The organism is Gordonia polyisoprenivorans NBRC 16320 = JCM 10675 (assembly GCF_000241325.1).
GTDB classification, from domain to species: Bacteria; Actinomycetota; Actinomycetes; order Mycobacteriales; family Mycobacteriaceae; genus Gordonia; species Gordonia polyisoprenivorans.
This window is the reverse complement of sequence record NZ_BAEI01000063.1, coordinates 1-55,745: the sequence shown is the minus strand read 5'-3', so window position 1 is coordinate 55,745 and position 55,745 is coordinate 1. Positions and strand designations below refer to the sequence as shown.

At 66.5% G+C, this 55,745-nt stretch carries 58 protein-coding genes and 4 tRNA genes (1 of these 62 running past the window's edge); 21 read left to right on the top strand and 41 right to left on the bottom strand.

All coding sequences use genetic code 11. From position 1 onward, the window contains the following. The 8 genes from GOPIP_RS16225 to GOPIP_RS16190 all read right to left on the bottom strand — a co-directional run. A protein-coding gene (locus GOPIP_RS16225; protein ID WP_006370807.1) for a VOC family protein crosses the window boundary here: on the bottom strand, positions 1 to 243 show its 5' portion. 213 nt of this gene lie to the left of the window's left edge; the window shows 243 of its 456 coding nt (coding positions 1-243); the start codon lies at positions 241 to 243; the stop codon falls past the left edge of the window. After that, complete coding sequence (locus GOPIP_RS16220; RefSeq protein WP_006370806.1) at positions 240 to 698, bottom strand: helix-turn-helix domain-containing protein; 459 nt, start codon at positions 696 to 698, stop codon at positions 240 to 242. The genes GOPIP_RS16225 and GOPIP_RS16220 overlap by 4 nt, the downstream gene beginning before the upstream one ends. A 111-nt stretch (positions 699 to 809) precedes the next feature. Continuing rightward, entirely contained in the window at positions 810 to 1,526 is a 717-nt protein-coding gene (rplA, locus tag GOPIP_RS16215) for a 50S ribosomal protein L1 (RefSeq protein WP_006370805.1), read from the bottom strand. Between the two features lie 143 nt (positions 1,527 to 1,669). Next, positions 1,670 to 2,101: a 50S ribosomal protein L11 gene (gene rplK / locus GOPIP_RS16210; protein ID WP_006370804.1), complete on the bottom strand. Its 432-nt coding sequence runs from the start codon at positions 2,099 to 2,101 to the stop codon at positions 1,670 to 1,672. A gap of 90 nt (positions 2,102 to 2,191) precedes the next feature. Next, on the bottom strand, positions 2,192 to 3,061 hold the full coding sequence (gene nusG, locus GOPIP_RS16205; protein WP_006370803.1) for a transcription termination/antitermination protein NusG: 870 nt from the start codon (positions 3,059 to 3,061) through the stop codon (positions 2,192 to 2,194). A gap of 146 nt (positions 3,062 to 3,207) precedes the next feature. After that, complete coding sequence (gene secE / locus GOPIP_RS16200; protein ID WP_006370802.1) at positions 3,208 to 3,687, bottom strand: preprotein translocase subunit SecE; 480 nt, start codon at positions 3,685 to 3,687, stop codon at positions 3,208 to 3,210. A gap of 38 nt (positions 3,688 to 3,725) precedes the next feature. After that, positions 3,726 to 3,798 (bottom strand) — tRNA-Trp (locus tag GOPIP_RS16195). A gap of 297 nt (positions 3,799 to 4,095) precedes the next feature. Then, the gene (locus GOPIP_RS16190) at positions 4,096 to 5,514 is read right to left on the bottom strand and encodes an aminotransferase-like domain-containing protein (RefSeq protein WP_006370801.1); all 1,419 of its coding nucleotides are present in this window, start codon (positions 5,512 to 5,514) and stop codon (positions 4,096 to 4,098) included. On the opposite strand from GOPIP_RS16190, the gene GOPIP_RS16185 reads away from it, so the two are divergent. Beyond that, on the top strand, positions 5,513 to 6,535 hold the full coding sequence (locus GOPIP_RS16185) for a DMT family transporter (protein ID WP_006370800.1): 1,023 nt from the start codon (positions 5,513 to 5,515) through the stop codon (positions 6,533 to 6,535). The genes GOPIP_RS16190 and GOPIP_RS16185 overlap by 2 nt on opposite strands. On the opposite strand, the gene GOPIP_RS16180 is transcribed toward GOPIP_RS16185, so the two are convergent. Beyond that, positions 6,469 to 7,620, bottom strand: a complete 1,152-nt coding sequence (locus tag GOPIP_RS16180) for an ABC transporter permease (RefSeq protein WP_244421161.1) — start codon at positions 7,618 to 7,620, stop codon at positions 6,469 to 6,471. The two genes, GOPIP_RS16185 and GOPIP_RS16180, sit on opposite strands and share 67 nt — an antisense overlap. Positions 7,621 to 7,741: 121 nt before the next feature. Between GOPIP_RS16180 and GOPIP_RS16175 the strand changes: the two genes are divergently transcribed. Further along, positions 7,742 to 8,371: a TetR/AcrR family transcriptional regulator gene (locus GOPIP_RS16175; RefSeq protein ID WP_006370798.1), complete on the top strand. Its 630-nt coding sequence runs from the start codon at positions 7,742 to 7,744 to the stop codon at positions 8,369 to 8,371. 25 nt (positions 8,372 to 8,396) lie between these two features. Here GOPIP_RS16175 and GOPIP_RS16170 read toward each other — a convergent pair whose 3' ends face one another. The 5 genes from GOPIP_RS16170 to GOPIP_RS16150 form a co-directional block, all read right to left on the bottom strand. Beyond that, entirely contained in the window at positions 8,397 to 9,497 is a 1,101-nt protein-coding gene (locus tag GOPIP_RS16170; protein ID WP_006370797.1) for a fused (3R)-hydroxyacyl-ACP dehydratase subunits HadA/HadB, read from the bottom strand. Positions 9,498 to 9,671: 174 nt separating this feature from the next. Then, on the bottom strand, positions 9,672 to 9,839 hold the full coding sequence (gene rpmG / locus GOPIP_RS16165) for a 50S ribosomal protein L33 (RefSeq protein WP_003929651.1): 168 nt from the start codon (positions 9,837 to 9,839) through the stop codon (positions 9,672 to 9,674). An 84-nt stretch (positions 9,840 to 9,923) separates the two neighbouring features. Beyond that, positions 9,924 to 9,997 (bottom strand) — tRNA-Met (locus GOPIP_RS16160). Between the two features lie 41 nt (positions 9,998 to 10,038). Continuing rightward, a tRNA-Thr gene (locus tag GOPIP_RS16155) sits at positions 10,039 to 10,111 on the bottom strand. A 136-nt stretch (positions 10,112 to 10,247) separates the two neighbouring features. Next, a tRNA-Tyr gene (locus tag GOPIP_RS16150) sits at positions 10,248 to 10,328 on the bottom strand. Between the two features lie 231 nt (positions 10,329 to 10,559). Here GOPIP_RS16150 and GOPIP_RS16145 point away from each other — a divergent pair. Next, a complete protein-coding gene (locus GOPIP_RS16145) occupies positions 10,560 to 11,051 on the top strand; it encodes a YajQ family cyclic di-GMP-binding protein (RefSeq protein WP_006370796.1) in 492 nt (163 codons plus the stop codon). A gap of 21 nt (positions 11,052 to 11,072) precedes the next feature. On the opposite strand, the gene htpX is transcribed toward GOPIP_RS16145, so the two are convergent. Both htpX and GOPIP_RS16135 read right to left on the bottom strand, forming a co-directional pair. Next, positions 11,073 to 11,924 carry a zinc metalloprotease HtpX gene (gene htpX, locus GOPIP_RS16140; RefSeq protein WP_006370795.1) on the bottom strand — a complete coding sequence of 284 codons (852 nt, stop codon included), beginning with the start codon at positions 11,922 to 11,924 and terminating at the stop codon, positions 11,073 to 11,075. A gap of 133 nt (positions 11,925 to 12,057) precedes the next feature. After that, entirely contained in the window at positions 12,058 to 13,074 is a 1,017-nt protein-coding gene (locus tag GOPIP_RS16135; RefSeq protein ID WP_026920308.1) for a polyprenyl synthetase family protein, read from the bottom strand. A 178-nt stretch (positions 13,075 to 13,252) separates the two neighbouring features. Between GOPIP_RS16135 and GOPIP_RS16130 the strand changes: the two genes are divergently transcribed. The 6 genes from GOPIP_RS16130 to GOPIP_RS16115 all read left to right on the top strand — a co-directional run bounded on the left by GOPIP_RS16130 (position 13,253) and on the right by GOPIP_RS16115 (position 17,845). Next, on the top strand, positions 13,253 to 14,494 hold the full coding sequence (locus GOPIP_RS16130) for a geranylgeranyl reductase family protein (RefSeq protein ID WP_006370793.1): 1,242 nt from the start codon (positions 13,253 to 13,255) through the stop codon (positions 14,492 to 14,494). Positions 14,495 to 14,638: 144 nt separating this feature from the next. Further along, a complete protein-coding gene (locus tag GOPIP_RS16125; protein ID WP_006370792.1) occupies positions 14,639 to 15,574 on the top strand; it encodes an oxygenase MpaB family protein in 936 nt (311 codons plus the stop codon). A 100-nt stretch (positions 15,575 to 15,674) separates the two neighbouring features. Next, positions 15,675 to 16,079 carry a hypothetical protein gene (locus GOPIP_RS28320; protein WP_006370791.1) on the top strand — a complete coding sequence of 135 codons (405 nt, stop codon included), beginning with the start codon at positions 15,675 to 15,677 and terminating at the stop codon, positions 16,077 to 16,079. Further along, the gene (locus GOPIP_RS28315; protein WP_306304198.1) at positions 16,069 to 16,707 is read left to right on the top strand and encodes a DUF3558 family protein; all 639 of its coding nucleotides are present in this window, start codon (positions 16,069 to 16,071) and stop codon (positions 16,705 to 16,707) included. The genes GOPIP_RS28320 and GOPIP_RS28315 overlap by 11 nt, the downstream gene beginning before the upstream one ends. Before the next feature lie 97 nt (positions 16,708 to 16,804). Then, positions 16,805 to 17,227: a hypothetical protein gene (locus GOPIP_RS28310; protein WP_006370789.1), complete on the top strand. Its 423-nt coding sequence runs from the start codon at positions 16,805 to 16,807 to the stop codon at positions 17,225 to 17,227. 21 nt (positions 17,228 to 17,248) lie between these two features. Then, complete coding sequence (locus tag GOPIP_RS16115) at positions 17,249 to 17,845, top strand: DUF3558 family protein (protein WP_081482513.1); 597 nt, start codon at positions 17,249 to 17,251, stop codon at positions 17,843 to 17,845. Positions 17,846 to 18,038: 193 nt separating this feature from the next. Here the strand turns inward: GOPIP_RS16115 and GOPIP_RS16110 are convergent, their stop codons facing one another. Then, positions 18,039 to 18,734, bottom strand: coding sequence for a demethylmenaquinone methyltransferase (locus GOPIP_RS16110; RefSeq protein ID WP_006370787.1), 696 nt, complete (start codon positions 18,732 to 18,734; stop codon positions 18,039 to 18,041). Positions 18,735 to 18,936: 202 nt separating this feature from the next. Here GOPIP_RS16110 and GOPIP_RS16105 point away from each other — a divergent pair, with 202 nt between their 5' ends. The 4 genes from GOPIP_RS16105 (at position 18,937) to GOPIP_RS16095 (ending at position 21,486) form a co-directional block, all read left to right on the top strand. Continuing rightward, complete coding sequence (locus tag GOPIP_RS16105; protein WP_006370786.1) at positions 18,937 to 19,950, top strand: hypothetical protein; 1,014 nt, start codon at positions 18,937 to 18,939, stop codon at positions 19,948 to 19,950. 123 nt (positions 19,951 to 20,073) lie between these two features. After that, on the top strand, positions 20,074 to 20,247 hold the full coding sequence (locus tag GOPIP_RS29135; protein ID WP_006370785.1) for a hypothetical protein: 174 nt from the start codon (positions 20,074 to 20,076) through the stop codon (positions 20,245 to 20,247). Next, entirely contained in the window at positions 20,244 to 20,438 is a 195-nt protein-coding gene (locus tag GOPIP_RS16100) for a hypothetical protein (RefSeq protein WP_006370784.1), read from the top strand. Before GOPIP_RS29135 ends, GOPIP_RS16100 begins: the two co-directional genes overlap by 4 nt. A 37-nt stretch (positions 20,439 to 20,475) precedes the next feature. Continuing rightward, positions 20,476 to 21,486 carry an iron-containing redox enzyme family protein gene (locus GOPIP_RS16095; protein WP_006370783.1) on the top strand — a complete coding sequence of 337 codons (1,011 nt, stop codon included), beginning with the start codon at positions 20,476 to 20,478 and terminating at the stop codon, positions 21,484 to 21,486. 47 nt (positions 21,487 to 21,533) lie between these two features. On the opposite strand, the gene GOPIP_RS16090 is transcribed toward GOPIP_RS16095, so the two are convergent. The 6 genes from GOPIP_RS16090 to GOPIP_RS16065 form a co-directional block, all read right to left on the bottom strand. Beyond that, on the bottom strand, positions 21,534 to 21,722 hold the full coding sequence (locus GOPIP_RS16090) for a CDGSH iron-sulfur domain-containing protein (protein ID WP_006370782.1): 189 nt from the start codon (positions 21,720 to 21,722) through the stop codon (positions 21,534 to 21,536). Next, positions 21,719 to 22,417 (bottom strand): HemK2/MTQ2 family protein methyltransferase, encoded by a 699-nt coding sequence (locus GOPIP_RS16085; protein ID WP_006370781.1) that lies wholly within the window; start codon positions 22,415 to 22,417, stop codon positions 21,719 to 21,721. The genes GOPIP_RS16090 and GOPIP_RS16085 overlap by 4 nt, the downstream gene beginning before the upstream one ends. Positions 22,418 to 22,527: 110 nt before the next feature. Further along, positions 22,528 to 23,691, bottom strand: coding sequence for a glycosyltransferase family 4 protein (locus GOPIP_RS16080; RefSeq protein WP_006370780.1), 1,164 nt, complete (start codon positions 23,689 to 23,691; stop codon positions 22,528 to 22,530). 93 nt (positions 23,692 to 23,784) lie between these two features. After that, a complete protein-coding gene (locus GOPIP_RS16075) occupies positions 23,785 to 24,324 on the bottom strand; it encodes a DUF3592 domain-containing protein (protein WP_006370779.1) in 540 nt (179 codons plus the stop codon). A 21-nt stretch (positions 24,325 to 24,345) separates the two neighbouring features. Continuing rightward, on the bottom strand, positions 24,346 to 26,031 hold the full coding sequence (gene menD / locus GOPIP_RS16070) for a 2-succinyl-5-enolpyruvyl-6-hydroxy-3-cyclohexene-1-carboxylic-acid synthase (RefSeq protein ID WP_006370778.1): 1,686 nt from the start codon (positions 26,029 to 26,031) through the stop codon (positions 24,346 to 24,348). A gap of 169 nt (positions 26,032 to 26,200) precedes the next feature. Continuing rightward, positions 26,201 to 27,067: a putative endonuclease domain-containing protein gene (locus GOPIP_RS16065; RefSeq protein ID WP_006370777.1), complete on the bottom strand. Its 867-nt coding sequence runs from the start codon at positions 27,065 to 27,067 to the stop codon at positions 26,201 to 26,203. A gap of 124 nt (positions 27,068 to 27,191) precedes the next feature. Here GOPIP_RS16065 and GOPIP_RS16060 point away from each other — a divergent pair, with 124 nt between their 5' ends. From GOPIP_RS16060 to GOPIP_RS16050, 3 genes are read left to right on the top strand one after another with little or no spacing between them, the layout of a single operon-like run. Beyond that, entirely contained in the window at positions 27,192 to 27,815 is a 624-nt protein-coding gene (locus tag GOPIP_RS16060; RefSeq protein ID WP_006370776.1) for a class I SAM-dependent methyltransferase, read from the top strand. Between the two features lie 25 nt (positions 27,816 to 27,840). Further along, on the top strand, positions 27,841 to 28,917 hold the full coding sequence (locus GOPIP_RS16055; protein WP_006370775.1) for an AbrB family transcriptional regulator: 1,077 nt from the start codon (positions 27,841 to 27,843) through the stop codon (positions 28,915 to 28,917). A gap of 31 nt (positions 28,918 to 28,948) precedes the next feature. Next, entirely contained in the window at positions 28,949 to 30,250 is a 1,302-nt protein-coding gene (locus GOPIP_RS16050; protein ID WP_006370774.1) for a saccharopine dehydrogenase family protein, read from the top strand. 9 nt (positions 30,251 to 30,259) lie between these two features. Here the strand turns inward: GOPIP_RS16050 and GOPIP_RS16045 are convergent, their stop codons facing one another. Further along, positions 30,260 to 30,916, bottom strand: coding sequence for a PaaI family thioesterase (locus GOPIP_RS16045; protein WP_014359121.1), 657 nt, complete (start codon positions 30,914 to 30,916; stop codon positions 30,260 to 30,262). 58 nt (positions 30,917 to 30,974) lie between these two features. Continuing rightward, positions 30,975 to 31,148 carry a hypothetical protein gene (locus GOPIP_RS29130; RefSeq protein ID WP_006370772.1) on the bottom strand — a complete coding sequence of 58 codons (174 nt, stop codon included), beginning with the start codon at positions 31,146 to 31,148 and terminating at the stop codon, positions 30,975 to 30,977. 149 nt (positions 31,149 to 31,297) lie between these two features. Between GOPIP_RS29130 and GOPIP_RS16040 the strand changes: the two genes are divergently transcribed. Both GOPIP_RS16040 and GOPIP_RS16035 read left to right on the top strand, forming a co-directional pair. After that, the gene (locus GOPIP_RS16040) at positions 31,298 to 32,266 is read left to right on the top strand and encodes a 1,4-dihydroxy-2-naphthoyl-CoA synthase (RefSeq protein WP_006370771.1); all 969 of its coding nucleotides are present in this window, start codon (positions 31,298 to 31,300) and stop codon (positions 32,264 to 32,266) included. Positions 32,267 to 32,391: 125 nt separating this feature from the next. Beyond that, the gene (locus GOPIP_RS16035) at positions 32,392 to 33,045 is read left to right on the top strand and encodes a YdcF family protein (protein WP_035728216.1); all 654 of its coding nucleotides are present in this window, start codon (positions 32,392 to 32,394) and stop codon (positions 33,043 to 33,045) included. A gap of 14 nt (positions 33,046 to 33,059) precedes the next feature. Here GOPIP_RS16035 and GOPIP_RS16030 read toward each other — a convergent pair whose 3' ends face one another. Beyond that, positions 33,060 to 34,226, bottom strand: a complete 1,167-nt coding sequence (locus tag GOPIP_RS16030; RefSeq protein ID WP_006370769.1) for an EAL domain-containing protein — start codon at positions 34,224 to 34,226, stop codon at positions 33,060 to 33,062. 522 nt (positions 34,227 to 34,748) lie between these two features. On the opposite strand from GOPIP_RS16030, the gene GOPIP_RS16025 reads away from it, so the two are divergent. Next, complete coding sequence (locus GOPIP_RS16025) at positions 34,749 to 35,948, top strand: GGDEF domain-containing protein (RefSeq protein WP_006370768.1); 1,200 nt, start codon at positions 34,749 to 34,751, stop codon at positions 35,946 to 35,948. 43 nt (positions 35,949 to 35,991) lie between these two features. Beyond that, positions 35,992 to 37,143 (top strand): ThiF family adenylyltransferase, encoded by a 1,152-nt coding sequence (locus GOPIP_RS16020; protein WP_035728198.1) that lies wholly within the window; start codon positions 35,992 to 35,994, stop codon positions 37,141 to 37,143. On the opposite strand, the gene GOPIP_RS16015 is transcribed toward GOPIP_RS16020, so the two are convergent. The 15 genes from GOPIP_RS16015 to GOPIP_RS15945 form a co-directional block, all read right to left on the bottom strand. Beyond that, the gene (locus tag GOPIP_RS16015; RefSeq protein ID WP_006370766.1) at positions 37,102 to 37,893 is read right to left on the bottom strand and encodes a hypothetical protein; all 792 of its coding nucleotides are present in this window, start codon (positions 37,891 to 37,893) and stop codon (positions 37,102 to 37,104) included. The two genes, GOPIP_RS16020 and GOPIP_RS16015, sit on opposite strands and share 42 nt — an antisense overlap. Positions 37,894 to 38,148: 255 nt before the next feature. Further along, on the bottom strand, positions 38,149 to 39,333 hold the full coding sequence (locus GOPIP_RS16010; protein WP_006370765.1) for an EAL domain-containing protein: 1,185 nt from the start codon (positions 39,331 to 39,333) through the stop codon (positions 38,149 to 38,151). 170 nt (positions 39,334 to 39,503) lie between these two features. Continuing rightward, on the bottom strand, positions 39,504 to 40,961 hold the full coding sequence (locus tag GOPIP_RS16005) for a sugar transferase (RefSeq protein ID WP_006370764.1): 1,458 nt from the start codon (positions 40,959 to 40,961) through the stop codon (positions 39,504 to 39,506). 122 nt (positions 40,962 to 41,083) lie between these two features. Beyond that, entirely contained in the window at positions 41,084 to 42,364 is a 1,281-nt protein-coding gene (locus tag GOPIP_RS16000) for a hypothetical protein (protein ID WP_006370763.1), read from the bottom strand. 2 nt (positions 42,365 to 42,366) lie between these two features. Beyond that, positions 42,367 to 43,677: a hypothetical protein gene (locus GOPIP_RS15995; RefSeq protein WP_006370762.1), complete on the bottom strand. Its 1,311-nt coding sequence runs from the start codon at positions 43,675 to 43,677 to the stop codon at positions 42,367 to 42,369. A gap of 4 nt (positions 43,678 to 43,681) precedes the next feature. Next, positions 43,682 to 44,809 carry a glycosyltransferase gene (locus GOPIP_RS15990; RefSeq protein ID WP_006370761.1) on the bottom strand — a complete coding sequence of 376 codons (1,128 nt, stop codon included), beginning with the start codon at positions 44,807 to 44,809 and terminating at the stop codon, positions 43,682 to 43,684. A 3-nt stretch (positions 44,810 to 44,812) separates the two neighbouring features. Then, positions 44,813 to 46,258, bottom strand: a complete 1,446-nt coding sequence (locus tag GOPIP_RS15985) for a YveK family protein (protein WP_006370759.1) — start codon at positions 46,256 to 46,258, stop codon at positions 44,813 to 44,815. Continuing rightward, positions 46,255 to 47,463 (bottom strand): YveK family protein, encoded by a 1,209-nt coding sequence (locus GOPIP_RS15980; RefSeq protein ID WP_006370758.1) that lies wholly within the window; start codon positions 47,461 to 47,463, stop codon positions 46,255 to 46,257. The genes GOPIP_RS15985 and GOPIP_RS15980 overlap by 4 nt, the downstream gene beginning before the upstream one ends. A gap of 4 nt (positions 47,464 to 47,467) precedes the next feature. Next, complete coding sequence (locus GOPIP_RS15975; protein ID WP_006370757.1) at positions 47,468 to 48,193, bottom strand: SGNH/GDSL hydrolase family protein; 726 nt, start codon at positions 48,191 to 48,193, stop codon at positions 47,468 to 47,470. Then, positions 48,190 to 49,674 (bottom strand): hypothetical protein, encoded by a 1,485-nt coding sequence (locus tag GOPIP_RS29125; RefSeq protein WP_006370756.1) that lies wholly within the window; start codon positions 49,672 to 49,674, stop codon positions 48,190 to 48,192. Before GOPIP_RS29125 ends, GOPIP_RS15975 begins: the two co-directional genes overlap by 4 nt. Before the next feature lie 3 nt (positions 49,675 to 49,677). Next, entirely contained in the window at positions 49,678 to 50,418 is a 741-nt protein-coding gene (locus GOPIP_RS15965; RefSeq protein ID WP_006370755.1) for a hypothetical protein, read from the bottom strand. A gap of 34 nt (positions 50,419 to 50,452) precedes the next feature. Further along, complete coding sequence (locus tag GOPIP_RS15960; protein WP_081482511.1) at positions 50,453 to 51,697, bottom strand: glycosyltransferase family 4 protein; 1,245 nt, start codon at positions 51,695 to 51,697, stop codon at positions 50,453 to 50,455. Then, on the bottom strand, positions 51,694 to 52,296 hold the full coding sequence (locus GOPIP_RS15955; RefSeq protein WP_006370753.1) for a DapH/DapD/GlmU-related protein: 603 nt from the start codon (positions 52,294 to 52,296) through the stop codon (positions 51,694 to 51,696). The genes GOPIP_RS15960 and GOPIP_RS15955 overlap by 4 nt, the downstream gene beginning before the upstream one ends. 11 nt (positions 52,297 to 52,307) lie before the next feature. Beyond that, complete coding sequence (locus GOPIP_RS15950; RefSeq protein WP_168436245.1) at positions 52,308 to 53,750, bottom strand: endo-1,3-alpha-glucanase family glycosylhydrolase; 1,443 nt, start codon at positions 53,748 to 53,750, stop codon at positions 52,308 to 52,310. Between the two features lie 80 nt (positions 53,751 to 53,830). Beyond that, complete coding sequence (locus tag GOPIP_RS15945) at positions 53,831 to 54,712, bottom strand: glycosyltransferase family 2 protein (RefSeq protein WP_006370751.1); 882 nt, start codon at positions 54,710 to 54,712, stop codon at positions 53,831 to 53,833. 208 nt (positions 54,713 to 54,920) lie between these two features. Here GOPIP_RS15945 and gmd point away from each other — a divergent pair. Then, a partial coding sequence (gene gmd / locus GOPIP_RS15940; RefSeq protein WP_006370750.1) for a GDP-mannose 4,6-dehydratase occupies positions 54,921 to 55,745 on the top strand: 825 nt, incomplete at its 3' end.

The window sequence follows — 55,745 nt, the reverse complement described above, 5'->3', positions numbered from 1 at the left end:
CAGCGCACCCTGGGTGAGCAGATCGCGAATCGCCTCTGCCGCTTGCGGTGTGGTGGCCGGCGGGCCGGGCACCGTCAGCAGGATCTCGCGGTCGGGTTGGGCGGGCGGGGCGATGGTGAGCCAGCGCATGAACCCCATGTCCACGTCACTGCTCACCTCGAAACCGAGTGCGCCGACATAGAAATCGAGCGCCTCCTGATGATCGAGAACGAAGATGGAATGAATGGCAACCGAGGTGATCATGATGACGACGCTACGGGCTCCACGCCGGTGAGCGCTTCTCCGAAACTGCGCAGTCCGGTTGCCGGTCGCGTCCAGTCCCGGACCACGCAGCCCGGCACGGGGATCGGGGCCACGGCACGGCGATAGGCCGTCGGCGTACATCCGACGATGGCGGTGAACGTCCGGGAGAACGTCCCCACGCTGTCATAGCCGACCGCGAACGCCGTGTCGGTGACCGTCCGACCCGACCTCAGTGCGGCACAAGCCCGTTCGATCCTGCGCCGCTGCAGGTAGCGGTGTGGGGTCTCGCCGAACAGCGCACAGAATCGGCGACTGAAGTGCGCGGACGACATCACCGCGATCCGGGCGAGTTCGTCGACGTCGAGCCGTCGCGCGTGATGCCGGTCGATCGCATCCCGCGCACGCAACAGCCGCCGGTTCTCGTCCTCGCGGGCCGACATCACGCTACGGTTCACCCGCTCATGCTCTCACCGGAGCCGGACCGCCACAACGATCGTCGGACTGTCACGACGACGACACCCCCGACCGCACCAGGGCAATCGGGGGTGTCGAGGAGTCGAATTCGCTCAGGCCTGCGCAGGCTCGGCGAAGTTGCGGGTCACCGCCGGGTCGACCGGGATGCCCGGGCCCGTGGTGGTGGAGACGGTGACCTTCTTGATGTAGCGGCCCTTGGCAGCCGACGGCTTGGCGCGCATGATCTCGTCGTAGGCGGCACCGTAGTTCTCGGCCAGCTTGGTGGCGTCGAACGAGGCCTTGCCGATGACGAAGTGCAGGTTCGCTGCCTTGTCGACGCGGAAGTTGATCTTGCCGCCCTTGATGTCGTTGATGGCCTTGGTCACGTCGGGGGTGACGGTGCCGGTCTTCGGGTTCGGCATCAGACCACGCGGGCCCAGGACGCGCGCGATACGGCCGACCTTGGCCATCTGATCGGGGGTGGCGATCGCGGCGTCGAAGTCCAGCCAGCCGCCCTGGATCTTCTCGATGAGATCCTCGGCGCCGACCTCGTCGGCACCGGCGGCCACGGCCTCGGCGGCCTTGTCGCCGGTGGCGAACACGATCACGCGGGCGGTCTTACCGGTCCCGTGGGGCAGATTGACGGTGCCTCGAACCATCTGGTCCGCCTTGCGGGGGTCGACGCCCAGCCGGATCGCAACCTCGACGGTCGCGTCGGTGTTCTTCGACGACGTGTCCTTGGCCAGCTCGGCAGCCTCCAGCGGGCTGTAGAGCTTGCTCTTGTCGACCTTCTCGGCCGCGGCCGCGTAGGCCTTGCTCTTCTTGCTCATTGCTCTGTTCTTTCTCCGTGAAACGATTCGGGTTGGTGGTGCGGGCCGAGCCGGCCCTCCCACTACATCTGAAGACTCTCAGCCTTCGGTGATCTCGCGAGATCGCGAGCTCACTCGACGGTGATTCTCGCGAGATCGCAAGCTCACTCGACGGTGATACCCATCGACCGAGCAGTACCGGCGATGATCTTCGCGGCCTGGTCGATGTCGTTGGCGTTGAGGTCTTCCTGCTTGGTCTTGGCGATCTCGCGGACCTGGTCCATCGAGACCTTGCCGACCTTCTTGGTGTGCGGCTCGCCGGAGCCCTTCTGCAGACCGGCAGCCTTGAGCAGCAGCTTCGCCGCCGGCGGGGTCTTCAACTTGAAGTCGAACGACCGATCTTCGTACACGAAGATCTCCACCGGAATGACGTTGCCACGCTGCGACTCGGTCGCGGCGTTGTACGCCTTGCAGAATTCCATGATGTTCACGCCGTGCTGACCAAGCGCCGGACCCACGGGCGGGGCCGGGTTGGCCGCGCCTGCCTGGATCTGGAGCTTGATGATCCCGGCAAGCTTCTTCTTCTTGGGAGGCATCTCTAGTTCCTTGGTTGTTCTTCTTGCTGATCCACGTCCGCTGGAGGCGTGGAAGTCTTGTTGTCAGCCGGTCACCGGCTGACGGGCGAATCAGATCTTTTCGACCTGATTGAAGCCGAGTTCGACGGGCGTCTCGCGACCGAAGATCGACACGAGCACCTTGACCTTGCGCTGCTCGGCGTTGACCTCGGAGATCGAGGCGGGCAGCGTCGCGAACGGTCCGTCCATGACGGTGACCGACTCGCCGACCTCGAAATCGACCTCGATGGTCGAGGTGACCGCGGCTGCGGCAGCCTCGACGCTCTCGCCGGCCGAGGCGGCCTTGGCTGCGGACTTCTTGGCCTCGGTGCGCGGCATCAAGAACTGCAGCACCTCGTTGAGGCTCAACGGCGACGGCTTGGAGGTCATTCCGACGAAGCCGGTGACACCCGGGGTGTTGCGCACCGCGCCCCACGACTCGTCGTTGAGATCCATGCGCACCAGGATGTAGCCCGGCAGCACCTTGCGGTTGACCTTTTTGGGCTGGCCGTTCTTGATCTCGGTGACCTCTTCGGTCGGCACCTCGACCTGGAAGATGTAGTCGCCGACGTCGAGGTTCTGCACACGGGTCTCGAGGTTGGCCTTCACCTTGTTCTCGTAACCGGCGTAGCTGTGGATGACGTACCACTCGCCGGGCGCGCGACGCAGTTGCTTGCGCAGCTCCTCGACGGGGTCGGTCTCCTCGGGCTCGGCAGGAGCGTCGGCCTCGCCGGCCACCTCGTCGGTAGCCTCGCTGGCTGCCTCATCGGCCTCGACTGCGGCCTCGCCGCCCTCGACGGCAGCGGCCTCGTCCTCGGCGGCCTCGGCCTGCGCCTCGACACCGGGGTCGTCGGTCTCGTCCACGAGGGTCTCGTCGGTGACGGCCTCGTCGGTCACGACGCCTTCGACGTCAGCCGCTTCGGTGTTCTCCGGGGTGCTCACTGCAGCCCACGCTCCTCTTTCTCACAGTTTCGGTCAGGTCTCACGTCGTTCGCCCGGTCGTCACTCGACCGTGCCGTCCGCCGTGCGCCGACGACCGGTTCGTCGGGCGCCCCGAGATGGTCGGTGCGCTCACTCGAGGTGAACCGCTAACCGAACAGCCAGAGGACGCCCTTGGCGAAGCCGAGGTCGATACCGAAGATGAAGGCGGTCATGATGACCACGAACACCAGCACGACGGCCGTGTAGACGACCAGGTCGCGGCGGCTCGGCCAGATGACCTTCCTCAGCTCGGCGACGACCTGCTGCAGGAACAGCCAGATCCGTACGAACGGATTGTGGCTCTCCGCAGGCGACGCCTTCTTCTTGCGTTCCTTGACGGCGACCGCGGTTCCACCTGCGGAATCCGAGTCGTCGTCGGAGGTGCCGGCGGCAGACGCCGAACGGCGACCCCGACCCGAACGCTTACCGGACGGACGGAGCTCGGTGTCGGCCGACTTCGTCAGTGACGTCGTGCTCTCGCCGTCGGAATCGTCGGTGGCATCGGAGACCTCGAGCTCATCGGCCGCCGACGCGGCGGTGTCCCCCGCGGCATCTTTGGCGCGGGCTGCTCGATCTCGCTTGCTCAACTTCGAGGTCCTCTCGTCAACGTGTGCCCTCACCAGGGCAGGGGCGACAGGACTTGAACCTGCAACCTGCGGTTTTGGAGACCGCTGCTCTGCCAGTTGAGCTACGCCCCTTTGCGGCCGTCACGTCCCGGCAAGAAAACCCGCCGGGCCACTCGGACCACCATCTCGATCCACCCTACGGACTGGTGTGTCGTCGCCGTCCGGCCGCGTGGCCTTCGGCTACCGACATTCCGCCGTCCGACAGAATCAACCGTCCGACAAAACCAACGCGCCACCCCATGGGTAGCGCGCAAGTCTAAGTCAATCGAGACACTTCAGTGTAGAACATGGGCCCTGCCGAACCCAAAACGCCCCTGGAACGTCCCCGCCCGACGGGCCTGTGGCCCCTTGGCGTCAGTCGCTCGGGCGTCAGAGGCTCTCCGAGAGAATCCGGACGGCGTCATCGTATCGATCCGGGGTGACCGCGGAATAGGTGAGCCGGACGAACAGGCCGGTCGGCTCGGCGGGGAACCACTCGGTACCCGGCGAGATGGCGAGACCCTTGGTCAGTGCCCGCCCGACGACGGCGTCGGCGTCGGGCGGTGCGTCGCCGGCCCTGCCGACGCCCAGGTCGACCCATAGGTGCAGTCCACCGGCCGGCCGGCGCGGATCGAAGCCGGCCTCACGCAGCGCGGCCAGCAGGGCGTCGCGCCGGTCCCCCAACGCGCGGGCAAGTGTCTTGCGGTGGGTGCGCCACGCCGGTCTGCTCACCACCTCGAGGGCCGCCCACTGGAGGATCGGCGAGACGAACAGATCCGAATGCGCCAGCGCCTGCTCGATCCGTACCCGTGCCGGTCCACGCGCGAGGATCCCGGCCACCCGCATCGATGGCGACATGCTCTTGGTCAACGACCGGACGTAGACGACGTGCCCGTCGCGGTCGGCGACGGCCAGCGGCCGCACCGGCTCATCGATCCCGAGGTCGTGCGCCCAATCGTCCTCGACGAGGAACGCGCGATGCGCGGTGATCACATCGAGGATCGCCGACCGCTGCCCGGCATCCCAGCGGTCGCCGGTGGGGTTGGCGTGGTTGGGCTGGGCGTAGAAGACGCGCGCCCCCGACGACGTCAGCGCCGCGTCGAGGTCGCCGGCCCGGGGTGCGCCGTCGGATCGGGGCACCGGCACGATCACCAGACCGGCCTGCCGGGCGGCGCCGATCGCACCCCAGTAGGTCGGCGACTCCATGACGATCGGTTCACCGGGGGCGGCGAGCGCGCGGAATGCCGCGGCCAGCGCGGCCTGCCCACCCGAGGCGACCATCACATCGGCGGAGTGCCAGGACTCGGCAGGCGCAGACCCAGGAGAGTCGGTGGCGGAGAGCTCGTCGGCGAACCAGCGCCGCAACTCCGGAATCCCCGCGATCGGCGGTCGGCGATAGCACTCCGGCCGTCGGGCCACGCGACCGAGTGCCGCACCGACCTCGCGGATGGGTAGCAGGGACTCGTCGGGGTAGCCCGAATGCATGGCGATCGTGTCGTGCGGCACCTGCCGCAGGGTCGAACCGACCGGGGACGCACCGTCGCGTCGGGGTCCGAGCGCTGCCGTCTGCCACGCCACATCCGCGCCTCGACGCTGCGTCGGACGTGCGCGGACGAAAGTGCCACGGCCGGGGCGTGTTTCGACGAGGCCGTCGGCCACCACCATCGCAAGCGCCCGCTGCACGGTCACCGGTCCGGCGCCGAACCGCGCCGCGAGGTCGCGGGTGGACGGCAGCTTCGATCCCGGGCCGGCGGTTGCGGTCAGCGAACGGAGGTGACGCGCGATCTGCTCACTGCTATCGTCGGACATGAGAACCAATAGTAGCGCTATCGCACGTCTCTCGCGTCCGCTATCGGCGCACGGCCCGACGACCGCCCACGGACTGGCCTGGGGGCTCGTCGGCGTGATCGCCTTCTCGTTCACCGTCCCGTTCACCAGAATCGCAGTCGGGGGCACCGGCGGTGCGGGACTCGACCCGCTGTTCGTGGGCTGCGGGCGGGCCGTCGTCGCGGCCGCTCTCGCCGCGGTGGCATTGATCGCGTTCGGCGCTCCGCTGCCGACCCGCCGGCAGTGGCTTCGGCTCGCCCCGGTGTCGGCGGGCGTGGTTGCCGGCTTCCCGATACTGACCTCACTGGCCATGCAGCGCACCACCGCCGGGCATGCCGCGGTGGTGATCGGCCTACTGCCCGCGGCGACAGCGGTGGTCGCGGTGCTGCTGACCGGCGAGCGACCGTCGTCGCGTTTCTGGCTCGGCGCGGCCCTCGGGGTGGGAGCCACCGTCGTGTTCAGCCTGCTCGCCCACGGCGGGTCCGTCGGCAGCGGACCGGGGGTCGCCGACGCCCTGCTCGCCGCGGCGGTGGTGCTCGGAGCGATCGGATATGCGCAGGGCGGGCTGATGTCGCGGGAACTCGGTTCGTGGCAGACCATCTGCTGGGCACTGGTTCTCGCGGCGCCGGTGATGGTGACGGTGTCGGCGGTCAGCGTGGTCACCCACCCACCGCACGCCGGCGCCGGCCAGTGGTCGGCGTTCGCCTACCTGGCCGGCGTCAGCATGTTCCTCGGATTCTTCGCCTGGTATCGCGGTCTCGCGATCGGGCCGATGACCACGGTCAGTCAGATCCAGCTGGTGCAGCCGGTCCTCAGTGTCTGCTGGGCCGTCGTCATGCTCGGCGAGCATCTCACCGTGCCGCTCGTCGTCGGCGGGTGCGCGGTGATCGCCTGCGCCGCTTTCACTGTGCGGTCCCGCGTTTCGCCGACCCCGCGTCAGCGTGAGTGCCCCGAAAACGAGTGCCCAGCCGACGACGAGTGCGCCGACATCTCGACGACGTGACCGATTTCGTGCCGCCCGTGCGGGGCCGAGTCCTCCCCCGACGCCGGTTCGTCGTGTGCAGCGCCGGCGTGTGCAGCGCCGGCGTGTGCAGCGCCGTCGATGCCGATGACCTCGTCGATGAGTTCGTCGTCCTCGCTGACGTCGGTCTGACGCCACAGTGCGATCGCGTAGAGACCCAGCCCGGCCACCAGCCACACCGTGAGCACCACGATCGGATGAATGATGTTGTGGCCATTGAAGAATCCGACGTTGCGCAACAGTGTTCCGGTGGCCCCGGGCGGTAGCAGCTGACCGATCGCGCCCCACGGAGAGGGCAACAGGTCCGGCGAGCTGCTCAGCCCGGACAGCGGATTGCCCAGCACCACAAGCAGAATCGCGGCGATCCCGAGGCCCGCTCCGCCAAGCAGTCGACGCAGTCCGATCACCCCGAACGCGGTGGCGGCGATACCCAGGATTCCGCTCAGCACCAGGTACCAGAAGGCGGTGTCGAAAGTACCCAGCACGTAACGCATCAGGAGGTTGATCGCGAGCCCGGCCAGCACGGCGAAGCCCAGTGTCGCCAGCACGAGGTTGCGAGGCCGTCGGATCATCATCATCAGTGCCACACCACCGATCCAGCCGCCCAGGGCGAGCGGCAATGCTCCGGCGGCCAGCCCGACGCCCTTCGGGTCGCCGGTGCCGAACCCGCGGACGTCGACGACGGTGACCGGCGAGTGCATCTGCGTGCCCATCTGTTGCCCGATGGTCTCGATGAGCGTGGCCACTGCCGGACTGCCCGCGGTCGTCACCAGGACTCGCGTCGAATCCCGTTGCACGACAAGTGCTCCCTCAACCCGGCGATCAAGGATCTGGCGTCGCGCCTGCGCCTCGTCGCCGACGGCGGTGACCTCGAAGCCGCCGGGCTGTCGCTCCTCGAGCGCACGGGAGATCTGCTCGGTGGCCGCGGCCGGCGCGACCACCGCCAGTGGGATGTCGTTGGGCTTGGAGTGCACCCCGGGGAGCGCGAACGCCAACAACAGGATCGACACCACCGCGGTCAGCCCGAGCACCAACGCGAGGGCCTTGCCTTCGTCGGACTTCATCATCACATTCCCCTTAAGATACGTGGCGTTTCTTATTGCCTGCGATGCTAGTCTGAACCAACAAGAAACGCAACGTTTCCTATCCGGCCGGCTTGATCGGCCGACTGTCGGAAGGTGGCAGGAGATGGCGGCAGCGACCCGACGCCGCGGGGCCGAACTCGATGCGGCGATCTTCGACGCGGTGCTCACCGAACTGCGCGACGTCGGATTCGCCGACCTCACCGTCGAAGGGGTCGCGCGTCGCGCGGGGACGAGCAAGGCGGTGCTGTATCGACGGTGGTCGACCAAACTGGAGATGGTGATCACCGCCCTGGCCAACACGCGCCTGGCCGACATCACGCCCCCCAACACCGGCACCCTGGCCGGCGATCTGCGGGGAACGATCCACGAGTTGCTCGATCGGCTGGCCGCACAGGGCCGTGAGGTCGCGCTCGGCATCATGGCCGGCGCCGCGTCGGAGCCCAATCCCGCTGCGATGACGGTGCTGCGCACCAAGGCCGAGGATCTGTCGGGGGTGATCATCCGACGGGCACGCGACCGTGGGGAGATCGGTGCGGGGCCGGTGCCGGCGACGGCCGCCACGCTGGCGTTCGACCTCGTGCGCTACCACTTCCTGATGGAGGGCTCACTGTCGGCCGAGGCGATCGACGACGTCGTCGAGACCGCGGCGGTGCCGCTCATCCGCGTACATGCCTCCGGTGCAGAGGACTCCGGCGCAGAGGGATCCGGCGCAGAGGGATCCGACGCAGGGTGATTGGGGACAGTCCGGGAGACGACCCTCAGTTGAACTGGATGACGGCCTGTGCGCGCCCGAAGATCTTGCGGTCACCCTGCTTGGCGACAATCGCGATCGTGCCGCGGCGCGTGTCGGGGTCGACGGATTTGATCTTGCCGGTGAAGTCGACGGCGGCGCTGTCGTCGGCGGGCACGTAGACCGGGCTGGTGAAGCGAACGTTGTACTCGCAGAACGCCGCCGGGTCGCCGATGTGCTCGGAGATGAAGGTCGCGCCGAGGCCCATCGTCTGCATGCCGTGCGCCACGACGTCGTCCATGCCCGAGGCCTTGACGAGGTGGTCGGAGAAGTGGATCGGGTTGGGATCCCCGGCCACACCGGCGTAGTTGGTGAGGTTGCCGCGGGTCAGCAGAAAACGCTTGGCGGGTAGTTCCTGGCCCACGGTCAGCGAATCGAAGTCCACCGCGCCGTAGGCTCCCGGACGCTCGGTGGGGTCGGGGCGGTCGTAGCGTCCGGGCTCGGGCTCGACGGTGCGTCCGACGGTGCCGGTGCGGTCGACCTTCATCATCACGTGGTCGAGCGACTCGGCGAGTTCGGGATCGATCTCCATGCCCGGCCGCGCGGCCAGCGAGGTGTAGGTGGTCATCACCGGCTCGTTGCGCTGATTCCAGATGACGTTCTTGGTGACCATCAGATCGATCGTCTCCGGGCTGGTGACGTGCCGGAACGAGTCGAGCGACACGTCGCACACCAGCTGATCGCCTACCTTCATCGGCTGGTGGTAGATCAGCCGCTGGTCGGTCTGCATGATCTGCCACAGGTCGTATCCGGTGATGACGTCCTCGAACAGTTTGCGCTGGGCGACGATGCCGAGCACCGACACGTAGGTTGGGGCGGCGATCAGGGTGTCATGGCCGAGTCGGCGCGCTGCGGACTCGTCCCAGTGCGTCGGGTGCGGGTCCTGCACGGCCAGGGCGTGTTTGCGGACCTCTTCGCGGCCGATCTCGTAGTAATCGTCGACGGTGTAGTTGAAGCCGACGAGCGACTTGGTGTGCTCGGCGATCTCCTCGGGGGTGAGCTTCTCGCCGGCGGCCTTCAGCTCCGAGGTCCGCTGCTTGATCTCGGCGTCGCTGATCTGTGACGACATGCGGTTCGCTCCTTACCTGTGCCACGTCCCGGTGGCGTCGATCCATGACTTCCGACGGCTGCTGCCGCGACGCGCGAGGAAGGTCTCATCCGTGCCGCGCACATACCACTGCGGACCGCCTCGTCGAGGCGGTCCGCAGGTATGTCTGTATGTCGCCGATCGCCGACGACTGCGTCAGCGAGACTCTTTGTGCGCCTGATGCTTGCCGCAGTTCGGGCAGAACTTCTTGATCTCGAGGCGATCGGGATCGTTGCGACGGTTCTTCTTGGTGATGTAGTTGCGGTGCTTGCACACCTCGCAGGCCAAGGTGATCTTGGGCCGCACATCAGTTGAGGAAGCCACTGTAATCCTTCTTTCACGGGGGTTTGCGTGTTCTCGGCGCTCGCGCCCCCGTGTCCCGGGCCGCCGCGGGCGCTGCGTGTTGTGTAGCGGTGGAGGGGCTCGATCCCTCGACCTCACGATTATGAGTCGTGCGCTCTAACCAGCTGAGCTACACCGCCTTGGCGGCCTGAGCACCCGCGGGGGCGATCAAGTCCTCCCGAGCCCCCTGACGGAATCGAACCGTCGACCTTTTCCTTACCATGGAAACGCTCTGCCGACTGAGCTAAGGGGGCGTTCACCCGTGCTGCCCGGTCACGTGTCCGGGCGGCTCGAGAGCCTTAACGAGATTACACACCGACTCGGCGGCGCACCAAATCGCCTGTTACAGCGGTTTGACGGCGCGTCGCGAACGACGATTTTCCTCGTTTGTGGCAGGTATAGGATTCGAACCTATGTAGCTTGCGCGACGGATTTACAGTCCGCTCCCTTTGGCCGCTCGGGCAACCTGCCGTGCCATTCTCGCGGCCGTTTCCGACCGCGTGAACAACGCCGTGAAGAATACAACGACTACCGGCCGTTCACGCAAACCCGCTGGTCAGAGCTGCCCCGCCGAGCGCGCTCCCCTCCTCTCCGAGCGCGCCCAACCCACCGCCGAGAGCGCCCCGCCTCCTCGCCGACGGCGCTCCCCCACGCGTCGAGAGCGCCCGTCTCGCCCGCGAGCGCGCCCACTAGGCTGTACCCATGGCTGATTCATCGTTCGACGTCGTGAGCAAGGTCGACCGCCAGGAGGTCGACAACGCCCTCAACCAGGCCGCCAAGGAACTGTCCCAGCGCTACGACTTCCGCGGCACCAACACCGGTATCGCATGGTCCGGCGAGGAGGCGATCGTCATCACCTCCGACGCCGAGGAGCGCGCCGTCGCCGGCCTCGAGGTGTTCAAGGAGAAGCTGATCCGTCGCGACATCTCCCTCAAGGCATTCGACGCCGGGGAGCCCGCCGCGTCGGGCAAGCAGTTCAAGATCACCGGAACGCTCGTGCAGGGCATCGACTCCGAGCACGCGAAGAAGATCTCCAAGAAGATCCGCGACGAGGGGCCCAAGGGCGTCAAGGCGCAGATCCAGGGCGACGAGTTACGCGTCTCCAGCAAGAAGCGCGACGACCTGCAGGCTGTCATCTCGCTGCTCAAGGGCGAGGACTTCGGGATCGCGCTGCAATTCGTCAACTACCGGTAGCGGCTGGGGTGACGGCGGCGCTCAGCTGATCCCGCGCCGCGCCATCTCCTGCAGTCGGGCGATGCGCTCCTCGGTCGGCGGGTGTGTCGAGAAGAGCTTGGCCATCCGGTCGGTGGCACGGAACGGATTCTCGATCATCGCGTGACTCTGCGCGGCGATGTCGGGCTGCGGCGGGAGCGGCGCGGCCTGGATGCCGCCGGAGATCTTGGCCAGCGCCGACGCCAACGCCAGCGGGTCCCTGGTCAATTCGGCACCGGAGGCGTCGGCCTGATATTCGCGCGAGCGTGACACGGCCAGCTTGATCAGGGTCGACGCGATCGGCGCCACGAACGCGACAAGGAGCATCAACAGCGGGTTGGCGTTGTTGCGGTTGCCGCCGAAGAACAGCGCGAAGTTCGCCAGGCCGCTGATGATCGCGGCCATGGCGCCGGCGATCGAACTGATCAGGATGTCGCGGTTGTACACGTGCGACAGTTCGTGGCCGAGGACCGCACGCAACTCCCGCTCGTCGAGCAGCCGCAGTATCCCGGCGGTGCAGCACACCGCCGCGTTCTTCGGATTGCGGCCGGTGGCAAACGCATTCGGCGACTCCGTCGGGCTGATGTAGAGCGCGGGCATCGGCTGATGCGCCGAGGTGGCCAGCTCGCGGACGATGCGGTAGAGCACCGGCGCCTCGACCTCGGTCACCGGCTGCGCGTGCATCGCCTTGAGCGACATCTTGGCGCTGTTGAAGTAGACGTAGGCGTTGACCGCCACGGCGAGGATGACCGACCCCCACAGGATGATGGGGCTGCGGAACATCGCGCCGATGCCGACGATGATCGCCGACATCACACCGAGCAGGAGCGCGGTCTTCAATCCGTTGAAATGCATCAGGTCCTCGTTCGAGTCACGACGTCGGTGTGCGCTCCGGCAGGCTGCCGGGCGGGGGACGCCCTGTAGTTTCTCAAACGATCCAGACCCCGTTTCGGTTTCCGGGCGGGGTGTGAGCCATCCGACCGCTCGGCTATCCGGTTCGGTCGATGGTGTAGCTGACCAGCGAGCTCAATGCCCCGTGCGCAGGCCCGGTCGGCAACTGGGCGAGTTCGGCACGAGCCTGCTCGGCGAATTCGGCCAGCTTGCCTTTGGCCTGCACCATGCCGCCCGAGGCGTTGAGCAGATCGAGCGCCTCGGCGACCTCGGCGTCGTCGGTCAGCGGCCGCGCCGATCCGTCGTCGGCGAGCAGCAGTGTGCGGAGTCGATCCGACGACGCGTCGTCCTCGCGCAGCGCGTACAGCACCGGCAAGGTGTGCACACCCTCACGCAGGTCGGTACCCGGCGTCTTGCCGGAATCGCCTGTGACAGAACTGATGTCGATGATGTCGTCGGATATCTGGAAGGCGGTGCCGACGATGTCGCCGATCCTGGAGAGCCGCTCGGTGTCGTCGGCGGTCGCGCCGGAAGCCATCGCGCCGAATCGGCCCGCGGCCGCGATCAACGACCCGGTCTTCTCCCACACCACCTTCAGGTAGTGGTCGATCGGGTCGGCGCCCTGCGTGGCACCGACGGTCTCGCGCATCTGCCCGGTGACGAGTTCGGCGAAGGTCTCGGCGATGATGCGCACGGCGTCGGGGCCCAGCGTCGAGACCAGCCGGGAGGCCCGGGCGAACAGGAAGTCGCCGGAGAGGATCGCGATGCTGTTGGTCCACCGGGCGTTGGCGCTCTGCGCGCCGCGGCGCATCGGCGCCTCGTCCATGACGTCGTCGTGATAGAGCGTCGCGAGGTGGATCATCTCGACGACGGTCGCCGACGTGATCACCTCGTCGGCGTCGGGGTTACGCCCGAACTGCGATGCGAGGATCGCGAACATCGGCCGGAATCGCTTGCCCCCGGCACGCGCGAGATGTGTCGCGGCCTCGGTCATGACGTCGTCGCCCGAAGCCAGCTCCGTGAGCAGCAGGTCCTCGACACGGGCCAGCGAGGACCGCACGGTCTCCGCGAACTCATCGGTCCCGAGGTCTACTCCGGTGAATGTCGACTTCACGTGTTTGCGCCGCTCCGTTTCGAGAAGGTCCGTTTCGAGAAGGCCAAGGCCATCGGCGTGACGCATCGGGCGCCATACCCCAGGGCACTACCTCTGTGCAGCCTAGCGTCTGGCACCGACGCTGCCCGAGCAGCATCGCCCGACGGTGCGCCGACATACTGGTCGGGTGAGCAGCCAAGTGCCCCCCGTCGAGGTCCCCGACGCCGCCGACGTCCTGGTCGTCGGCGCCGGGCCGGCCGGGTCGGCGGCCGCCGCCTACGCCGCATCGGCCGGTCGCCAGGTGGTTCTCGTCGATGCGGCGGTGTTCCCACGCGACAAGACCTGCGGCGACGGGCTCACCCCACGCGCCGTCGCCGAACTCGATCGCCTCGGCCTCGGGCATCTCCTCGACACGCGGCCGCGTCTGGACGGTCTGCAGCTCAACGGCTGGGGCCGCAGCGTGTTCGTGCCGTGGCCGTCGGGCCGGTTCCCCGGCTACGGCAGCGCCGTCGCGCGCCTCGAACTCGACGACGCGATCCGCGAATTCGCCCTCGAGCGTGGTGCACGAATGGTGTCGGGCGCCAAAGCCGTCGACGTCGAGCGCGCCGGGGACCGCATCAGCGCAGTGGTCGTCGACACCGCCGATGGTCGGCGGACGATCCGCGTCGGGCAGGTCATCGTCGCCGACGGGGTGCGCTCGGGCCTCGGCAAGATCCTCGGCCGACAGTGGCACCGCGACACCGCGTACGGCGTGGCCGCGCGCGCCTATGTCCCGTCCCCGCGCGCCGACGCCACCGTGATGGGATCGCACCTCGAACTCCGCGGACCCGACGGTGAACTGCTGCCCGGATACGGTTGGGTGTTCCCACTCGGCGAGGGGTTGCTCAACGTCGGCGTCGGTGCTCTGGCCACATCAAAACGACCGGCGCACATGGCACTTCGGCCGATCCTCGAGCATTACTCGCACATGGTCGCCGACGAGTGGCAGATCACCGGCGAGCCGGTGCGCATCGCCTCGGCGCTGCTGCCGATGGGCGGTGCGGTCAGCAATGTCGCCGGCCGCAACTGGATGCTCATCGGCGACGCCGCGGCGTGTGTGAATCCCCTCAACGGCGAGGGCATCGATTACGCACTGGAGACCGCCCGGCTGGCGGTTGGCCTCCTGTCCGGCGACGACCACACGCACGCCTGGCGCAGCCTGCTCGTCGACCACTACGGGCTGGCCTTCTCCGCTGCCCGTCGACTCGCCGGCTTGCTGACGATGCCGCAGACCGTCCCGGCCCTCGGCCGCCCCGGAATCCGGTCGGCCCGGCTGATGTCGCTCGTGGTCCGGGTGATGGGCAATCTCATCACCCCCGACGACGCCGACCTCGTCGCCCGCGCGTGGCGCGGCGTCGGCCATCTGTCGACCCGCATCGACGAACGGCCGCCGTTCAGCTGACGCTTCGCGCCAGCGCCCTGCTTGTTGCCGACGGCGCTCGCCTGCTCGCCGACGGCGCTCTGCGTGTCGCTCGTCCACATTGGATTGGGACAAAACCGATGGTATGTTTCAAATATCTGATATAACGGCCACCTCAGGAGCGTCATGCCGTCCGTTTCGTCCGTCGCCTCGTCGGTCTCACATCGCATCAGTACCCGCCGCGCGGAGCGCTACCGACTGCGTGACGACCTTGCCCGTGTCGACCCTGCGGCCGATCCCGAACGGTACGCACGCAGCCTCGGCACCCTGGAATACCCGTGGGGCATCACGATGGCGCTGAGCTTCGCCCTCTTCCGCACCTACGCCGTACCGTCGATCGGCGAGTTGCTGTATGAGACCGGAGAATTCACCGAACGCACCCAGAAGCGTTACGACGACACCGTGCTGCTCCTCGACGCTCCCGTCGAACACGGCTTCGCCGATCCACGCGCCCGCAATGCTGTCCGGCGGATCAACCAGATGCACGCTATGTACGACATCTCCAACGACGACATGCTCTACGTACTGGCCACGTTCGTGGTGTGTCCGGTCCGCTGGGTGGCCGACTACGAGTGGCGCCCGCTGGGCCGCAACGAGATCGACGGTCTCACCGAGTACTACCGCAAACTCGGCAAACACATGGCGCTCAAAGACATTCCCGGCACGTACGAGGACTTCGAGCACTTCCTCGAAGACTACGAGCGCGAACATTTCGCCTACTCCCCCGGATCACGCAAGGTCGCCGACGCCACCCTGGATCTGCTCACCACCTTCATGCCGTTCCGCCTTCTCCCGGCGTGGCTCGTCCGGCGCCTGTCGTTCGCCCTCATGGACGACCGCTTGCTCGACGCCTTCGGCTACCCCAAGCCCACCGCCGTCGAGCGTGTCGTCGCCCGCAACGGCCTGAAGGCCCGCGGTCTGGCCATCCGGTTCTTCGCCGGCCGACGTACCGTCCCCCAATACGGCCGGGACATGCCGCAGATCCGCTGCTATCCGCGCGGCTATGAGGTCGATGAGCTGGGCACCTTCGCCCCTGGATGTCCCGTCCGCCACGCCGGCTGACCCTTCATCCACAACCTTGACGCCAATCCTCCCAAACCCGACGATCCTGGCTACAATGCCTTTCACGCCGTAGATCTGGCCGGGGCCAGAAGGGGGAGGGATGACGGAGTATTTCGTACAACCGGGCACACGTGTGCCACTCGGCGGTGACTCCACCACGCCACCGGACACCTCCATTCCCCGCGGGAATCCCGAACTCGGCGACGGCGGAGTCGTACAGGTCATCGACGCCGAGTGGAAGCGACGGGCCGGGGTGGCGAGGAATCTGGCGGCGGAGTTGGCGGAGGCGAGACGGTCTCTGACCGACGTTCGGCGTCAGAATCACTATGGGCGCTGCAAAGAGGGCGGTGAATTTCATGCCCGAGTCGTGGAATTCATCGATACCTTGACAGAAGAAATCAAGCTAAAAGAAACTGGCCTCCTCGGACTCAGTGACCAGTGTTCACTAGCTCAGTTTGAGTTGACGGGAGCTGATTCAACTGCGGCCAACGACATTGCAACGTAGTACCAGCAAAAAGACATTCGCTACACTTGCAGTCTTTGCAACTTTGACACTTTCGTCTTGCTCCAATTCAGAACACATCAATCGTCCGGTCGATTCAATAGCAAGATCAACCACAGCCCCCGCACCAACAACCAGGCAGACGGACGCCAATGGAGTTTCGCTGCCTTTCAAAACTAAGTTCACCCACCGATGGAACTCGAACAACGACGGTACACTATACGAGCCTTGTACCGCCGTGAACGCCGAAGTTCTGAGTAAATTCAACCTATCCGCACAAACCGCCAGGGATGTGGCTCTTGCTGATCAACAAACCGCACGGGGCTGTGACTGGGAGACTGAGGGAGATCCCTTTTCGAGCATTACACAATCGGTAGGGAATGCTCCGAGCCTGACAGAGTATAAAGCGCGACAGTCTGGTCACATGAAATGGCTTCCGGACGTGGAACTTGCCAACCGAAGCGTCGCGGTCGGCATAATTACCTCTGGAGAGTGTACAACCTACGTAGCATCCGGCACTGCGGTAGTCGCCACAAGTGCCACGTTTCATATTGATTTGCCGCCAGAAGATCAAGTCTGCGCCAAGGCCATCGCTTTCACCGCAGCCACGATCAACAAGATGCCGCCCTGACCCAGCACCATGGTGGCCAGCGCGCCTTTAAGGCCGAGGGTATTGCAGGAGCGGGATCTGTCCGGAGCGGGGCCACAGGCGCGACCCCTGCGCAAGCATGGGCCAGAAGGGGCCAGATGACAGATCATTTCGTACATCCAGGCACACCCGTGCGACTCGGGACGACTCCATCACTCCACCAGACGCCTCCGTTCCCCGCGGCAATCCCGAACTCGGCGACGGCGGAGTCGTACAGGTCATCGACGCCGAGTGGAAGCGACGGGCCGGGGTGGCGCGCAATCTGTCGGCAGAGTTGGCGGAGGCCTTGTCAAAGCTCAGAGCCGCGGGGCAGAAGAACCATTATGGCACCGTTCCCGAGGGAACTGAGTTCAGCGCCCGCGCCATCGAATTTATTTCGATGCTGTCATCCACCGTTACAGACTTTCAGGAAGAACTCGGCGTTCTAGCAAATAAATGCGAGATCGCCCATACTGAGCTGGAGACTATCGACGATAGCAATGGCCGTGAGTTCCAAGCATAGAATTTCCCACCTTGCACTCTATTGCCTGGCGTCATTCATCACCTTACACTTATCGGCTGCTCGACTCAAACAACGGGCACAATTGAATCAACCAACATTGCCTCCGTGACCGCGCAATCAACTATCCGACAAACTGACTCGTCAGGGACTCCCCTACCTTTCGTGACGAAATTCAAGGACCGATGGAGTGACTTGAATGATGGGTCACCCTATGAGCCATGCACCGCGCTAACCGAGCAAGAATTACTGTCGATTGGCCTCGCCCCGGATTCCGTCGATGACGTCGCACTCGCGGACCATCAAACGGCGAGGGGCTGCCTGTGGCGATTCTCGAACTCCCCGACCTCGAACCTCAGCCAGGACGTCGGAAACTACTCGTCGCTCGCACGCTACAAAGAAGAGTATGCCAGCACGATTGATTGGCAGCCGGATCTCTTCATCGACGGACGAATGGTGGCAATCGGAATATGGCTCGGACAGAAGAGCTGCGTAACCAACGTACAGTCAGGAACCGCGATCGTAACGACATCGGTGGCCGTTGTCGGCGCTCCGCTATCCGAAAAGTGCGCCAAAGCCATCGCCTTCACCAAAGCAACAATCGACAAAATGCCACCCTGACCCAGCACCAAAGCGGCCGGTCTCGAGGCTCGTCGCTATCGCTCCTCGGCACCTCGACCACCGATCTGGCGGACCACGTCGAAACCGATGCGATGTCGCCGCTCGTCGCTCCTCGGCCACCGAAGTAATCGATCCGAGCCGGCAGTCACCTCGACCACCGGGCAATCGACATCCGTGCCGCCCAGGTGACGAGTCAAACGCGAATACCGGAGTGTATTGCCGCGATTCCACCGGTGAGGTTCTGCCAGCGGACGTCGGTGAACCCGGCGTCGCGAATGAGGTCGCCGAGGCCGAATTGGTCGGGCCAGGCTCGAATCGATTCGGCGAGATACACGTACGCGGCAGGGTTGCTCGACACCTTCGTCGCCACCGCGGGCAGCGCTTTCATCAGGTACTCCATGTAGACGGTGCGGAATGGCCGCAATGTCGGTGTGGAGAATTCGCAAATGACCAGGCGGCCACCGGGTTTGAGCACCCGATACAGCTCGGCCAGGGCGGTCGGCACATCGTGGACGTTGCGCAGACCGAACGAGATGGTCGCCGCGTCGAATGATCCGTCGGCGAAGGGCAGAGCCATGGCGTCTGCCGCGACCTTCGGTACGTTCCGATCGGCGCCGGCCTTGAGCATTCCGAGGGAGAAGTCGGCGGCAACGCACGTGGCCCCCGACGTCGCCAACTCGACGGTGGAGACGGCGGTGCCGGCCGCCAGGTCGAGCACCACGTCGTTGCGAGTGAGCGCGAGTGCCTTGCGGGTCGCCTTACGCCACCGCCGATCCTGCGCGAACGACAGCACGGTGTTGGTGATGTCGTAGCGCTTGGCGACGCCGTCGAACATCGCCGCGACCTCGGCCGGGTCCTTGTCCAGACTCGCACGTTCGGGGGTAGCCATGGCGATAACGCTACCTGCCCGTCACCGCCGCCCGACCGAGCGTCCGACGAGCTCGGTGGCCCAACTCACATCTCGGCAAAGCCGCAGGTGACACCCGGTCATCGCGGCACATTCACCGACCGTTCGCCACGACGGGGTTTCTTCCTCACCAACCGGGGAACACCGTGGACACGAGAGCTCGTCCCCAACATCTGGAGGGAACATGACCGTCTCCACCACCACCATCCATCAGCAACTGCGCGCGATCCTCGCGCTCACCCACACCGAGATCCAGATCGCCGAGACCCGGCAGGCGCAGGCCCGTACCGACGCGGTGCGTGCCGAACTGGCCGGCAATGCGCGCAAGGGGCGCGACCGTGCTGCAGCCATCGAGAAGGCGCTGCGCGAGCGCGACGGCTTCGCCGATGTCCTTCGTCCGGCCCTCGGCCGCGTCGCCGCATCGGTCAAGACCCTCGCCGAGCAAGCCCAACCGCTCGATGAGGCACTCCTCGGTGATCTCGCCCTGGAGCAACAATTGCTTGGCCGCGCAACATATCTCAAGGCTCTGGCCACCGGCGCCGACGACGCCGACCTCCTCGCGCTCGCCGAACGACTCATCGACGCCCACACCGAGACCGTCGACTGGATCAGCACGGTGCTGGCCGAAGAAGCCCTCGGCGGGCCGGCCGCACTGCGCCGCAGTCCCAGCCAATGGGTCAGCGGCCTCGCCGCCCGTGCGGTGACCCTGCCGGCGATCGCCGCATCGCGTAGCGCCGATCGCGTCGCACACGCGATCCGCCAGGTCCCCGACGCCTTCTCCGGTCTACGCAGCCGCATCGGCAACACCGTCGACGACGCCACCGAAGCCGCAGAACAGGCCGGGCAGAGCCTCGTCGAGGCGGGAACGGCGACCCTGCGCACAGCGACCGCCGCCCGTGACGCCGCACTCGAGGCCATCGAGGACAACGCCCGGATCAACGGCGCCACCGGCGTCGCCGACACCGTGGCCTCGGTCCGCGAGGCGACAGGCACAGTCGACCCCGACGACCTGCCCATCCCCGACTACGCCGACCTGAACATCACCGACGCCGTCGCCGCGATCAAGGAGCTCGACGAGCCCGCCGACATCCGCGTGACGCTGCACTTCGAGGAAGCCCACAAGAACCGGCAGCGCGTCGTCAACGCCGCCGAGGCGCGCATCGCCGAGATCGCCAAGGATGTGGTCGGCGTCGAGTAACCCTCGCCGCCGGCACCACAGCGCCGTTCGCCCCACCACCCCGGGGGCGGACGGCGTGCGTCTCTCCGCAGGGTTTCGGCGACGCCCCACGCGGGAACACGACCTCCGACGACAGGAGAACCCATGGCCGACCGAGACAAGAACGCCACCACCAACGACGACAAGTTGCATCCCGGCCCCACCGACAACGACGGGTCCGGCGGCATGGCCACCCGCGAGGTGACGCCCGAGCTCGTCGGTGACGACCACACCGACGACGACCACACCGACAAGACCGACGACGGCGAGGACACATGACCGACGACAACACGCCGCACACCGACGAGTCACGGGCGGCCCGCGAGACCGTCGATGACCTCGAACGCAAGATCACCCACAACCCCGCCGAGGACGACGACACCGTTGTCGATCCGGAGTCGGCGACCGAGCAGCCCGGCACCGATGACCCCGACTCCCCCGCCGCCGGCGACGCCGAGCCCGCCGATTAGCGGTTTACCCAGCTCACCGAACGGGTACACCGGAAGCATGTATCTGCGCACCCCCACCGCGGCGGTCAGCCGCGCGCTGCCCGCACCCCGCGGCTGCCTCTCGGAGCGTCTCATCACCGCGCTGCGTGACGGCACCGACGTCGCCACCGACCCGACCCCCGGCGACGACCCGTTCGGCGACGACGTCCAGCTCGCCCTCTACGTCGCCTACGAGTTGCACTACGCGGGCTTCACCGACGTCGTCGGCGATCGGGAGTGGGATCCCGGCATCATCGCCCTGCGCACCGCACTCGAACGACTCTTCCTCGACGCGGTGCGCGCCGGCCTCGATACCGCGCCGACGACAGCCGAAGTGTTGATGGACGAGTTGAGCGTCGAGCCCGTCCATGGCGACGGCCTCTCGTTCCGGTTGCGCGACAACGGAACCTGGCAGCAGTACCGCGACCTGTTCGCTCTGCGGTCGCTGTATCACCTCAAAGAGGCCGATCCACACGCCTGGGCCATCCCACGACTGCGGCGCACCGCCAAGGCGGCGTTCGTCGCGGTGGAATTCGACGAATTCGGTGCTGGCCGCGGCGAATCCGTCCATCAAGAGCTGTTCGCCGATCTCCTGGCAGCCGCCGACCTCGACCCCGCCTACCTGGCCTACCTCGACCGCGCTCCGGCATGGGCGCTCGCCCCGGTGAATCTGATGTCCTGCTTCGGTTTACATCGATCTCTGCGCGGCGCGACCGTCGGGCACCTGGCCGCCACCGAGATCACATCGTCACCCGGATCGTCTCGGCTGCTGAGCGGGCTCGAACGGCTCGACGCCCCCGAGCCGTGCCGGCTGTTCTATCGCGAACATGTCGAGGCCGACGCCGTCCATGAGCAGGTCCTGCGCCGCGACGTGGTGGGATCACTACTCGCCGAGGAGCCCGAACTCGAAGCCGATGTGATCCTGGGCATCCGCGGATTCCTGTTCGTCGAGGACGCATTCGAGGCGGGGCTGACCGCCGCATGGGAGACCGGGCCGGTGTTGGCCGGGGTCGCATCTGTGCCGGTCTGACGCGCCGGCCTGCCCCGCCCACCCAGGACCCGCCCACCCAGAGCGCGCTACTCCCGCCGACGACGCCGATGGCTGGTGTCGCACAACGGATATGTGCGGCTGCGCCCACAGGCACACACCGCGACCATGAACCGATCCGAGCGCACGTGGGTGCCGTCGGGGAGTTCGATGTCGACGGGCCCGGGCACCAGCATCGGACCACCTCGTGTCACCCGGATGGGGGTCGCGTCACTCATGCCGCACCTTTCCTGATCGCTCGCACCACGGCGAGTTCCTCTGTCCGGCGGCCCTTCTCGAGCAGCCCGAGACCTTCGAGCCACTCGGCGCGCGCGGTCATCACCGGCCCGAACGGCACCCACCGCACCGCCATCACGTGAGCGTCGAGACCGTTGGCGCGCAACGCATTCACCGTGGCGTCGATGTCGGCGAACTCCGACTGCACCAGCAGCAGGGTCCCGCCGGGCTCGAGGAATTCAGATGCGTGTGCGCACAACGGGTCCAGGACGTCGCGGCCGGTCGGGCCGGCGTCCCACGCATGTCGCGGGCCGGGACTGATCGCCACGCCGTCGTCGATGCCAGGAGCCGGGACGTACGGCGGATTACAGGTCACCACGTCGAACCTGTCGCGACCGATGTGGTCCTCAAACCGCCCGTGGTGCACCCGAACCGGACACGGGGCGTCGATGCAGAGTCGCCGCGCGTGATTCACCGCGAGTTCCGAGGCGTCCACGGCCGTGACCGACGCGGCTCCCGAATGCGCAGCCGCCCGCGCCAATACGCCGCTGCCGGTGCACAGATCCAGCACCCGACCGCCGATGATCTGCGGCACCAGACGCAGGCAGTCGGCCAACAGCAGCGAATCCTCTTGTGGCTGGTACACGCCACCGGCGTACGACGGTTCGGGACTGATCTGCTCGAAGCTGAGGGTCATGTGCGCCTTCCGGGGCCGATGAGCGGGCGAAACACGTGCTCACGCGGCATTCCCCGATCACGCGTGGGTCAAACCACCGTTCCGGCCCCAGCCGGCAGCAGCCGATCCACTCACCCGGCGAGCCGTTGCCGCCCCATCGCGATCCGCGCATCGCCTCCGCGTTCGGCGATGACCTCGCCGTAGTGCCCGAGCAGTTCCTCGCACAACGCCGGCCACGTCCGCGCGCGCACCGCGGCCAGCCCGGCCCGGCCCATCGCCGCGCGTCGGGCGGGCTCCCGCAACGCGGCGACCGTTTCGGCGATGCGATCGGCGTAGGTCGCCGGATCGAGGAGGAATCCCGTCGACAACGGGGTCACCAGGTCTCGTGGTCCACCCGCATCCGGGCCGATCACCGGTATCCCGCTGGCCATCGCCTCCTGGATGGCCTGGCAGAAGGTCTCGTGCTCACCGGGATGGGCGAAGACGTCCAGGCTGGCATAGGCGCGCGCCAGTTGTTCGCCGCGCAGTTCGCCGGTGAACACCGCGTTCGGGCAGAGTCGTTGCAGGCGAGCACGTTCGGGGCCGTCACCGACGATCACCAGCCGCACCGACGGGTCGCGGTCCAGCGGGGCGAGCCGCTCGACATGCTTTTCCGGCGCAAGCCGGCCCACGAATCCGACGATCAACCGGTCCGCACCCCACTGTGCGCGCAGGTCGTCATCGCGTCTGGCCGGCGAGAACTGGGCGGTGTCGACGCCGCGCGCCCATCGATGGAGTCGCGGAATCCCGCGGGCGGCAAGCGCTTCCATCGTCGCCGTGGACGGCGCGAGGGTGCGGTCGCAGGCCAGGTGCACCATCCGCGTGTATCGCCACGCCGCGCGCCCGGCCACCTGAAGGCGGTATGCCTCGGCGAATCCGGCGACGTCGGTCTGGAACACAGCCACCGTCGGCACGCCCAACCGCTTGGCCGCCAACGCGCCTGCCCCACCGACCACGAACGGCGAGGCGAGATGCACCACGTCGGGGCGCACGTCGCGCAGGGCTCGGTACATGCTCGGCATCGGCACCCCGACGGGCAGCGACGTCACGCCCGGAAATCGCATCGAGGGCACCGTGTGCACAGGGGTGTGCCGACCCACCAGCCGCGGTGCCCGCTGACCGTCTCGCTCGGAATCCGGTGCGATCACCACCGCACCATGCCCGGCGTCCTCGAGATGCTCGACGACTCGTAGAACCGAGTTGACCACCCCGTTGACCTGCGGAAGAAAACTCTCGGCGACGATAGCCACGCGCATGGCGCCAATGGTCGTTGTCTTCGATGACCTCGGCGACGACCGCATGTGACCTACGCGCGAACTCCGCGCGAACCTCTGGTCGCCGCAGCGTACTCACGCATCGACGGTTGCCCGGTCGTCGGCGGGACGGGGTGACGGGTCGTCGTCGGGGTGATCGCCGCCGTCACCGTCGTCGGGACCGGAGTCGTCCTCGCCGGCGCGGCGCGCGGCCCGGCGCAGCAGGCGGCGATTGGCCTCGGCGATCAACACCATCACCGCGACAACGATCAGCCACGTGAGCGCGGCCACCGACAGCGCCGGGATGATCGCCAGCGACGCCCCTCGCCCGGCGGGCTTGGCCAGGTCGGGGTTGCTCTGGTCGTATTCGACGCTGATGCGTTGCCCGGTACCGAGTTCGGTTGGATACAGCAGCCCCAGCCGCGGGCTGTAGATCTGCCCGTCGGGCGTCTGGAAGTACGCGACGGCGTGCAGGCGGTCGGCCGAGACGATGTCGGCCATCACGGTGCCCTTGTCGCGGTTGATCGCCGCGTCGTTGCGGAAGGCGGCCACGACCATCGCGCCGGCCATCACCGTGACGATCAGCCCGATCACCAGCAGCGTCTTCTGCACACGCCGCAGGATGACCGGATTCATGCACCTCAGAATACGGGCCCGCTACCGCAGGCGGCCCACGATCCCCGCGTGCACCGAACGCAGGCGCTCACGGTCGGTGACCACCTCGATGACCTCCACCCCGCCGGCGCCGGGCTCGGCCAGCACCGCGGCCAGGTCAGATGGCTCGACGCGGCGGTGCGGCAGATGGAATCCCGCACACAACGAGGCCAGGTCGGTGCGATGCGGCGTGCCGAACACCCGCTCATACGCACCGGCGTACGGGCCGGAGTTGAATCGCGGATCGCCCTGCTCGAGCAACCCGAAGATGCCGCCACCGTCGTCATTGGCGACGACGATCCGCAGGTGCCGCGGCCGTGGCTCCGACGGCCCCAGAATCAGTCCGGTGGCGTCGTGGATGAAGGTCAGGTCACCCATCAACGCGACGGTCCGCGACCCCGGATGGTCGACGTCGTGGGCCAATGCCGCGCCGATCGCGGTCGAATTCGTCCCGTCGATACCGGCCACGCCACGGTTGGAGAGCACCCGCACGCCCGGCGAGACGCGCCCGGCCAATGCGACGTCGCGGATCGGGTTGCTCGCGCCGACGACCAGTTGCTCGCCGGGAACCATGGCCGCGCTGACCGTACGCGCGACGTGCAGGCCGGTCGCCGGGCCGCCCGCATCGAGTTCGGCGTCGACGGCCCCGAGGACGCGCTGATGAACCTCGGCGCACTGTTTGAGCCAGTCCTCGGCGGCCTCGCCGGTCGCCTCGACCCGGGTGCCGGTCGCGAACACATTGCCCGACACATCCGGCCACCGCGGTCCGGTGGTCACCGCGTAGACGCGGACCTCGGGGTCGGCGAGCAGTCGCGCCACCCCGCGGTGCAAGGTGGGCCGACCGCAGATGATGGCCTGCTTCGGGGCGAGCGCGTCGAGCGCCAGCGGATGCAGCGGGGTCACCGCATGCGGTGCTGTCGGCTCGGCGACCGTTGGGATCCCGTCCAGCTCCGGATACCGACCAGCTCCATGACCTGCGACGACGACCGTGTCGAGGGACAGGTCGATGGGCAGTGGGATGTCGAGTTTGCCGACCGGAGCCTGTGTCCACGGCAGCCCACCGGGGCGTCCGGCGAAGACGCCGAGGTCGGACTCGGGGCCGGTCTGCGGCCCGGGGACGAGCGGCTCGCGCAACGGGATGTCGAACTGCACCGGTCCGGCGTTGCCGGTCCGCGCACCCCGCGCCGCCGCCAGCACGCGACCGACCGCCGAGCGCCACTGGCTGTTGGTGTCGAGGTCGGCCTCGGCCAGGCCCAGACTGATCGCCGCACGTACCTGCGTGCCGAAGATCCCGAACTGCTCGACGGTCTGATTGGCCCCCGACCCGAGCAACTCGTACGGCCGGTTCGCGCTGACCACCACCAGCGGCACCCGGGCATAGTTGGCCTCGAAGACCGCCGGGCTCATGTTGGCCACGGCGGTGCCGCTGGTCATCACGATCGGCACCGGCCGCCCCGACGACGCCGCCAGCCCCAGGGCCAGAAATCCCGCCGACCGTTCGTCGATCCGGACGTGCAACCGCAGCGCGCCCGCGGCGTCGGCGGCATGGAGCGCGAATGCCAGTGGGGCATTGCGCGATCCCGGGCAGAGCACCGCCTCGCGGACCCCGCCGCGGACCATTTCGTCGACGATGACCCGCGCCTGCAGGGTGGACGGGTTCGGCGGCGCAGATTCCGGGGAAGAACTCATGGATTCCACACTACGATGCCGCTTTTCCGCACCGATCTCCGCCGAAGGATGCCCGGTGGCACCCCGGCTCGCCTGTTTTCAGTCATTCCGGAAGTAGAGATTCGACAAAAGCCCAGGTCGGCGGGTCCGGTGTACTCGACGAATGACTGAAAACAGGCGAACGGCACCGTCATTCGTCGTCGGGAGGTGGCAACCGGTGTCGATCGTCGTCGAGGGTGCGGGTGATGTCGGCCAGTGTGTCGTCCCAGCCGTAGAGAACGTCGTCGTAGGTCAGGCGCATCGTCGAGTAGCCCCTGGCCAGCGATTTGCGGTCGCGGCGACGATCCTTGCGGTAGTTCTCCAGACTGGTGTGATGAAGCTTGCTGTCGCACTCGATCAGAAGTCGGCCCACCCGCAGGTCGAACCAGCCCAACCCGATGAGATTCGGTTGGACCACGACGTCATGTCCTCGTCGTCGTAATCGGGTGCGCACCATGGTCTCCGTGCCCGACTGGGATCGGGGATCGCATTCGGCCAACAGCATCTCGATGGTGGCGTTGGCTCGCGGCAGCATCACCAGCAGCAACTCCACATCGAGACCCTGACTGTTCAGCACCGAATCGGCGACGACGATCCAGTCATCGGGACTCATGCACCCGACCGCACTGCACAGGGCCAGCGGGACCGGGTCGAGGATCGAGTGCACCGGTAGCGGCGGCCCCGGCGGTCGACAGCAGGCCGTGCCCCGCCTCATCGCATCCTTGCCCGCGCGGATGTGCACCTCCTCGTAGCCCGGTGGAACCCAGATCCCGTGTTTGTCCAGCGCGGTCGGACCCGACAGTGCGCCGTATCCCCGTGCCGCCAGCAGTGCGTCGGAGTCGGCGCCCGGGGTCGAGTACCACCCTCGTCGTTCGACGGCGAGTTCTCCTCGGCGCACCATCCGCCGCAGGTCGTTGTCGGTCAGCCCGCCCGCGATCAACTCCGTACGGCTCTTCACACCCAGTTCGACGGTCTTGTCCACGAGGTTTGGACGCAGCGGGGCCCGTTCTGGCTCCATCTCGCCTGTTTTCAGTCATTTCCGAAGTAGAGATTCACCAAAAGCCCAGGTCAGCGCGCCCTGCATACCCGGCAGATGACTGAAAACAGGCGAGCACGCGGGCCGGCGGACCTATTCTCGCCTCATGGGCTCCGGTTTCTACGACCGCCACCTCCTTCCGCGACTGATCAACCTGACCTGCGGGTCGTCGGTGATGGTCCCGCTGCGCGGACACGTCTGCGCACCGCTGACCGGCCACATCGTCGAGGTCGGGTTCGGCTCGGGCCACAACATCGAGGCCTACCCGCCCGCGATGACCCGGGTCAGCGCCATCGAACCCTCCGATGACGGGTGGCTTCTCGGTGCCGACCGCATCGCGGCGTCGCCGGTCCCGATCGACCGCGCAGGGCTCGACGGGCAGTCATTGCCCTTCCCCGACAACACCTTCGACGGCGCCCTCTCGACGTTCACGATGTGCACCATCGCCGACCTGCCCGCCGCCCTCGCCGAACTGCGCCGGGTCCTCAAACCTGCTGCCGCCCTGCGCTTCCTGGAACACGGTGACGCACCCGATCCCCGGGTTCAACGGTGGCAGCGCCGCCTCGAGCCCGTCCAGCGTCGGGTCGCCGGTGGCTGTCACCTCACCCGCGACATCCCCGCCGCCCTCACCGACGCCGGATTCGAGATCACCGACCTCGACCGCTTCTACCAACGCGGCACCCCCAAGACCTTCGGCGCGCTGAGCCTGGGAGGCGCCCGCACCCGCTGAGCCGGGCCCGCCTACGCTGGGGCCAGTGCGTCGTTGGATCGGATTGGCTCTCGTCACCGCACTCGCCGCCTATCTCCTCGAACTCCTCGACGTCGACGCCGCCGCCCTGTTCGCCGGCCTGGTGGTCGCCGCGGTCCTCGCCATCGCCGGACTCGCCCCGCGCGCTCACACCGACACGCCCGACGCCCCCGTCGTCCCCCGACCCCTGTTCCTGGCCGGACAGGGGGTGCTCGGTGTCTACATCGGCACCATGGCCGACCCGAGCACCCTGTCGGGACTGGGCGCGGCGTGGTTGCCGGTACTCGTCGTCGGGCTGGGCACCCTGGCCCTGTCGGTGGCCGGCGGAGCCCTGCTCGGACTGCACCGCCAAGTCGATACCCTCACCGGCGCACTCGCCTTGGTCGCCGGCGGCGCGTCCGGGCTGGTGGCACTGACCCGTGAACTCGGTGGTGACGAGCGGGTCGTCGCCGTCGTCCAGTACGTGCGCGTGGCCCTGGTGACCCTCACCATCCCACTGATCGCGTCGGTGGTGTTCGGTGCGTCGGCCAACGGTGTCGCGCAAGCGTCACCGAGCTGGTCCGATCAGGGTTGGGGGCTGGTGCTGCTCGCGGTGTGCGCGGGGGTCGGCGTGCCCGTCGGCCGGCTCATCCACCTCCCGGCGGCCGGCCTGCTCGGTCCGATGGCATTGTCGACGACCGCCGAACTGACCGGACTGGCCGGCGACGCCGCGATCTCACCGATCCCGCTCGCGATCGCCTACGCGTTGATCGGCTGGCAGGCCGGGCTGGGGTTCACGATGGAGCGACTCAAGGCGATCGGGCGCATCCTGCCAGCGGCGATCGGTCTGATTCTCGCGATCGGCGTCGGCTGCGGGCTGCTCGGCGTCCTGTTGTCGTGGTGGACCGGCGAATCGATGTTCGACTGCTATCTGGCGACCACCCCCGGTGGCATCTATGCGGTGCTCGCCGCGGCCACCGCGGCCGGCGGCAATGTCGCCTTCGTGGTGGCCGCGCAGATCCTGCGTGTGCTGTTGATGCTGTTCGTGGCACCCTTCGCCGCGCGCTGGGCCGCCCGACGGCGCCCCGGACCAGCCGCGCTGTGACCGATCTCGCACGACGATTACCCTCGACGCCATGAGTGGGGAGAATCCGTCCGAGTCCGGCACACCTGAACCGACAACCACCACGCCCGCCCGCGAGTTCGACGTCGTCGTCTTCGGCGCCACCGGCTTCGTCGGCGAGCTGACCGCCCGCTACCTCGCCGAGCATGCACCCGCCGGCACCAAGGTCGCGCTGGCCGGCCGCACCGAAACCAAACTCGCCGAGGTCCGTCGACGCCTGCCCGCCGCGGCGTCGAGCTGGCCGCTGATCGTCGCCGACGCCTCGTCGCCGAGTTCGCTCGACGCGATGGTCGCCCGCACACGGGTGGTCTGCACGACGGTCGGCCCCTACCTGCGCTACGGCGAGTCGCTCGTCGTCGCGGCCGCCACCGCGGGCACCGACTACGTCGACCTCACCGGCGAGGTGCCCTTCGTCCATTTCTCCATCGACAAGGCCCACGAGACCGCACAGGCCACCGGTGCCCGTATCGTCCACTCCTGCGGATTCGATTCGGTCCCTTCCGATCTCGGTACCTATCTGCTGTACCGCAAGGTCGCCGACGACGAGGCGGGCACGCTCACCGACACCACGATGGTGGTCAAGTCGATGCGCGGCGGCGTCTCCGGCGGCACCATCGATTCGATGCGGGTGATCGCCGAGGAGGCCAAGGACCCGCAGAAGCGGCGGCTGCTGCTCAATCCGCAAGCGCTGTCAGGGGATCCGGGTGATACCCCGAAGGTCAGCATGTCCTCGGAGCCCAGTGACATCGCGGTCGTACGCGCCCGCACCGTCGACGCGTCGCTGTCGGGAACGCTCGCCCCGTTCTTCATGTCGTCGTACAACACGCGCGTCGTGCGACGCTCGAACACATTGCTGGACAACGCCTACGGACCGGATTTCCACTATGCGGAAGCCATGAACGTCGGCGGTATCCCGGTCCTGTCGGCGTTGATCGCCGGCAGCGTCAGCGTCGGCACCGGAGCGTTCCTGGGTGCGATGAGTTTCGGCCCGACCCGTCGGCTCCTAGATCGCGTGCTGCCCAAGCCGGGCAGCGGTCCGAGCGAAAAGACCAGGGATAAGGGCTTTTTCGTCACCGAGACCTACACCCGCACCAGCACCGGCCGTCGGTACCTTTCACAGATGAAGCTGTCCGGCGACCCGGGATACAAGGCCACCGCGGTGATGCTCGGCGAGAGTGCGCTCACCCTGGCCCTCGACCGGGGCGAACTCCCCGCCCGCACCGGCGTCCTCACCCCGGCCGCCGCGATGGGTGATGCGCTCGCCGACCGTCTGCGGGCCGCGGGAGCGAATTTCGACGTCCGCGAGTTGACGTAGCCGAGACGCCTACGGCTGCCCCGGCTTCAGCGCGATGAACAACGCGTCGAGTTCGGCGCACAGCCGGTCCCCGTCGTGCAGTGTGCCCTTGACGAAAGCCTTTCGGCCGTCAAGGTTCTCGACCCAGGTGTGCATGCGCAGCGGGGTGCGCAACGGGGTCAACGATCGGTAGCTGACGGTCAGATAGGCGGTGCGGGTGATGCCCTGCACTGCGAGTGCCGACGCCATACCGCCCAGGTCGTCGAAGGCCACCGCGACGTGGCCACCGTGCGCGGCGTCATTGCCGCCGAGGTGGAACGGACGGAAGGTCACCGAGGCGACAACGCCGTCGGGTCCGCCTTCGCTGATCTCGTACGGCGGCAGCGTGATGTTGCCGCGCGCAGGCAGATCGATGCGGGTGCCCGCGGGCGAGCGCCACTCGTCGATCTGTACGTCCTCGAGGCGCTTGTTGAGCGCCCGGACCTGGTCGATGAGTTCGTCGGTGATCTCCGGGGTCGGGCACGCGTAGCGCGCGAGATCCATCAGCCGCCGGATCTCCTCGCTGAGTTCGCCGTAGCGCGGGCCGCCGCGGTCGGTGGTGATGTCGATGCGAGCGCGGAAACCGCCCTCGTGCGGCGAGTCCGCGTCGGCGGGCACGGCCCAGCCCGATTCTGGCGAAGAAGTCATGCCCGACACCGTATCGGCGCCGGTCATCGGCGTCGCAGTCGGCGCAGCCTAACGCGAGCTACCGGTGGTGGTGACGGGTGCTGCCGACCGCATGCAGATCCACGTGGGTGGACTGGGTGGGCGCCTCCCGACGGTCCCGGAGCTTGATGATCGCGCCGATCAGCAGGGCGAGCACGACCGACAGCGCCACCCACACGGCGACGACGATCAGCACGATCTCCCACACACCCACGTCGCCAATATGCCAAAAGGCGCTGGTGGGTGGCCACTCATCGGGAATAATCCCGCCAAATTCTAAGAAACCGGCGCTCGGGGCAGCCCGGCACCGCCCCGGCCGGGTGTTCGCCGGCAGCTCGGGATCGGTGTCCTAACCTGAACGCCATGAGCACCGACGCCGCCTCCGCCACGCCAACCCCCTTCGATCCGAGCCAGTGGCGTCCGGTGACCGACCTCGGCGAACTCACCGACATCACCTACCACCGGCACGTCGGCACCACCCGGGCCGATGGCATCGTGCGCATCGCCTTCGACCGCCCCGAGGTCCGCAACGCGTTTCGGCCGCACACCGTCGACGAGCTCTACCGCGCCCTCGACCACGCGCGACGCACCCCCGACATCGGCACGGTGCTGCTCACCGGCAACGGACCGAGCCCCAAGGACGGGGGGTGGGCGTTCTGCAGTGGCGGCGATCAGCGCATCCGCGGTCGGTCCGGGTATCAGTACGCGACCAGCCATGACGCCGACGTCGCCGCGGCCGGCGCCGAGGGCGTCGACGAGACACGCGTGAAGGCGGAGGGTGGCCGCCTGCACATCCTGGAGGTCCAGCGCCTCATCCGCACCATGCCCAAGGTCGTGATCGCCGTCGTCAACGGCTGGGCCGCCGGCGGCGGTCACTCGCTGCACGTGGTGTGCGACCTCACCCTCGCCTCGCGCGAGCACGCCCGGTTCAAGCAGACCGACGCCGACGTCGGCTCCTTCGACGCCGGCTACGGCAGCGCGTATCTCGCCAAGCAGGTCGGCCAGAAGTTCGCCCGCGAGATCTTCTTCCTCGGCGAGGCGTACGACGCGGAGACGATGCACCGCATGGGCGCGGTGAACCGGGTGGCCGATCACGCCGACCTCGAACGCACCGCCATCGAGTGGGGACGCACCATCAACGGCAAATCGCCCACCGCGCAACGCATGCTGAAGTTCGCCTTCAACCTCACCGACGACGGGCTCATGGGCCAACAGGTCTTCGCCGGCGAGGCCACCCGCCTGGCCTATATGACCGACGAAGCCGTCGAGGGCCGGGATGCCTTCCTGCAGAAGCGCTCTCCGGAATGGGACGCTTTTCCGTATTACTACTGAATCACCACCGGCTGATCACCACCGATCCCACCGACAGCGGCACAGATCACTGCTGCGCCACGGTGCACGATCCCCGATCCGCAGCCACAATGGGTCGAGTGAACCCGAGGACACCCGAGCCCACCGTGTCCTCGTCGGCGACCGATCCCGATCTCACGGCCTCCCGACAGTCCCCTTCACCCGAGCGCCCGGTCCGTCGACGCCGACTGCTGCGCCGTGTGGTGATCGCCGTGGTGATCGTCGCCGTGCTCGCGGGAACGGCGTTCTACGGGTTGGGCTATCAGCTGTTCTATCGCGACCATTCCGACCCGCTGCGCAAGGTCGACGCCATCGTCGTACTCGGTGGGGAGCACGACGGCCGTGAGGATTACGGACTACAGCTCGCCCGTGAGGGGTACACCTCCACGGTCCTCATCTCCGACCCGTACATGAACAACCATTACCACCGCACCGGCGCCCAGCTGATGCAGCGGGTGTGTTCGTCAAGCACCGCCACCATCGAGGTGATCTGTTTCGACCCCGATCCGTCGACGACGCGGGGCGAGGCGATGGAGACCCAGCGACTGGCCCGCCAACGCCACTGGCACAGCGTGATCGTCGTCAGCTGGCGGTTCCACATGGTCCGCGCCCGCTACATCTTCGGGCAGTGCTTCGACGGCGACGTCGTCATGCGCCCGGTGCCGCGGTCGTATCCGTCGTCACTGCGGTACTGGAGCTTCCAGTTCGCCTACCAGTTCGGCGGTCTCGCCAAGGCCGCGATTCTCGGCTGTGACAAGTAGTTCAGAGACGAGGCTCAACCGAACAGCGCCGCCGACGACGCGGGCCGCCCGAAGTGATATCCCTGCGCGTAGTCGAATCCCAGGTCGACGAGCAACGGGACGACAGCGGCGTCCTCGACACCTTCGGCGACCGTTTTCGATCCCGTCGCGCGGGCGACGTCACAGATCGCACGGACCACCGCCACCGTGGTCTCACTCTCCTCCGCGCAGTCACTGTCGAGGGAGTTCACCAGGTCGCCGTCGACCTTGAGAACGTCGACGGGCAGGTCGCGCAGATAGCTCAGCGCCGAATATCCCGACCCGAGGTCGTCGACGACGATCGTGCATCCGGCCTCGCTCAGCGCATCGACGGCGTGGGCGGCCTCGCTGGCGATGCGGATCACCTCGTCCTCGCGCAACTCGATCCAGAAGCGCGCAGGGTCCGCTCCGCTGTTGCCGACCTGCTCGATGGTCGAGTCGACGATGGCCGGATTGAGCAGCTGACGCTGGGAGAAGTTGATCGACACGAACGAATCCGCCCCGGCCGCCGTGGTGATCCCGCGCGGGAGTTCGGCAACCGCCGTCGCGATCGTCGAGGTGCTGATCGGCCCCAGCAACGCGGTGCCCTCCAGGATCGGGAGGAACTCGCTCGGGCCGGCCTCCTTGCCGTCGTCCCAGCGCATCAACGACTCGTACCCGGCAACCTCGTGGGACGGCAGATGCACGATCGGCTGATAATGCGGCGCGAAGTCGGCAACCTTGGCCCGCGCGAGCCGCAGCACGGTGGTGCGCAGCCGGTCGACGGTGGCGAGCATCTCGTCGTCGCACACCTCCAGTGGCGTCCGCCGCTCGATCGCCGCGGTGAACGCACATTCCGCGCACCATTTACCCACGCCGTTCCGCAGATCGCGGGACAGATAACGGGGCGAGGCCACTCCGGTTCGCGTGTCCAGGAAATACCGCTCACCGCCCCATTCGACGATGTGGGCGCCGCCGCGGAGTTCACCGATGAGGATGTCGAGCTCCTCCTCGCTGGATGCGGTCGGAACCAGTTCGTAGTCGAGGTCGGCCACGCGCATCATCGCCACCGCGGGTCCGACGCGAGCCATCAAACCGTCGACGAACCGAGCGGCCACCGCTCCGGCCAGCTCCCGTCCGAATGCCCCGGTCAGTCGCCGGAACGGATCCGCTTGGACAACCATGTGTCCATGTCCCGGCACGACCAGATCACCTCTACTTCGGTCCACTAAACCTCCGGTGTTCCCGGTGATCGGATCATAGACTCTGGTTCGCCGACCGTCGCAGTGGCAGCTGGCATGTCAAGCTTCATCGATCGACATCACATCGAAGCGGAGCCAGTTTCAATATTAAGTGGACACGACGATCAGGAAACGTGCAATGCGATTCACGCCCCATGTTATTTCGACTGGCAATGCGAGGTATTGCTCGGTTTCAGCGAAAGCGCCATCTGGTATCTTGCTTGATCGGGGGGAAGTGGTAGAGCACATCTGGTTCACAAGGCCGACGACTGAGTTCATGAAAGTGGATGCTGATCCAGGCCTCGCCAGTCCGATTGGGAGTGAAGCCTTGCAGTCCTGTGATGAGCCAACTGCTCGTTTCCGCTCCTCGGAGGCTCCCGTATTCCCCGGTCGCCGACTGAGCCCAACTCCATGCGTGTGAAGCAATTCGTCCAGCCCACGGCGATCGCCAGAACACACCCTCCAATGAGACTTCAGCGCTACGACAGTATGACGACGATTCACCGCACAGATCTTGTGCCGGCGACGAAGGGGGTCGACGGACCGTCTTTTGCCCGCTCCTTCGACCAGCGCACCATCGGAGTATTGGTCAGCGAGACCGGCGCTATTCCGCTGATCATCCTCGGACTCGTGTCATCGTCGTTCCTCAAACCCGGATGCCAATGGGTGCTCGTCGTCATTGGTGTGTACACCCTAGTGTCGGTGGCGGTGACCCTGTATGCCAAGCGGCTTTCAGACCGGGGTTTCGCGGTCCTCAGTTTCGGCGGGATGCTCGGCGTGGCCGGGTCGTCGATTGTCATCGCCGACGACGGAGCGGCGTTGGCAGTTCTGGTTCTTCTCGCTGCGATTCCGGCGCTGGCCGCCATGGATTCCTCGCTGCCAGTCGTGTTGGGCTTCGTTGCCACCGCCGCAATCCTGGTATGTGTAGTCGTCTCCATCAGGGCGACCTCCGCGACTGCGCTTGTCGTGGAGGGCGGCGCGGCACTGATGGCCATCGCAGTGCCCACCTACTTGGTTACCAGTTTGCGCCGACGGCTGACGGCTCTACTTCGTCAACAGGCCCAGCTGAGCGTGACCGACCCGCTGACTCTGGCCCTCAACCGCCGCGGGCTGCTTGACGGCGCGATCCATCTGTTCCGGACCGCGGCCGCAGGGGACAAGGACGTCGCTTTCCTGGTGATCGATGTCGATTATTTCAAGAAGTACAACGACACACATGGGCACTCTGCGGGAGATGCGGTCTTAGTGGAGATCACCAACGCCATCCAAACTGCCGTCCCACCGAGTTCCCTCGTCGCCCGATCCGGTGGAGAGGAATTTGCCGTCCTCACGGTCGCCGACGATGCCGCCGGATTGTCGCGGCTTGCCGACAACATCCGACTCACGGTCGCCGCCCACACAGACGCCACGGTCAGCGTGGGCGGGGTGTGCGCGGAGATCATCGAAGCGACCTACGACTCCGACCACCCGACCCTGTCCGAGCTGATGGACCGGCTGTCCGCTCAGGCCGACCAACTGCTCTACGCCGCCAAGGGCATGGGCCGCAACCGCGCCGAGACCGCGAGCGTTTGCCCCGTCCTACTGGCGTCATCTGCATTCGTCGCCGGACGAGCAGGGCGACGGTCACTGACCGAGCAGCCGACAATGCCGTCCAAACCCGCATGACCCTGCCCGGGGGATCCGCCCCTGGCCGATCCCAAAGGTGCCCGTGGTGGAGATTCTCGATCCGACCGATGACCGGCAACGCATCGCAGAGTTACGCGCATCGCCGACCATCTCGTTCGTCGACGGGTGGGCACACGCGCGTCCCGAACTCGCGGTCCTCGACCGACTCGATCACGTCGATCCGGAGACGACGCCTCCCGACCCCATCGACCTCACCGATGAGCATCTGATCGAGCGCCGCAGCCGCTACATTCTGTTCCCGTGGCGTGCGACGTTGGTGCGCCTGCCCGACGCCGACATCTACTATCGGCTCAAGACCGCCCGCAACCGGCATTTGTTGACCGGGCGTGAACAGCAGCTCTGGGGCAGCGCGGTGATCGCGGTCGCCGGCCTCAGCGTCGGCTCGTCGGCCCTGACCGCCACCGCGCTGACCGGGGCACGCCGATTCCGGATCGCCGACTCCGACGAACTCGCACCCACCAATCTCAACCGCATCGTCGGGTCGGTGACCGATCTCGGTGTCAGCAAGGTCGAGCTCGCGCGCAGGCGCATCCTCGAGGGTGACCCGTATACGCAGGTCACGACGTTTCCCGATGGCTATCGTCCCGACCTGGCCGAGGCGTTCCTGGGCTCGGCGGCCTTCGCGGGTTCCACCGAGGAGCTACCGGCCTCGGTGATCATCGAGGAGATCGACGACGTCGCGATGAAGATCGACATGCGGCGACGCGCCCGTGCGGCCGGGGTGCCGGTACTCAGTGCCACGGATATGGGCGAGGACGTCGTCCTCGACATCGAGCGCTATGACCTCGACCCGGACTATCCGATCTTCCACGGCCGCGGTGAGGGCTTCTCGGCCGGCGACGCCGCCGACCCCGCTCAACGACTCCGGATGGCAATGGCCATCGTCGGTGACGAGGTCACGCCTCGGATGGCGTTCTCCGCGAGCCAACTCGGCCGCAGCGTCACCTCGTGGCCGCAACTCGGCTCGACCGCCGCGATGGCCGGGGCACTCGTGGCAACGGCGGCACGCAACATCGTCTGTGGTCGGCCCGTCCGGTCCGGCCGCTATCGGTTCGGTATTGAGGAGATCCTTCTCGGGTCCGACGCGGGGACGCACGAGGGATGGAACGAGCTCGGTCGGGCCGAATTCGCCTCAGCGGCGCAGGCCATGGGCGAGGGCGCCGGAAACAGCTGACGCCGAACGGTCCTGGTGACGCATTGGCGGGCGGGCGCCCCACGCCTGCGAGTTCGGGTAGATCGCGGCCAGCCGGTCGGCCTCGTCGCGCATCCGGCCCCAGACCTCCGGCGTCGTCGCCGACTCCAACGTGGCCCGCTCCCACCACATCAGCTGGGTGCGGTAGCGCTCGTCCGGGAACGGGGTGGCGGGCACGCTCGGGTCGACCCGCCCGCCGCCGGAGGTCCAGCGCTTGAGGACGTGGTCGGCGGCCGTGGCCATCATGTGGTCGACTCCACACATCTCCATGATCGGCAACCCCAGTCGCGAGAGCTGTCCGACGACCTCCTTGGCGATGGGTGACCGCTCATCGGTCCAGGCCGTCTTGACCTCGACTATGCCGCCGTCCATGCGTTCCTCGATGGCGTTGACCAGATGGACCTGACCGGGCTGACCCGCCCACTCCTCGAGCGCATGCGTCTGCGCCGCCGCGGCGAAGCGGGGCTGCACCCGCAATCCACCGACCACCTGCTGCGAGTTGTCGAGGACGACGAAGAACATCACCGTCTCCTCGCCCCCGACCACCCGTTCGTAGTCCAGGGCGGCCGCACAGCCGTACCGGGTGTAGGCGTTCTCCGCACCCCGCAGGTACTCCCGCCACAGGGCCGGATGCATCGCCGGAGTGGCTGCCCGCAGGGTGTAGTTCGGCGTCACCATCCCGCGGATCGCGGAATCATGACGGGGGGCAACGGTGCGCAGAGCTGTGTTCATGAGGCGTGCTTCTTTCCGAGAGGGTCGACCACGGCGCTTCGGCTAAACGACGTGATTGAATATCGTGAATACAATTCCCGTTCGAAACGACGAACGGAAAATGGACCATCACAGATCTTGTTGTGCATCCCGTGAATTCCCCGTGTTTCACAAGAGGCGTCTGTGAGGGCGCCATTCAGTCAGAATACGGGCACGGCCGCAATCAGAGAACTGTTAGCTTCACTGAAGATGGCGGTCGGAGGCGGTCTGGGCGCGTCAGCGCGCCGGACCGAAGAGGTCGGCGGCTGCCGCGGGACGGCCGAGCAGATATCCCTGGCCGAGGTCGAAACAGAGCTTGTTCACCTCGTCGAGCTCGTCCTCGGTTTCGATTCCCTCGGCGACCACGCGTAATCCGGTCGCTTTCGCCATCGTGCAGATCGCATCCACCACAGCACGGTCGGCAGTGCTGTCCGGCAACGGGGTCACCAAGGTCCGGTCCACCTTGAGAACCTCTACCGGAAGGTCCCGGACATATCGCAATGCCGAGAATCCCGAGCCGAGATCGTCCACACAAATCGTGCATCCGAGATCGTGGAGCGCGAACAGCGTGCGCGCAGCGGCTCCCGCAGGCCGGATGACGTCGATCTCACTGACCTCGATCCACACGCGGCTCCGCTCCACCCCGTACTCGGCGCCGAGTTCGGAGAAATACGCGGGAAGCGACTCGTCCCACAACTGCTTGGCGGACAAGTTGATCGAGACGAAGGCCTCATCCCCCTCCGTGCGACCGATCCGCCCGGCGAGATCGGCGAACACCGCGCGGATCGCACGCCGGCCGATCGGGATGATCAGCGAGGTCGCCTCGGCGACCGGCATGAAGGCGTCCGGGCTGCGCACCGAGCCCGCAGTCGTCCAGCGCAGCAACGACTCCCAGCCCACCGTGACGTCATCGGACAGGCGGACGATCGGCTGGTAGTACACCGGGAAGTCATCGTCGTCGGCCGTGATGAGCGCGTTCGCCATGGAGATCTCACGCCGAAGTGATTGCGCCAACGAAGGATTGGCGATCACCGCACTGAGGCCGTCGACGAGCGCCCGAGACAGGGCCGCGTCCGCGGCGGAGACGATCTCCTCGTCGGTGACGGTCGCGGGGAAGTCCGCCGCACGCACGATCCCCATGGCGACCTCGAGGAAATGCACGGAGCCGTCCACATCCACCGCATGCGAACCGTAACTCCACGGCTGATACAGCAACTCCACAGCAGCGTCATCGGTTTCGTCGAAATAGGCAAGCCACTCGAGGTCGGAGCGGCGAATGATCTCGGCGGTCGTACCGGTCGTTGCCAGCACACCCTCGACGAACGCCTCGGCGATATCCACCGACCGCTCCCGCCCGTATGCCACCGCGACCCGGTGATACGGGTCCGCCGAAATCGCCACCACCACGCCGAACCCGGTCACGCGTCATCACCGCGATCCCCTGGGCCGCCCCCCGCACGGTCAGCCGTCATGGGTCCACCCTACGGGCCGGGGTGTCACCCGGTCGCGAACCGGGGCAACTGTCCCTCAGATGTTCGACGTGGCTTGCCTCTGCGCCGCAATCCGCTCCCCCGGAGACGCGATCTGCGGAGCTACCCACCCGTCCCGCGCAACACCGTACCAACAGTGCGCACGATGATCTTGATGTCGAGCCACACACTCCAGTTCTCGATGTAGAAGTTGTCGTAGATCGCCCGATCGGTGATCGAGGTGTCGCCGCGCAGACCATTGATCGCCGCCCAGCCCGTGAGACCCGCGGGCACGCGGTGCCGATCGCGGTAACTCGGCACCGACGACTCGAACTGTTCGACGAAGTGGGGTCGTTCCGGCCGCGGCCCGACGATCGACATGTCCCCACGGAACACGTTCCACAGCTGGGGTAGTTCGTCGAGAGAGGTCTTTCGGATGAATCGACCGACGGGGCCGATGCGGTCACGCTGCGACGGCTGCCATTCGCTGTCCGAGGTCGTCGAGGCAACAGGTCGCATCGACCGGAACTTGAGCACCTCGAAAGGCACACCACGACGCCCGATTCGCTTCTGCCGAAAGATGATCGGCGCGCGCGGATCGGAAAGGAAGACCGCCGCGGCCACCGCAGCGATGACCGGACTGAAGATCAGCAACGCCACCGACACCGTCACCAGATCGAAGATGCGCTTGGCCTTCCAGTACCACGTACGCAGGGCATCGCGTCGCATCCGGATGAGCGGGATGGTGTGTAGCCGATCCATATCCTTGGTCAGCGGGACGAACTCGAAAAGTCTTGGCACGATGAAGATCTCGCAGTCGAGTTCGTCGCAGTCACGCAATGGGCCAACCATCGACGAGTCCGGCGACGAACTGAACGCCACCAACACCGCACCCACCCGATGATGCTCGACGTGTTTTCGGGTGTCCCCGAGGCCGGCCTCGATCTCGATACCCGTGTCGACCAACTCCTGCAACGGATCGTCGGTGATCGCCACCACCACGTCGAGGCCGTATTCGGGCCGGGCCCGGGTGATCTTGATCAGTTCGGCACCGATGCGGCCGCCGCCGACGACGGCGGTCCGCGTGCGTGCCGGCTCGGAACGACGGCGAATGTCGCGCACCACGGCGTAATAGATGGCACGCAATGTGAACAGCATCGCGATGACGATCAGGACTCCGATCGCGGCTCGACCGACATCGCCGTACGGTTCGATGACCGAGCAGGCCAGAGCGAAACTGACGACGGTCCATGCCGCGATCCTCGGTAGGTCGTCGAGGGCGGAGAGTGTCAACCGGTTGCGGTACAGACCGGCCACCTCGAGGAAGAACACCACGATCACCGCGCCGACCAGCGCTGCGACACCTTCCGGAAGGCTGTCGCGGTGGCGGTTTCCGAGGACGATGAGTCCGAAAACCGCAAGCGCGACGACGTCGAGGGCCAGCAACCGGAGGTCGGTGCGGTTACGGGGAACGGGTAACCGGATGCGACGATGCATGCCTGGGGCGATCCCGTTCTCGCGGTCGTCGGATTCTCCCGGGAAACCGCTGACGGGTTGCTCATTCGGAACTTGTTTTGCCATTCGGCGTTCTCACAACCTCAGGTCACGGGCAAATAGATTCGCTGAATTGAAAATGTACCCGCGTGTTCCACCGGGAACATCTCGAACCGCACATCGGTCATTCCCGATGCCGCACAGCGGGGTCATCGCCGACCACCGAGCAATCCCACCGGGTCCTCGACCGCACTCGCGACCGCACTCGCCACGAGTTCGGGATCGAACACGCCCTCGTCGAACGAGGCGGTCAGGGAGACACGCCGACCGAGCAGCCCATAGGTGAGGGTGATCGCATCGCGTCCCGCGGGGGCGCTGAACGCTCCGATGTTGCGGTCCTCAGCGGGCGCGAGCCACGCGAACGAGTCGATCAGACCGGCGGGTCCACCGGACAGGTCGCTGACGGTCACCCACGGATCCGCGTTGATGGTCTGGGGTGCAGGCGATTTACGGGGCTTGCCGAGCGCCACCCGCAGCCGGGACTTGGCCGAGTGCAGGGCGACGGCGAGGGCCGGGAGACCGGAGGCGGCGTGGTCGCGGATCGAGGCGGTGATGTCGGTCGGGCATCGCAGGTCGCCGGAGAGATCGAGTCCGACCGCGAAATTGCCCGTGGTCACCGTGGTCGGGCGCAGATACCGACGCGCGTCGAACACCAGATAGAACGGCTCGGCGGGATGCAGGCCGGCCCGGCCGAGCGCGCACGCCGCGATCGCCACTCGCATCGCCACCGACGACGCGTGCGGGAAGTGCTCGTTCTTGAACCTCTCCAACTCATCGAACGCCTTCTCGGTACCCATCGAGAACGCGCTGCGTGGCTGCGGGTCCCCGACGACCTCTGCAGTCAAGGCGGTGTCGGCGCAGGCCTTGCGTTTGTGCCCGGACGACAACTCGGCTGCGGCGTTGCGCAGCAATGTCCCGGCCACCCGCATCGGGTGCTTGCGGGCGGCCGAGGCAACCGCGGCAGCAGCCGGGAACCGAAGCGGCACAGGATCATCGTTCGCGCGACGATGCTCCGACAACGACGACCTCGCGACCAAAGCCAGCAGTCGGAAGGCGGTCAGGCCGTCCCCGATGCCGTGGTCGAGGTAGCAGAACGCGTGCGGACCGCTCAGCGCGATCCACACGGGTGGCCGTGGTTCGGCACTGCGGGCCAACGCTGTCAGTGTCGACACGAACTGCGCGGGCTCCACCGGGTCGATCTCGACCACACAGTCATCGAATTCCTCCGGCCGGAACTCCCACATCGACGACTCCGGATCCGGGATGAGCCCGATACGCCCGGCCGGCCCGTGACGTCGGGCGTAGTCGACCAACGCGCGGCGCACCCGCTCGGGTCCACCATGATCGACGGGGCCGACGAACGCGATGACCCAACGACCGCTGTAGGCGATATCGAGCCCGCCCACCCGATACTTCTGACTTCCCTGCATCCTCACCTCACACCATCGTCGGCTGCCGTCGGAATCGGATCCGGTGTCGCCTCTGCTCTGATGGAGCGATAGACGAATGTCGCCGGAACGACGAAGCACAGCGGATTCGCGATCGCAGAAGCGAGGAACCCGATCACCAGACTTCCGTCGACTCCGGCAACGAGATATCCGATGGTGAATCCCGCCACCGAGGAGATCGCGAGCACCGTGCGACCGACGGTGGCCACCCGGTTGTGTCCGACGATGCGCAACACCACGGCGTCGACGGCCGAGGTGTTGTAGAGAATGGCGAGGATGCCGACGAGTGCGATGCCGACGAGCAACTCGGTGTTGCCGACGCCGCGCAGCGACAGCCCGGTCACCCAGATCACCACGAGCACGGCCGGCACGAACACCGCCGAGATCACCGCGAGTTGGGTGGCCAGTCGACGGCCGGAACGGATGACCTGGTCATTGGCCATCGCAGACTTGCTCGTGACGCCATCGACGAAGAGATTCGTTGTGAGGGCCGCGAATACGGTGTTGAGCGGACCGAGCAGCGTCTGTGCCAGACGAATGCCGCCCAGATACGTCGAGTTGCCGAGACCTCCGAGCACCATGAGCGGCAAGATCACCATGAATTGACCGACCACGAAATCGACGAGCAAATGCGCCACCAGGTGGCGATACCGCGACATCGGACAGAAGACCTCAGGTCGTGCCACCCGGACCGCCAGCAGGACGATCGAGGGAAACCACGCGAGGCAGTACAACGTGTAATAGACCTCGGGATTGTCAGAGATGAACAGGCTCAACGAGATCAGCATGGTGACCACCAGGCGCAGGCCGTCGGCGCGGACGACCTCCCACCGATGATCGAGGGTCATCGCCCGATGCCGCAGCCACTCGGTGAAGATCGGTATCCCGCTGGCCAGCGAGACGACCAGCAGTGGTCGCCAATCGTGGACGTCGAAGGCGAATGCACCGCCAGCGAAGACCGCACAGCAGATGACGGTCACCGAGACTGTGATACGCAACCGGATATGGGCGGTGCGGTTGGTGCGGTAGTGCAGCATCGCCGCGCGGAAGATGCAGGTGACGACGGCGCCGGAGACGACCTGCACCAACAGGATCAGGAACGAGAACCGCGTGAAGTGGGCGGGTGTCATCGCTGCCGCGGCGAACAGCACCGGCAGGGCGCCTGCGGCGCTGTAGAGCATCTGGGTGATCAACAGCGGCTGCGCAGCGATCCTCGAGACCAGCGATTTCCACCGTCCCCACAGCTCACCGGAACGTCCCGATGACGTCGGCTCGACCCGCTCTGTATCGTTCATCAGCTCAGATCCCGATCGTCGTGTAGTGGTTCTCGAGCAACTCAGCGACGGCATCCATGCTGCGCTCGGATCGCACGGCCGCCATGGCCCGCGACCCCATGTCGCGCGCGGCCGCCGGGTCGTCGAGGAGCCCCCTGACCGCTGCGCGCAGCGCCTCGGCGGTCTCGTCGACGACCACACCGGCACCGTTGGCGGCCACGAAGTCCGCCAGCCCGCACGAGTCGGTCACCACGACCGGCAGTCCCACCGACATCGCCTCCAACACCGACATCGGGTAGGGCTCGTTCACCGACGGCAACACATAGATGTCGGCGTCGCGCATCCGGGAGATCGTCTCCTCCGGCGACAGCGGCCCCTCCCAGGTGATGTGATCGCGGTGCACGCTTGTCCGCAGTGTCTCGGTGATCGCCTCCCCCTCCCCTTCGTCGGGACCCACGAGAGTGAAAGCGGCATCCGGGAATTCGTCACTCAGTTCCTGCGCCACCTCGACGAACAGCATCGGTCGTTTACGGGGGGCGAGCCGGGCCAGGTAGAGCACTTCGGTCCGCTTCGGTTCCGATGACTGCGCGGGGCGCCGGTCGGCGACGGGCACACCGTTGGGGAGTTCGGTCAGCGTCGTCAAGCGTGGCTCGACGCCGAGCAGATCGCGGCGTTCACGCTCGGTGAGGTGAAACACGGTGCGGGCCCGCCGAAGAACACGCCGGGTCATCGCCGCGTCGAGGACCGTGGCCGAACGCCGCTGCGATGCGTCGATCATGCCGTGCGACTGCAGGAAACACCGAACCCCGCGGGCCTCGGCGATCGCGGCGGCGGGCAGGGTGATCAGGTCGCGGGCCACGTGGACGTGGACGGCGTCGAACCCCGCCACGTTGCCGATCAGCCACCCAATCAGTGCCGGCGCAATGAGTCCGGAGAAACCGGCGCCGGGGATGACCCGACGTACCGGGAACAATCGGCACGGCACCCCGTCGATGGCGACCGGCGGCGATGCGTAGCCCGAGTACCCGCCGACGATCTGCACGTCATGGCCACGGTCGGTGAGCGCCTTGGCCTGATTGACGGCGACCCGGACCGGGCCGCCGTAGTCACCGCTCGGCGTCACCAGGGTCACCACCGACAGGATGCGAGTCATGACTCAGCCCTCACCCGATGTACACAGCACCGAGAATGCTGGTGAGCCTCCGGCCAATTCGATCACGCGCGTCGCTTCGGCGATACGACGTTTACGCTCACCCGGTGCCACCACGAGCACCACCGACTGCACTACACCCGCCGCGATGTCGGCGAAATCGGTGTCATGGACACCGCCGTCGATCAGGACGAAGTCGTTCTCCGCTGCCAGCCCCGTCAGCTCCTCTCGGAAGGCCGCCACACTCAACTCTGCCACGGCGGAGCTGACCGGAGTCTCTGCGTCATCGGAATCGGCTGGGGTGTCCGGGATCTCGTCGTGATCGTCCTGCGGCGTGTCGTCCGCAGTGTCGTCGTCCGCAGTGTCGTCGTCCGCAGTGTCGTCGTCCGCAGTGTCGTCGTCCGCGGTGTCCTCGTCCGCAGCCTTGGTTTCGTCCGCGGTGACGGCATCCGTGGGATCCTCCGGAACGGCATCGTCCGGCACGGCATCGTCCACCGGCGTGTTGGTCGCGGACGTGTCTGCCGGCGGATTCACCTCGCCGCTGGTACCAGCGTCGGTGGTACCCGGAGCCCCGGTCACCGACACGCGGAATCCGCGCGCACGCAACGAGTCCGCGAGGCCGCGAGCGATTGTTCCCGACAGGCCGCTCTCGTGGACCTCGACGAGGGCGACCGACCGTCCCTGCCCCGCTGTCAAAGTGTCCGCCGGATCCGACGAGTCGGTGAAGTGCTCGACTTGTGTGGCGAGCCTGCGGAATTCGTCCTGTGCATCTCCGCCTCGTACCCCGACGGCGACGACGGGAACATCGTGCGACAGAGACGATTCCAACTCTGCGACCCGATACACGCGGCCGTCGAGACGGCGGTGGGCGAAGGCGGCGAGAAGTCCGACGATGAGCCCGACGACGGCGCCGGCGAGCAGTAGCAGCGAGGTCGGAAGACCGTCGGATTTGGTCGGTGGGGTCGCGGTCTGGACCACCGTGGCCAGCGGGTTCTGCGCGACCCGGGGATCGCGTCCGACGTTCTCCATCTGGGCCATGTATTGCGGGAACACCGCCGCATAGCTGTTGGCGATCTGCGCGGCGCGGTCGGGATTGCTGTCGGTGGCGGTGATGGTCATGAGGACGGTGCGTTCCTCCGCGGCCGCCGACACCTTGGCCGCCATTTCCGACGGGCTCATCTGGATTCCCAGTCGATTCACCGCGAGCTGTGCCAGGTCCTCGCTGTTGATCATGCCCGCATACGACAGTGCGCGTTGCTGCGAGAAGAGGTCACCCTGGTAGGCGCTCGTCGAGTCGGTGAAGTCGGGGGCGCGCAGGAAGAGGGTTGCCGTCGACGCGTACTGCTTGGGCGACGCCACTGCGGCCGCGGCGCCGGCCAGCAGGCCGAGCACCGTGAACCCGATGATCAGCAACAGCGCGATCGGGCGTCGGGACGTGCGGAATCGACTCATCGAGAACCTCTCAACAGGGCATCACGCTGGGCCACGTGATACTCGAGCAATATGCAACCGGAGATCTGTATGCCGGCGTCATCCAACTGGCGCAGCGCCGACCGGGTCTCATCGGCCCTGGTGGTCTCCAGGGTGACGAGCAACACCACGGGGGCATCGAGGTCGAGGGCCAGTTCCAGAATGTCGGGTTCGGCGGGAATCGCGTTCGCCCACAGCAACACCCGTTGGGTGGCGGCGGCGCTGCGCAGACGCTCGCGAACTTCTGGTGAACGCACACGAGCACGGTCGGAACCGGTCATCATCTCGACCAATGGGGGTGTTGTCGACGGCCCCGCGAGCGAGTCCGCGATGGTATCGACGACCTCGGGCTCGACGGTCGTCTGCGTCTGCTCCGACACCGGGGCGAGCGCCAGCACACCGGGCACGTTGCCACCGAGCCGCAGCGCACTGGTGTCGGCGACGATGGTGGCCTCGATCTCACCACCGTCGCCGACCACCCGCTCGGCGACGATCTTCCCGAGCACCGGCACGCCGAGTGCCTCGTGGGCGTCGTCGACCGAGGTGATCACGCGCCGACGACCGGCTTCGAGGATCACCGCGAGGGTGACCCCCACCATCAGGCCGATCGCCGTTCCGTAGAAGAGCCATTCGTATGCAGTGACCTTGACCGTCGGCGATTCGACGCCGACCGGGGTGATCACCGTCGCCTGCACGGGCGATCGCGCGCTACGCACCGAACCCGACTCGACCTCTTCGATCGCCCGGCCCAGTTCGGCGGCCATCACCTGCGACAGTTTCTCCGAGGCGGCCGCGGTGTCCGATCGTGCGGACACCTCGATGATGGTCGTGTCCGGCACAACCCGGACAGACACCTGTGCCGCCAGAGACCGCGCGTCCCCGTGGTAGCCGGTGTCCGCGGCCACCGTGCGCAGTACGTCGTCGGAGCCGGCCAGACGAACGTAGCTCTCGGCACGTTCGAGGGTGAAAGCGGTTCCCAGCGAACCGGTCACGTTCGCGGCATCGTCGCCCTGTGGCGCGATCACGTCGTTCCATCCCGGTGTCGACAGGACCACATCGGTTCGGGTCTGGTAGTAGCTCGGCGTCATCAGCACGACGATCGCGCCGGCTCCGAGTCCGAGGAGCGTGGCGATCGCCACGAGATACCATCGCCGAAAGATCGACTGCACCAAAGGTTTCAGCTGCATCGTCTCACGCCCCTGTCACTGTGCGAAGCGCGTCGGTCATCCGCGCCGTGATGTAGTCGTTGCCTGCGGCATTCGGATGCACACCGTCGGGCATGAGCATTCCCGACAGGTCGCGGTCCCGATACCATCCGAGGGCCACCGGGTCGATGATGTGCACGTCGTATCGCGGGACCAGTACCGTACGCGCGTAATTCACGATGTCGTCGTAGAAGGACGGCGGTTCGGCGGTCATGAAACTCGGGATCACGAACACCACGCAGGCCAGCCGCCACTTGGCGCGCACCGCCCCCACGTACTCACCGATCGCGTTCTCCATCGTCGTCACCGGGACGATGGCATCGTTGCGCCCGCCGTCGATGACCACCAGATCGGGCGCGTCACCGCTGTCGGCGGCCAATCGTTGCCCGAACGGCAATGCACTCGCCACCGGTCCACGCGCGACGAATCCCGAACCACCCTTGGCATCGACGTCGACCTGCCACCCGAACTCCGCACCGACTCGGCGCGGGTAGGGCTGCCCACCACCGTCGACACCCTCGACGTAGGAATCCCCGATGAATAGTGCAGTCGAGATGGATTGCGCCGCACATTCTCCGGCCGACCGCGTGGTTGTCAACGCCGGTGTCGGTGTGAGCGCCACGGTGTCGACGGACTCACGACACCCGCCGAGCGCGACGATCATGCCGAGCACGAGGAGGATCCGCACCGGCCATCGCATCATCACCGTCATGTCGCCGACCTCCCCGGCGGCGATGCGCCACCGAACCGTCGCGACACGACAAAGGTGAAGACGAGCAGCAGCGCGAAGAACGACGTCGCCTGCAGCAGCGATCCGCGGAGCAGGATCAGGAAGTAGAACGGCAGGATGCAACTGAGGACGCCGATGGAATCGCGCACCTGCAGATCGAATTCGATTCTGCGGTCCAGGCATCGGACGACGAAGCCCACCACCAGCATCCCGGCGATCAAATAGATCCAGCCGCCGTTGACGAAGAACTCGCTCCACAGCGGGGCCGAGAGGTTCTTGAACATGTATCCGCGTTCCTGGGCGAGCAGGATTCCGGTGTCGACCGGTTTGTCCGGCCAGATCCGTCGTGGCATCCAGAAGCCGAGGACGCCGACGAACTGCAGCGGCGCCACGCCCTCACGGTGCACGTAGAGGATCGCGTTCGAGATCTGCGCGAAGGCGTCGAAGTCCGGCGAGCTCAGCGAGTCGATGAGCCCGTTGCTCTTGAATTGCGGTGTGAGACTGTACCGGAAGGCATCCATGAACGGGAACACGAACAGAATACCGGTGATCATGGCGATCGCCATGCCGCGATAACGTCCGCGGGTCTGCACCAGACCCAGAGCGGTGGCGGCGCCGAGAATCGCGGTGGCCGAGACATATCGGGCGTTGGAGACCGGATTGAGCGTGTTCAGCAGCGATAGTCCCACCACGACCATCAGCGTGATCGACACGAAGCGCGCCCGAGAGGTCTCGGGGATGCCCAGGCGCCGCCGGACACGGCGATCCTGCGCCAGCGACACGAACGACACGAGCAACGAGGCGCCGGCGACCGCCTGGAAGATCGTCGACGACGACGCCGACGTCTGGGCCTGGGCCAAGGATTCGGTCTCGCTGTAACGGCTCTGGGTGAATTGCAGCCACGTCGAGGTACTGAGGTAGAAGAGGTTGGCGAGCAGCGCAAAGACGGCGAATCCCACCAATACTCGTCGATCGGCCGGTTTGCGCGGCTTGGTCGGGGTCAATCGTTCCCGGAGCCGCCCGCCCGCGGTGGCCAGGGTGCCGCCGTAGACACCGACGCAGAAGGCCAGACATCCCACCACCACGACCATGAACGCCGAGGGGACCAGCGCCCAGTCACCGTTCGGGGTGGTCGACGGCCAGTCGCCCAACCGCATCTGCACCAGCGGAGCAAGTCCCAGGAACGAGTAGACGAAGACCCAGAACGTCGTCTCGAACAGTCGCCGGTCACCGTTGCCGACGAGCCAGGAGAATCGGGCGGCACTCGCCGCGCTGATCAGGGCCGCGACGACCCATCCCGGCCGCGACACCGGGGTCAGCTGGATCACCGCCACCGGCACCACCCCGCCGAAGATCACCAGCAGCCAGAGGCCGATGAGGGCTGGGACCGATCGCCTACCGCGGGATCCTGGCAATACGACCCGCTTGCGCTCGACCGTGCGCCGACGTGTCATCGTCGTCATCGCTCACGCTCCCCCGGCCGGCGGAAGCTCGCGAACACTACCCGCACCGAATTCGCGCAGACGCGGCACCGAGTCGGGATCGCCGGTCTGCGTGAACAGTTCGGCGGTCACCCGATGCCCGGCCCACGCACTCGTGCGAGTATCGTTCGCGGTTGCGAAGCCGCCACCGGGCAGTTGCACCGTCACCCAGTTGTCGACGATCCACAGCCGCGCGGACAGGTCGACGCCACCGGCGAGTTCGGGAGCGAACTGGCCTGTGCCGACGATGCTGACCTGTTGGTCGTCCAGACCCCACACACCCAGATACCAACTCTGTTGACTGACGACGAACCGCACCGCGAACGGACGACTCGGCGCTCCGGCCTCGTTCACGCCGTCGGTCACGCTCAGCGCCATCGATCCGCCGGGTGCCGAGCCGAAACGCCAACGTGCCGTAATGGTCTTGACCGTGTCGCTCAACCGGGGCGTGCTCGCGTAGGCTGAGACCCCGCCCCTGCGCAAGGGGGTGAAGATCAGGCTGCCGTCGGAGACGAAAGGCGCCGAGGCGAAGTCGTTGGCGGTCGACAGGGTCACAGGTTGCCCGTCGGAGAACCGGACGCCCGGTCCGCCGCCATCGGTCCGGGAGAAATCCACCGACACCGACACCGGGCCCGAACTTCCGGGCGCGGTCGAGCCGGATTGACCGCACGACGCAACGACAGCTGTCGCCGACACCGCGGCGACGAGGGCTGCCAATCGCTTCATTCGTGCATACCTTCCGTGCATATGAGAAATACGGTCAACGATCGCGCATCGACCGATTCAAGATATCAGCGATGACGGTCAATGCCGGCTCGGAACCGAGATGCCTAATTCGGTGTTGCGCGCCGTGTCGCACGAGTTCACGCCCACGTTCTTCATCGGCGACGAGTTCCTCGATCGCATCGACGAGAGCCTTCGGTTCACCTGGTGCAACCACCACACCCCCGTTGGCGCGGTTGACTTCCTGCGCCGTCAGGCCGGTCGAATCCACGCAGCACACCACCGGGGTGGACGTCGACCAGTAGGTGGTGAGCTTGCTGGGAATCGACATTTCCCGGACCCCGAGACGCTCATTGACGATCAGGATGTCGGCCGCATCGAGAAACGGGATCACCTGTTCACGTGGAAGCGGATCGATGAAATGCAGATTCGGAAGTCCCTCGGCGATCTTCTCCAGATCCGGACGTGCATTTCCGTCACCGAGCAGGACGAAGCGGATGCGGCTGCCGTTCTCATGGGCCACGCGCGCGGCCTCTACGACGTTCTCGAGCCCCTGCTTCACACCGATGTTGCCCGCATGGACGGCCACCGCCCACGCCGGCGGTGCACCGACGAGTTCGCGAATCAGCTCCTCACCCAACGGATTCGCCTCGAGCGCGGCCGACGCGTCGAAGTGCGACCAATTGGCCACCACGTCAACCGGGGTGCGGTCGCCGACCACCTCGCCGATCGAGGACGCAAACCCGTTGTGCGGCACGATGATGTGGTTCACGTGTCGATAGAGGAACCGTTCGAGCCTGCTGATCACCGCGGTGATCCGACGCGAGTTGCCCAGCGCCTCCTCCGAGCCGCGGCTGTAGATGTCCTGTACCCACAACACCACCGGAATCCGGCCGGGCAGGGCCCGCAGGACCACCGCCAGCGATCCCAACAGCGACGGGCTGGCCGCGACGTACACGTCGGCGCCTGACACGAACGGCACCTGCACCGCGTATGTGGCCTCCATGATCATCCGCCCCATCGTGCGCGGGGACCGGGGGATGAGATGCCATCGCCGGCGCACCCGCAGGTGGTCGGCCTCCACCGATTCCGTCGTCGGGTACCGCTTCCACTGCGGGTAGTGGGGCAACCCGGCGATCACCTCGACCTCATACCCGTTGGCGGCCAACCACTCGGCCAACCCGGCTGTGTAGGGCGCACTTCCGCTGGGTTCGGGTGCATAGTTCAGTCCGAACACCTTGACCGTCGGCCGGTCTGATGGGCGTGCTCTGCGTCGTCTCACTGGTGTGTGTCCTCGCTGTGTTCCGGACGGTGTTGTCCGAGAAGTCCATTCCCTCCGGGGGCGGCGCCTGCGCCCGTGGCCCGCAGGGTCCCCTCGCCGACGTCGGAGGTGACCAGTGTCGCGGCACCCACGACCGACCGATCGGCCAGCCGTACCCCGCGCAGGATTGTCGCGCGGGCCGCCACCCACACGCCGTCCCCGATGTGTATCGGCGCGTTGTCGTAGGAGAAGCGCGGGGAGCGCCGGTCGTGACTTCCCGTGCACAGCAACACATCCTGGGAGATGCACGTGTTGTCGCCGATGGTCACCGGCTCCAGATTCAGAATCCAGACGCCCTCGCCGATCCAGCAGTCGCTGCCGATCGTCAACTTCCACGGCCAGTGGATCTTGACCTCGTGGCGCACCAGGGTGCGGTCCCCGATCCGCGCGCCGAAAGCCCTCAACACCGCAATACGGAATCGGTTGGGGCACCACCATTTACGCAGCACCGCACCGGACACGGCGAGCCATGCGATCTGCTTGGGGATCGATCCGCCTTTGTCGTAGCCGTCCTTGCGGAAGTCACGGAGGTAGAAGCGACTCTCACTGGGAATATCCATGTTCCGTTCCCTTACTGCCTGCTGCTCGACGAGAAATAGTAGGTGAGGTCTTGCGTCGTCGGCGCCGCGTTCACCTCGTGCGCACTCGCCACCTCGGCGATGGACTTTCCGTCGACGAGGAGTTCCGCCGAGATCGGCCCGGTCCCCAGCGGCACCTGGAAGGACCGGATACCGGCATCGGCTTTGTACTCGTATGTCCGTGCGCCCACGTGAATTCGCACCACGCCCGGACCGGCGAGGAATCCGACCACCTCGACCTGGTCGACCGGGGCATCCCCGGGTTGCGCGACGGCGAGCGCGGTCTGCCGGCTCGGCTTGGCGTTCACGAACTGGCTTCGGTTGGCGAGATAGAGGACGTTGCGCACGATCTTCGGCTGATGTCCGGTCTTGTACCAGGTCAGGTAGTAGGACGAGATGTCCAGGGGGACGTGATCGTTGCCCAGCGACGGTGCGAACTGGGTGCTCTCCGAATAGTCGTTCCAGGTCACCATCTGCACCGCGTCGGCCTGCTCGGCGATGGCTCCTTGCCAGGTCGCCATCAGATTGGCCAAACCGCCTGCCTCCCAGAAGGATTGCGCATACGGACGATAGCTCTGCACGGTCACCGCTTCGGTGTAGGCCTTGCCGCGGGACCGCGCGCCATCGGCGATCTCACGCATGCCCTCGAGACTGTTGGTACTCGGCGACCACCATCCCCACCGCGACAGCCCGTAGCTGAAGGGCGCGAAGTCGTCGACGTTCTGTCCGAAATTCGCGACGAAGGTGGGCACCAGGGCGACATCGATGCCGTGATCGGCCTTCATCACGTCGACGAAGGTCTTCCACCACTGCGCGCCCTCTCGTTCGGGTGCCACCGGTGCCACCACGAGCCTGCCGTCGGCCAGGTGATAGATCGGTGCTCGCCGGCCGACCCCGGCAAGGGCATCGGCCAGCCGCTGCGGGGATCGGCCGATGTCGTCGGAGGCCCCATCGGGGGTCAGAACCAGGTCGAAGGCGGGATCGACGGCCTCGGTCGCCGACAGCAGATTGAGGAATCTGCCCCACTGAGGTCCGTCGAGATCGAGCAGATCGACGGTGAACCCGTCGAGGCCGGCCGACTTCGCCTGACGGACCTCGGTGCGGTAGTCCAGATTCATCCAGTTCGGGTCCGAAATCGGCGGCCGGGGAACCGGCCGGTCCCGCAGCATCCCGCCGTATGCCTGATGAATGCCCGACTCACCCGACGGCGACAGGAATTGGGTGGCGTAGTTGTCCTGCGAGCTCGGTGCGTTGTCGAAGCTGATCGGATAGGGGGAGAAATAGTGGGCAAACACTTTCTTCTCGCTCGCCCGCAATACCGCCGACGCGGGCAGGTCGAACGGAAGCGGCACACTCTCGGTGCCGACGGTGAGAACGGGCGACGACGACGCCGAATCCCCCGAGTCGCCGTCGGATGATCCACCACAACCGGACATCACCACAATCATCACGAATATCGAGACAACTGCACCGGAAATGGGTATAAACGATTTGGTGACACCCGCGTGCATTCTGGTCACTTCCGAAACTCCGCCGCTCGTTCGGGAGTCACCTGACGCCGCGCGATGTCGGCGAGCCCGATCAGGTTCCCGCGCATACGCGCACGGCGCGAGTCGCACCGGATGGCGGCCATCGACAGCATCAGGTTCTTCGCCATCGGCCGGGTCACCAACGCGAGAGCCTCGACGTACGAAATCGACCGTTTTCCTGCCAGATACACGGGATTGACCACCTGGCTGTAGCCGAGGCGCAGCCCGTGCATCCGACCACCGCTGGTCACACCGCGGTGCACCACAGCGGCGTCGGTCACCGACATCAGGTCACCGAGTCGTCCGATGCGACGCGAGAAGTCCAGGTCCTCCAACCAGCCGTACAAGGGCAGTCGCTCGTCGAACCTGTGCTCGTCGAGCACTTCTCGGCGCACGACGAAATTACATCCGTAGAGTTCCGAACACGGGGTCGCCGCGGAATCAGGGGTGCGGAAGCCGTCCAGAATCGTCCTCGCCTCTCTTGCATCACACGGACGACCTGTCACTACGCCGTCATAGAGGACCTGACCCGTGACGCCGACGACGTCGGGGCGCTGATGGAAAGTCGTCATCGCCGCGCTGAGGTAGTCCCGATGAGGTATCGCGTCGTCGTCGAAAAACGCTACATAGCGCACCGATTCGTCAAGGGCGTCGATTCCGGTGTTGCGCTGCGCCGGCAACCCGCGCCGCCCGACCACGAGGTCGACGGTGTCGAGAACACCCGACCCGGTCGGAACGCTGGCCTCGTCGGGCACCGACACCACCAGCTGACAGGTCTCGTCGACGACATCACCGAGGGCCTCGAGCGTCTCTGCGAGAACGGTGGGACGACCAGCCGACGCCACGATCACACCAAACGTGTGCAGCATATGTTGGGCCCCTCGAGACTTGCGCCGACAAGGTGGCCGGGCGCGGCGATTCAGCAATTCCTTCCGTGCGATCATGAAGCACGTTAGTGATTCACACCAATCCGGACGAGAACTCTCAGGTCCAACGGCTTAAGATGTTCGCGCGGGGAGTTGTTGTTGTCGAACGTCACTCTAGACATCATCGTCTACTTATTGAAGGACTGACCCATTGAAAAAAGCGCTCATCACCGGGATCACCGGGCAGGACGGGTCATATTTGGCCGAATTGCTGCTCAACAAAGGCTATGAGGTTCACGGCCTGATCCGCCGAGCTTCGACGTTCAACACCTCCCGCGTGGATCACCTGTACGTCGATCCGCACGAACCCGGCGCCCGTTTGTTCCTGCATTACGGCGACCTGAGCGACGGCGCACGACTGGTCACCCTCGTCTCCTCCATCGACCCCGACGAGGTGTACAACCTCGCCGCCCAGTCGCATGTCAGGGTGAGTTTCGACGAACCCGAGCACACCGGTGACACCACGGGAATCGGGTCGATCCGACTTCTCGAAGCAGTGCGCCTGGCCGGTGTGAAATGTCGCTTCTACCAGGCATCGAGTTCGGAGATGTTCGGTGCGACCCCGCCACCGCAGAATGAGGAGACGCCTTTTTATCCGCGCTCCCCGTACGGCGCGGCCAAGGTGTATTCCTACTGGGTCACCCGCAACTACCGCGAGGCCTACGACATGTACGCGGTGAACGGAATCCTGTTCAATCACGAGTCCCCTCGCCGCGGTGAGACCTTCGTCACTCGCAAGATCACCCGCGCGGCGGCACGTATCAAGGCCGGCCTTGAGCAATACCTCTACATGGGAAATCTCGACGCGATCCGCGACTGGGGATACGCCCCGGAGTACGTCGAGGGCATGTGGCGGATGCTGCAGGTCGATGAGCCGCAGGACTACGTGTTGGCAACCGGCGGCAACTACACGGTGCGGGACTTCCTGCAGACGGCCTTCGAGCACGCCGGCCTCGACTGGGAGCAGCACGTGCGA

Excerpts from the sequence above, each read along its gene's own strand:
- GOPIP_RS16030 (WP_006370769.1), bottom strand. The coding sequence starts at position 34,226 with ATGGTTGTCCAAGCGGATCCGTTCCGGCGACTGACCGGGGCATTCGGA.
- GOPIP_RS15975 (WP_006370757.1), bottom strand. The coding sequence starts at position 48,193 with ATGACGGTGATGATGCGATGGCCGGTGCGGATCCTCCTCGTGCTCGGC.
- GOPIP_RS16000 (WP_006370763.1), bottom strand. The coding sequence starts at position 42,364 with ATGCAGGGAAGTCAGAAGTATCGGGTGGGCGGGCTCGATATCGCCTAC.
- GOPIP_RS16175 (WP_006370798.1), top strand. The coding sequence starts at position 7,742 with ATGGCGGCAGCGACCCGACGCCGCGGGGCCGAACTCGATGCGGCGATC.
- GOPIP_RS16100 (WP_006370784.1), top strand. The coding sequence starts at position 20,244 with ATGACCGACGACAACACGCCGCACACCGACGAGTCACGGGCGGCCCGC.
- GOPIP_RS16085 (WP_006370781.1), bottom strand. The coding sequence starts at position 22,417 with ATGACCCTCAGCTTCGAGCAGATCAGTCCCGAACCGTCGTACGCCGGT.
- GOPIP_RS16075 (WP_006370779.1), bottom strand. The coding sequence starts at position 24,324 with ATGAATCCGGTCATCCTGCGGCGTGTGCAGAAGACGCTGCTGGTGATC.
- GOPIP_RS16005 (WP_006370764.1), bottom strand. The coding sequence starts at position 40,961 with ATGGCAAAACAAGTTCCGAATGAGCAACCCGTCAGCGGTTTCCCGGGA.
- GOPIP_RS16060 (WP_006370776.1), top strand. The coding sequence starts at position 27,192 with ATGGGCTCCGGTTTCTACGACCGCCACCTCCTTCCGCGACTGATCAAC.
- GOPIP_RS15990 (WP_006370761.1), bottom strand. The coding sequence starts at position 44,809 with ATGACTCGCATCCTGTCGGTGGTGACCCTGGTGACGCCGAGCGGTGAC.
- GOPIP_RS16045 (WP_014359121.1), bottom strand. The coding sequence starts at position 30,916 with ATGACTTCTTCGCCAGAATCGGGCTGGGCCGTGCCCGCCGACGCGGAC.
- GOPIP_RS16180 (WP_244421161.1), bottom strand. The coding sequence starts at position 7,620 with ATGATGAAGTCCGACGAAGGCAAGGCCCTCGCGTTGGTGCTCGGGCTG.
- GOPIP_RS16095 (WP_006370783.1), top strand. The coding sequence starts at position 20,476 with ATGTATCTGCGCACCCCCACCGCGGCGGTCAGCCGCGCGCTGCCCGCA.
- GOPIP_RS15950 (WP_168436245.1), bottom strand. The coding sequence starts at position 53,750 with ATGTCCGGTTGTGGTGGATCATCCGACGGCGACTCGGGGGATTCGGCG.
- rplA (WP_006370805.1), bottom strand. The coding sequence starts at position 1,526 with ATGAGCAAGAAGAGCAAGGCCTACGCGGCCGCGGCCGAGAAGGTCGAC.
- GOPIP_RS16145 (WP_006370796.1), top strand. The coding sequence starts at position 10,560 with ATGGCTGATTCATCGTTCGACGTCGTGAGCAAGGTCGACCGCCAGGAG.
- GOPIP_RS16015 (WP_006370766.1), bottom strand. The coding sequence starts at position 37,893 with ATGAACACAGCTCTGCGCACCGTTGCCCCCCGTCATGATTCCGCGATC.
- rplK (WP_006370804.1), bottom strand. The coding sequence starts at position 2,101 with ATGCCTCCCAAGAAGAAGAAGCTTGCCGGGATCATCAAGCTCCAGATC.
- GOPIP_RS15985 (WP_006370759.1), bottom strand. The coding sequence starts at position 46,258 with ATGAGTCGATTCCGCACGTCCCGACGCCCGATCGCGCTGTTGCTGATC.
- GOPIP_RS28320 (WP_006370791.1), top strand. The coding sequence starts at position 15,675 with ATGACGGAGTATTTCGTACAACCGGGCACACGTGTGCCACTCGGCGGT.
- GOPIP_RS15995 (WP_006370762.1), bottom strand. The coding sequence starts at position 43,677 with ATGAACGATACAGAGCGGGTCGAGCCGACGTCATCGGGACGTTCCGGT.
- GOPIP_RS16185 (WP_006370800.1), top strand. The coding sequence starts at position 5,513 with ATGAGAACCAATAGTAGCGCTATCGCACGTCTCTCGCGTCCGCTATCG.
- GOPIP_RS16065 (WP_006370777.1), bottom strand. The coding sequence starts at position 27,067 with ATGGAGCCAGAACGGGCCCCGCTGCGTCCAAACCTCGTGGACAAGACC.
- GOPIP_RS15965 (WP_006370755.1), bottom strand. The coding sequence starts at position 50,418 with ATGAAGCGATTGGCAGCCCTCGTCGCCGCGGTGTCGGCGACAGCTGTC.
- GOPIP_RS16090 (WP_006370782.1), bottom strand. The coding sequence starts at position 21,722 with ATGAGTGACGCGACCCCCATCCGGGTGACACGAGGTGGTCCGATGCTG.
- GOPIP_RS16105 (WP_006370786.1), top strand. The coding sequence starts at position 18,937 with ATGACCGTCTCCACCACCACCATCCATCAGCAACTGCGCGCGATCCTC.
- GOPIP_RS15980 (WP_006370758.1), bottom strand. The coding sequence starts at position 47,463 with ATGCAGCTGAAACCTTTGGTGCAGTCGATCTTTCGGCGATGGTATCTC.
- GOPIP_RS16040 (WP_006370771.1), top strand. The coding sequence starts at position 31,298 with ATGAGCACCGACGCCGCCTCCGCCACGCCAACCCCCTTCGATCCGAGC.
- GOPIP_RS16170 (WP_006370797.1), bottom strand. The coding sequence starts at position 9,497 with ATGTCGTCACAGATCAGCGACGCCGAGATCAAGCAGCGGACCTCGGAG.
- GOPIP_RS16110 (WP_006370787.1), bottom strand. The coding sequence starts at position 18,734 with ATGGCTACCCCCGAACGTGCGAGTCTGGACAAGGACCCGGCCGAGGTC.
- GOPIP_RS16025 (WP_006370768.1), top strand. The coding sequence starts at position 34,749 with ATGAGACTTCAGCGCTACGACAGTATGACGACGATTCACCGCACAGAT.
- GOPIP_RS29125 (WP_006370756.1), bottom strand. The coding sequence starts at position 49,674 with ATGACGACGATGACACGTCGGCGCACGGTCGAGCGCAAGCGGGTCGTA.
- menD (WP_006370778.1), bottom strand. The coding sequence starts at position 26,031 with ATGAGTTCTTCCCCGGAATCTGCGCCGCCGAACCCGTCCACCCTGCAG.
- GOPIP_RS28310 (WP_006370789.1), top strand. The coding sequence starts at position 16,805 with ATGGGCCAGAAGGGGCCAGATGACAGATCATTTCGTACATCCAGGCAC.
- htpX (WP_006370795.1), bottom strand. The coding sequence starts at position 11,924 with ATGCATTTCAACGGATTGAAGACCGCGCTCCTGCTCGGTGTGATGTCG.
- GOPIP_RS16080 (WP_006370780.1), bottom strand. The coding sequence starts at position 23,691 with ATGCGCGTGGCTATCGTCGCCGAGAGTTTTCTTCCGCAGGTCAACGGG.
- GOPIP_RS16050 (WP_006370774.1), top strand. The coding sequence starts at position 28,949 with ATGAGTGGGGAGAATCCGTCCGAGTCCGGCACACCTGAACCGACAACC.
- GOPIP_RS16190 (WP_006370801.1), bottom strand. The coding sequence starts at position 5,514 with ATGTCCGACGATAGCAGTGAGCAGATCGCGCGTCACCTCCGTTCGCTG.
- GOPIP_RS16125 (WP_006370792.1), top strand. The coding sequence starts at position 14,639 with ATGCCGTCCGTTTCGTCCGTCGCCTCGTCGGTCTCACATCGCATCAGT.
- GOPIP_RS15955 (WP_006370753.1), bottom strand. The coding sequence starts at position 52,296 with ATGGATATTCCCAGTGAGAGTCGCTTCTACCTCCGTGACTTCCGCAAG.
- GOPIP_RS15945 (WP_006370751.1), bottom strand. The coding sequence starts at position 54,712 with ATGCTGCACACGTTTGGTGTGATCGTGGCGTCGGCTGGTCGTCCCACC.
- GOPIP_RS29135 (WP_006370785.1), top strand. The coding sequence starts at position 20,074 with ATGGCCGACCGAGACAAGAACGCCACCACCAACGACGACAAGTTGCAT.